We start from the raw sequence: 57,671 nt of genomic DNA, 5'->3' as shown, positions 1-57,671 counted from the left end.
ATCGGGATCTTCTTTACAGCACTCATCGTTCTTGAAAGGGTTGAAGGGTACCATATTACAACGACAGAGTATTACGGTTTACGTAATTTAGGGGGCTTGATATATATATTGTCGCTCATCCTGGGATTCGGTCACTATTTAATCGCTTTTTATGTTGTTATTATAAGCCCGATCTCATGGTTGCTGCGGAAATATGTGTGTTCTCCTATGGTGAGGATTTTCATCTACATGGTTGGGTTTGGATGGGGCGGGCTGTGGGTTTTTGATCTCATGTACAATCCATATTTCGTGAATGGATACCATCTGAACCGAATGACATCGATATGGATATTTGCCATCGCCGGTTTAGTCTATGCCATTGTGGAGAATAAGATTTGGCGAAGAGGGCAGATGCAGAACGAACAGAAAGCTACTTAACAAATGTTGAGTAGCTCTTTTGGTTTACATAATTATTATGGTGTTTTCATTGGAGATTCAGAAGCTAAATACAATATTAGAAAGGATTATGTAAGAGTAAGTAATGAACATGAACTAAGTTAATTCGATAGTTTGTTATAAAATTTACAAAGGGTACAAGTGAAAAGAAATAGGAGTTATATCGTGAATAAGTAAAATTTTCTGATATACTACCTGAGTTGCGTACATAGAGTTAGATATTTTATGAAGGGAGCTCATGAAGTAAATTAGCCGTTTAGTTTAAAAACGTAGTTTGGAGGAAAATTTTTTTGTATAAAGCAGGTTTTTGGATCAGATTCGGGGCAGGATTGTTGGATGGCATTATTATCACATTTCCTTTAATAATTATTGCAGGGTTGATATGGTCGAACAATCGGTAAGCGCATCTGCGGGATTCGGATTCGGAAATACGATTCACATGAATCACCAAGGCTGGGTACAATGTTACTACGAGAGTTGTTGGACTTTTGTATTTTATAACTTTTGGCATTGGTTTCATTGTAAGTGTCATCATGGTTGCTGTACGAGAAGACAAACGTGCAATACATGATTTTATCGCAGGTACCGAAGTCGTTTGGGACTAAAAAGGAGAAGGTAAGCCCTGGGGTAATATATTCGTTATAATCCAATTCGCTCATACTCACCCACGTTACAGACTATGAACAGTGTTCATGGTCTTTTTTTTTGTGATCTCAGAAGTACAGTCACAAACCCGCGCCAACACAGCAAATTCAAGGCATTGCAGTTGATTATATAAAGAATTCGTCTATCGTTTTGGCTAAATGATCATTTTGTTCTGACGAAATCAACATGTCATTTCATCTTTTGCGAATATCGCTATAATGCGCTCTCCCTTACTCTGAGGTAGAGCACAGACATTCCCAAAAGGTGGAGGATAAGGTCCATGAGAAGAAAAGTGTTAGTTACGAGTTTGATGATCCTGTTATTAGGTACGACGATCCTTGGGTGTTCGTCCGGAGAAAGTAAAACGGGCGATGCTGATAAAGGGACACCAAGCGGATCAACGGAAGCAACAACCTATCCGATTCAAACGGATAAGACGCTTACGTATTGGGGTGAAATTAACGGCAACCTGATCGGGGTCAAAAATTCGCACAGCGAAATTCCATTCTTTCAAAAGTGGCAGGAAAAAACCGGCGTACCACTCAAATTCACGGCACCACCGACAGGGCAGGTCAGAGAATCCTTCAACGTGATGCTGGCATCCGGGGATTTGCCGGACATGCTGGAATACAATTTCATCGGAGATTTCCCCGGTGGACCGGAGAAAGCCATCAATGATGGTTACATCCTAAAGCTGAACGATCTGATTGACCAGTATGCTCCGAATCTGAAGAAATACCTGCAGGACAATCCAGACATCGACAAGATGGTCAAAACGGATAGCGGCAGCTATTATGTATTCCCGTTCATTCGGGGAGATGAGTATCTCCGTGTCTTCCAGGGTCCAATCATTCGTAAGGATTGGCTGGATGAGCTGGGACTACCGGTTCCGGAAACGATTGATGAGTGGACTACAACCCTGAGAGCTTTTAAAGAGAAAAAAGGCGCATCCGCTCCGTTCTCTGTTGTAAGTAAGCCCCGATTCTTTAACGATTCCGGTAATGGTGCTTTCCTTGGCGCCTTCGGTGTAAACCGTGGATTCTATCAGGAAGAAGGACAGGTCAAATTTGGTCCTGCGGAAGAAGGCTTCAAAGAATACTTGAAGTTATTCCAGGAATGGTACAAAGAAGGTTTGATTGATAAAAACATCTCAACAGCTGATACCAAATCCGTTGACGGTAACCTCGCTTCGGGTGCTACTGGCGCTAGTGTTGGTAACGCAGGCGGAGGTATCGGCAAATGGCAACCGCTCGTAGAAGCAAATGATCCGGATGCCGTTCTGGTCGCCGCACCATATCCGGTGCTTAAAAAAGGTGATATTCCTAAATTCGGCCAGCTTAACCAGGGTTATGCCTCGGAAGGCACTGTTGCCATCTCAACAGCAGCCAAGGACCCGGAACTTGCCGTTCGCATGCTGGATTACGGCTACAGTGAGGAAGGGCACATGTTCTTCAACTTCGGAGAAGAGGGTGTCAGCTATAACATGGAAGGCGATTATCCGAAATTCACAGATTTGCTGCTGAAGAACCCGGATAAACTCGCTCCTGCACAAGCAATTTCACTATATGCCCGCAGCAGCTATAACGGTCCATTTGTTCAAGACAAACGGTATGCCGAGCAGTTCTTTGCACTACAGACTCAGCGCGATGCCATTGATGTATGGAAGAATACACAGGCCGCCAAATATAATCTGCCTTCAATCACACCTACACCTGAAGAGAGCTCCGAATACGCGACCATCATGAATGATATCAACACACTCGTCGATGAGATGACCATCAAGATCATTCTGGGCAACGAACCGGTGGATCAATTCGAGAGCTATGTCGCGAAAATGAAATCGTTACATCTGGATCGAGCGATTGAAATCCAAACCGCAGCACTCGAACGCTACAACAATCGGTAATTGTAAAAGGGGAGGGCGCTAACCCTCCCGATTGAAAAGAGGTGAAAAGGTACATCATGAGCAATCGTCAATCCTTTAAAAGCCGGTTCGTGCGGGACTTCATGATGAACAAGTATTTATATATCATGATGATTCCCGTTATTGGATATTATTTAATATTTCATTACGGTCCGATGTACGGCGCAATTATTGCCTTTAAAGATTATTCTCCGATGAAGGGCATTTTGGGTAGTGATTGGGTTGGGCTGAAGCACTTTGAAGAGTTTTTCAACAGTTATTATTTCTTACGTGTGCTGAAGAACACCCTTCTTATCAGTTTGTACACGCTGGTCTTTGAATTCCCTGCACCGATTATTCTGGCGCTGCTCATCAATGAAGTACGCAAGCGCACGTTCAAGCGGGTCGTTCAGACGATAACGTATATGCCTTATTTCATCTCTCTCGTCGTCATATGCGGTATTATTACGGACTTCACGAACGCGGATGGTTTAATCAACCGCCTTATCATGATGCTTGGATATGACGGTCAGGCGATGCTGCAAAAGCCGGAGCTGTTCCGTCCGATCTATGTTCTGTCTGAAATATGGCAGCGGATCGGTTGGGAATCCATTATCTATATCGCTGCGTTGATGAGCATCGACCTGGAGCAGTATGAAGCGGCGAAGATAGACGGAGCGAGCCGTCTCAAGCAAATGTTTCACATTACGCTGCCCGGATTGCTGCCAATTATTACGATCATGTTCATTCTCCGGATGGGTAATATGCTGAATGTCGGCTTCGAGAAAATCATTCTCCTTTATAATCCGGTGACCTATGAAACAGCTGATGTCATCTCTTCCTTCGTATATCGAAAGGGATTGTTGGAGTTCGGATGGAGTTACAGCTCGGCAGTCGGTCTATTTAACTCGGTGATCAATCTCGTTCTTCTGATTTCGGCGAACTATATCAGCCGCAGAGTGAGTCAAAACAGCTTATGGTGAGGTGGTAACTTTGATTAAGGAAAGTGGTTGGTTTGACCGAATCTTTACGATTTTGAATTATACATTTCTAATCCTGCTTGTCATCGTCACATTGTACCCGCTGCTCTACGTGTTATTTGCATCCTTAAGTGATTCGGCGCAGCTGTTAGCAAACAAGGGGCTCCTGTGGAAGCCGGTCGGCTTTAGTCTGGAAGCTTACAAGAGCGTACTTGCCAATCCAGGTATAGCCACAGGTTTCCGCAATACATTATTTATTCTTGTGTTCGGCGTTATCGTCAACCTGTTCATGACTGCGCTTGGTGCGTATGTGCTATCCCGTAAAAACGTGATGTGGAACAAGGTGTTCATGTTCTTTATCGTGTTCACGATGTTCTTTGGCGGCGGCTTGATTCCACTGTACCTGGTTGTAAAAGGCGTTGGCCTGTTAGATACACTGTGGTCGACCATTCTTCCTTTTGCCATCAGCACGTTTAACCTGATCATCATGCGAACGTCATTCATGGGGATTCCGGACAGCCTGGAAGAGTCGGCCAAGATTGATGGAGCGAATCACTTCACCATTTTGTTCCGTATTATTATCCCGTTGTCCATGCCAGTCATTGCCGTGATGATCCTGTATTACGCAGTTGATAAGTGGAATGGATGGTTCTATGCATCGGTGTTTATCAAAAGCCGAGAGCTGTTCCCGCTGCAATTGGTGCTGCGTGAGATTCTGATTGCCAATTCCACCGAGAGCATGTCGGCTGGTGCATCGGCTGGGGATCGCTTCCAGATCGGGGAAACCATCAAGTATGCAACGATTATGGTAGCGACGATACCGATCCTGTGCATCTATCCATTTTTGCAGCGCTTTTTCGTGAAAGGTGTCATGGTTGGTTCATTGAAGGGTTAAACCAGAGAATTGAAGAACGGTAAGGAGGTATGATGTTACATGAGCGTATTAAATGAAGTGAACAAGGACGTGTGGGATCAGATTAAAAGTAAAGCCGATCAGATGCTAGCAGCCATAGGTGAAAAGTCTCCGCATGTCGCTGGAGCAAATGGCATCTATGACGACATGAGAATCGATTGGTGGACCTCAGGATTCTGGCCGGGCATGTTATGGATTGTGTACGATATGACGGGTGATGAGAAATATAAAGAAGCTGCATGGAATTGGGATGAGCGGCTATCGGCACGGTTTCTCGAAAACAACTACTTTGATCACGATGTGGGCTTTCATTTCCTGCCTACGGCCGTCATCAAATACAAGCTCACCGGAGATGCCGATGCCGCAAGGCGTGCCTTATTTGCCGCGAACTTCCTGGCTGGACGCTTTAATACCAAAGGCAGCTTCATCCGGGCCTGGAATGGCGACATGCTGGGCTGGTCGATCATCGACACCATGATGAACCTGTCCTTGCTCTTCTGGGCGTCTGATGAGAGCGGAGATCCACGTTTCGGCCATATTGCCAAAGCTCATGCGGATATGGTCATGAAGCAATTTGTCCGGGAAGATGGCTCGGTGCATCATATCATTCGATTTGATCCCGAAACAGGTGAACGTGCAGAAGCGATAGGTGGACAGGGAGCGGGACCGGATTCGGCATGGAGCCGGGGAGCGGCGTGGGCTTTATATGGATTAACGAATACGTATCGGTATACAGAGGACCCGGCATATCTTGATGCTGCACAGCGCGTGGCGAACTTCTTCATTTCCAGACTGCCTGAGGATCACGTTCCGCATTGGGATTTCCGTGCAGAGTCCGAAGAAGAGGAGGAAGTTCCACGAGACAGCTCTGCTGGTGCAATTGCAGCTTCCGGATTGCTTGAGCTTGCAGATGTACTTCCTGATCCGGAGGGCAGACTCTATGCTACCGTTGCCAAACGTATCCTGAGTTCCCTGCGGAATCATTATGGAACATGGGATCTTCCTGAGCACGAAGGTATGCTCCTGGAGGGAACCGGTCATAAACCGGCAGGTCAGAACGTGAACGTCTCACTCATATACGGTGACTATTTTTACGTTGAGGCGAGTGCCAAATTAAACGGATGGAAGCATCGCATTTTCTAAAAATGCTCTGAGAAAATTTCCGAAAACATTCTCATCTATTCAAAAATGAATTCAAATGAATACGCGTTTTGATACCGAATGCCCGATAGACGAAAGCTGTCTATTCGGGCTATTTGTGCTTGATTTAACGGGGGAAATCGGTGCTTACGCACCTTTTTGTCAATTGAATTGAACTTTTTATCTATATCCCAATCGCGCTCTTGACGTTATAATAAATTCCTGATCCAAACATCGATAATCTACGAAGAGTTGGGTGATGAACTGTTGCTAAACATTCGATATTTGTGGCAAAAACGAGAAAGCATAATCGTGACCTGGCTTGTCTCCTACAGTGCTGTTTTAATTGTGCCGATTCTGATCAGTCTGGTTATTTACATGCAAGCGAATGAGACATTGAAGAGTGAAATACATCGGGCGAACGATTCCTTATTGAAGCAGATGCGTTATACGATCGATACACAAGTTGATCTTATGAAACGGTTGAACATGGAGATGACGTGGAGCCCGAATCTGCAAACGCTGATGTACTCCAATCAACCTGCCAAAGAGGCGCCTTATACGGCCTACCAACTGGTGAAGGAACTTCGTCTCTATAAAACATCATACGCGTCCATCGATGAATTCTACGTTGTGTGGAAAAAAGACCAATCCATTCTCCGTTCAGGCAATATTCGGGATATGCGGACGGCATTTCATACCATACATAACACAGGTGCAATGTCTTTCGAAACGTGGCGGGATCAAGTTCTGGGTGCAGAGACGAATCAATTCGTCATTCTGCCGCATCAGAATGCAGCTCCGGCGGAGTCTTCCATTGCGTACATTACACGTCTGCCTGATGATTTGAATGGTCAGGAGACCGGTACGGTTGTCGTCATGGCGGATACGCGAAGATTCCAGAAAGCGATTCAGAGCATTTCGGGTTTTAGTGATGCCACGCTGCTGATTCTGAATCAGAATAACGAGATTCTGATGAGCAATCATCCCGGATCCGAGGAATTGAAGCCATTCATGAATGGCAATCAGGTTCAGTTGGATAACGCCAGGGTTGGCAAGTCGGAGATGTTCTACATGGACTCCGCGGTATCCGATCTGAAGTACGCATTGATTATTCCCAGCAGCCTTTATTGGGAAAAGGCAGTGTATGTCCGCAATTTTACGTATATCAGTATCGTGGTGAGTCTCATTAGTGCGGGTGTACTGACCTGGTTCTTCATGCGCCGGAATTACTCCCCAATCCAACAGCTCGTGGAATCACTAAAAGACAAAAATAGTCAGAACGAACCCGCTGATCGGAACGAACTTCGGTTTATTCAGAAGGTCATCATGAACACACGATCAGAAAAGAACGAGATTGCCCAGCAACTGCAGAAACATCAGCAGGTACTGCGCTCCAATATGATTAATCGGCTTCTGAAAGGCAAACAGGATACGCTCGTGCCCTATGAAGATGCATTCCGTTCCTTCCATATGCCGCTCTATTCAAGTGAATTTGCTGTTATCTTATTTGTAATCGAAAATGAAGAGAATCTCTATGGAAAGCTGCCGGGTATTGATATCAATGAACGAAACAAATTGATCCATCTCATTATTTCCAATGTTGTTGAAGAACTGGCTTCAGAGCGTCAGCACGTCGGATATGTAGCAGAAGTTGATGATATGATGGTCTGCCTTGTAAATATGAAAGCGGATTCTTCGGATTGGAATCATGATCTTCATCACATTGCGGCAGAAGCGCAGCGCTTCCTGGAAAGCTATGATATGGAATTGACGATCTCCATCAGCGGACGCCACACGTCGTGGATTGGCATCGCCGAAGCATACCAGGAAGCAGTAGACGCGATGGAATACAAAATGGTGCTTGGCAAGAAAGGCATCATTACCTATGGCGATGTCCGCAGCGATGCGATGGCGGATGCCCCATTTGGCTACTACTATCCGCTTCAAGTGGAACAGCAACTTCTTAATTTCATCAAAGCGGGAGATACCGACCAAGCCAGCGCTTATATGAACGAGATTACAGAGCGAAATTTTGATAAACCGATTATGTCGCTCACACTTGCACGTTGCCTGATTTTCAACCTGGTAGGTACGATGATAAAGGCTATTAATGATCTGGGGGACAGGGATAACCATACGCTAACCCAATACCCGCATCGGATTGAGGACATTATTGCCGGGGATACCATCCAGGAGATGCAGGAGGCTTTGCAGAACTTGCTTGAGGAGGTATGTTCCTATGCCGCTGACAAGCGCGCAACGAATGTATCACAAGAACGTGAGGATTCCCTGCGTCATCTCAGCACCCAAGTCACACAGTATATTGAGAGTAACTATACGGACGTGAATTTGAACGTCAACGCAATTGGTGAGCATTTTGAGCTTAAGGGCAGTTACTTGTCCAAACTCTTCAAGAATCAGACCGGTGAGGGTCTGCTGGACTGCATTCATAAGTGCCGTATCCGACAGGCTAAAAAAATGATTGAGCATAAACAGGAATCCATTACAGAAATATCCCAATTGGTCGGGTATAACGATGCAGCAACTTTCATCCGGGTATTCAAGAAATACGAAGGCATTACACCTGGTAAATATAAAGAAATCAGTTGATTTGAAAGGAGACCGGAACATGAACGTAAAGAGGAAGTTGGCATTCATAGCAAAGGTGACAGGGCTCATCCTGCTGCTTGGCATGCTGACTGCTTGCGATCAGAACGGGACAGATTCGGATGCCAAGCTGGATGAACGTTCCGGCTCATCAGAGTACCAGACCGTCTCAATTGCTTCACCCAATGACGGTGGGAAATTAACCTACTGGGCAGAATTGAATGGCAATGCAGCAAGCATTAAGTCCAGCTTCAATGAAGTACCTTTTTTTCAGGAATGGCAGCGGAGAACCGGAGTCAACCTTCAATTCATCCGGCCACCCGCCAATCAGGCCAAAGAAGCGATTAATGTGCTGCTTACATCCGGTGAACTGCCGGATATGATTGAATATGAGTGGAGCAATTATCCCGGTGGGCCGGAGAAAGCGATCAAAGACGGATATATTCTGCGATTAAACGATGTTATTGATCAATACACACCTCATCTGAAGCAGTACCTGAACGAGCATCCAGACATTGATATGCAGATTCGCACAGCGAACGGAAGTTATTACGCGTTTCCTTTTATTCAAGGAGATGATAAGCTTCGAACCTATCAAGGACCGATTATCCGGAAGGACTGGCTGGACGAGCTTGGACTTGATGTGCCAACCACGATTGACGAATGGCATACGATGCTTCAGGCATTTAAGGACAAAAAGGGAGCTGACGCCCCGCTTACTTTTCTAGGTGTTCCGAATCCGTTGTTTGGTATCGAAGGCGGCGGTTTTATTGGCGCTTTTGGTATTAAAAAAGGGTTTTACGTGGAAGATGGCCAAATTAAGTTTGGGGCACAGGAACCTGAATATAAGGCATTTCTATCCTTATTTCGTGAATGGTATGCGGAGGGACTCATTGACAAGAATCTGGCTGCCGTAGATTCGGAGACCCAGGATACAAACATGACAACAGGACGCAGCGGCGCGAGTATCTGGAATGCTGGGGCGGGGATCGGTACATGGCTACCCATCTTGCGGGAGACGGATCCCCATGCAAAGCTTGTGCCAGCGCCATATCCTGTTATGAACAAAGGAGATCGTCCGAAATTTGGTCAACTTGCTCCCGCTATCGGTTCCAGTGGGGTCGCCATATCCAACAACAGTCATCATGTAGAAGAAGCAGCACGGATGCTGGACTACGGGTATGGGCCTGAGGGACACTTGCTGTTCAACTTTGGCATTGAAGGTGTCAGTTTTAAGATGAAGGACGGGTATCCGACGTATACCGAGACTATTTTGAAAAACCCTGATAAGTGGTCGCCGGCTCAAGCACTAGCGATGTACACCAGAGCGAGTTATTTCGGTCCATTTGTGCAGGATACGCGATACATGGAGCAATATTATATTTTACCGGAACAGAAAGAGGCGGTGCAGTTATGGTCCAGCACGGATGCTGTTCTCCATCAGGTACCGACCCTGCCCAAAACCGAGAAAGAGAGCACGGAGATGTCAGTCATCATGCAGGAAGTGAACAAAGTGGTGGACGAGATGTCGCTTAAAATCATTTTTGGCATTGAGCCGGTGGATGCTTTCGATACGTACGTCAAGCAAATCAAGTCATTACAGATTGATCGTGCGATTGAGATTCAGCAGCAGGCGTTAGAGCGGTATAATCGCGCTATATCCTCTAAATAAATCCTTATATTGTATAAAATGGGCATTGGAGTGTCGTTTTTGTTGATGTAATTTCGTTCCCTCGTGCTCTACAATCGGTTATGACATGCTGAGATGGCATGCACATGACTCTTGCTTGAGCAGGATTGGAGGTGACTATAGGGTTTCTTGAAACCGCTCACATACTCTGAAATCCAAAAGGAGGAGAACGAAAGCATGCGGAGAAAGTGGCCTTTTTTATTGTTGGCATTTACGTTGACTGTTGGATTGTCTGTACCTGGAACCCAGGAGGTTCGAGCGTCAGAGGGCGACTCACAGCCATCTATTGATCGTGCCGGTGAGAATCTGTCTCTTGGTACGGATGGCAGAAGCAGGCTCTATCCAAACGATTGGTATCCAGGATTTAAAGATGAACAGGGAAGGTTTCTGCATGACTTTTCTTATGCCGGTTATCGGCGTGGGGAGACAGAATTGCCTAAAACGCCAAAAAACAAACTTATCGACGTTACGAAAGCACCGTATTTTGCCGATCCTTCAGGGAGCCGTGATGCAACGCAGGCTATTCAAAAGGCAATTGATGCCGCTGTGACGTGGGGTGGAGGTGTCGTGTATCTTCCCAAGGGTACATATCAGGTTAACCCTCAGGACGGCAAGGATTACTCACTAAACATTCCTGCAAGTCGTATGGTCCTGAAAGGTGACGGGATGAACAAGACTCATATCTATAATGCAAAGCAAAATATGAAAAACAAGGATATTATCCGGATCGGTAACGGAGATTGGAAGAAAACCGGGATTTCTACGAAACTTCGCAAATCCGTTACCGATCCAACCGTCCTGCTGTCCGTTGAGGATACAAGCGGGTTTGCAGTGAATGATTACGTGGTCATTTCATTCGAAACGACGCCAGGATTCTTACGTGAGCTTGGCATGCAAAAAAAGTGGTCATCACGTCTTGGTAAAGTAGAACCGTTATTCTACCGCCAAATCGTGGGCGTAGATCCGGATAATAAAACGATTACATTAGACATTCCGACGCGTTATCCAATGAAGCTGCGCGATGATATTACGATTAGTCAGACTGCAGATCCAATTGTCGAAGTCGGTTTAGAGGATTTTTCGATCGCAAACATTCAAAATGTGAAGTCGGGGCTTGGTGAGGATGACTTCAAAGTCGTTGGGACTGCTGGATATGAAGCCGATAATGCCAAAGCGGTCAATGTGATTGCAGTGGCCAACAGCTGGATTCGAAATATTAACACTTATAAACCAGCTGGCAATACAGATTATCATCTGTTATCCAAGGGTATTATTCTGGATCGTACGAAGAACGTCACTGTGGATCATGTAACCATGCAGTACCCGCAGTATCGTGGAGCGAACGGGAACGGTTATTTATATCAATTTATAGGTAATGATAATCTCATTAAGAATAGTAAGGCTATAGGAGCTAGACATAGCTTCACATATGCCAACTTCTCTGCGAACGGAAATGTCCTGCAAGGTTCGTATTCTGAGAAACCTTCATTATTGACTGATTTTCATATGTATTTGAGCATGGCGAACCTGATCGACAACCTGGTAGTTAATGGGGACGGGATCTCTGCCATTACACGGGATTATGGATCATCAGAAACGAATCGTCATGGGGTGGTGACCACTGAAAGTGTCTTCTGGAATACGACCGGTCAGGCGGCACACCCTAGTAAATCCGGTGTTATTGTAGAATCAGAACAATTCGGGAATGGATATGTCATTGGAACAAAAGGAAAGGACACCGGCGTGAACGTCAACATTGTTGGTTCCATTCCGGATGCTGATACGCAGCCATTTGATATGGCGGAAGGCATTGGGGAGGGCGATCGTTTATCCCCGCAAAGTTTATATCAGGATCAGAGCAAGAAGCGAATCAAAGATATTCATCTGGGGCTTCAATCCCTGTTGGTGAATGGCGAAGTCATAGGGGGTATGCAGTTCTTAAGAACGGATTACGTTCACACTTTGCCTTATGGCACAACCGAAACGCCTATCATCTCTGCAAAACCTTTTGCGAAGGATGGGAAGGTTAAAATTAAACAGCCGCAAGGGACAAATGGAACTGGAGAGATCACTGTTTCATATCGGGACCACAAACAGAACGTGCGAGTGAAGTTTAAGGTAGCTGATACACCGGTACTTCCAGAGAACATCTCCATAAGTCCCAATAAAGCGGTACCCGGCTGGAGAGTCGCAGGTAATGCGATTAGCGCAGGAGGAAGCGGAGAATTATCTTCGTTTCTAACATTAGATAATGGGGAGATCGTAAACATTGCAGAATTGAACGTTCCTGTCACGTACACAACGAGTGATGATACGATCGGATATACGGAAGGAACTACATTCCATGCAATAAAAGCTGGAAATGTCGACATCATCGTGAGCTGCGTCTTTAATGGAGTAACGGTCGAGGCACGGGAGAAATTTGAAGTCAAGGAGCCTATGGCCGAGCCGGAAGGACCGTTCGCTGTCGTAACCAAGGTTATGGCAAGTGCAGATGATGGCAATCTGCCGATCCATACGATCGACCGCGATCCAGACTCCAGATGGTCTGCAGATGGAAAGGGACAGTACCTGCAGTTAGAGCTTGAGCAACAAACCCAAGTAGGGCAGGTGAGCATTCAATTCTATAATGGGCATACGCGATCCAATTATTTTGATTTGGAGATATCAACAGATGGTACTAATTACCAAAATGTATTAAGTAACGTCACCAGTCAAAAACAGGCTGCCTATGATACATTTGAATTTGAACCGGTTCAAGCCAAATTCATTCGTTATATTGGGCAAGGAAATGAATCCAACACCTGGAACAGCATAATTGAGTTTTGGGTGCACGGGGATTAAAAATGACGTAGGATCAGATTAAAAGAATTCGATTCAGATTTAGTATCGAATATAATATGTGCTCATTTTAAAACTAAAATGGGTGCATATTATATTGGGATAGATTGGATAGCTGAATTGTGAAGATGCGATATTAGATATGTTATTGTGATTTGTATACAGATCACATATTTATCCATATGAAATTGAAAATTTCTCGGGGGTTATAAATTTTAAAAGCTACATTTATCCATATGAATGGATCGAACAACGGTTTGATTGTAGTAATCAAAAAGAAGATGACAAAGTAGATGACAAAGTTAAAAAAGAAGTTAATACCCAGTATAGTGCACAGTCAGTGAGTTAATTAATCTAACTAGGTTATGAAACTTAAAATTATACAATACTGTTTCACAAAACTCGTATTTCTTTTAGTTTGTTATTATCATTGTTAAATCTTGATAATATAATGTTTTTATATGTTGTGACACATAATATTAACTGATATAAGTAGTGTGAATGACATACTCAAAACAATTGATAATTTAAAAAATCTAAAGAAATAGAGGATCAAATGAAAAGCAGATTACTTGATTATTACACGAATAAAGTAAGGGCACGTGTGCTTATTTATCAGAATATGTCGTTTCTATTCTGGAGTTATATGATCACATGTATTTTAACCGTGCCAATCTCAATTACTCTACTAATACTGTTATCAACAGAAAACTGGGCTTTGATTACGATTCCTTCTGCGACTGTGTTCTTTGTGTTCTTTGTTTATATACATAAACAGTTCAATAATAAGGCTCGGACTATACTCAATAGAGAATTTTCAGTTAAAACAGAAAAAGGCAAGTGGATTGACGGTTTTCATGAAGTCCAGGTTCACCTCATAACAGAATACCTAATAGAGCATAACCTCTATTCAAGATGGAAAATTGAACGTTTAATGGACTCATATAAGACAGACAATAGTAAAGACAAAATGCCGCCACTTATTGCACCAAGTATATTGATAGCTGTTCTTGCTCCTAACTTAAATTATATTCTGAAGTATATTTATGAGATGAATATCTATCAATCTACCGAGGAGCAGTTTGTTATATTCTTCGGTGTTTTAACTATATCCATATTTATAGTAACAGCTATAACATATTCAAAAAAACTCTTCGAAGAATTCACTGAAATTATTGTTTATAAGAAAGTAGGGCAGCGTAACAATCTGATTTCTATTTTGGACGATATTCTAATTACAATAGAAAGTTAGCAACAAATAGGGGGCATGATTATGCTTGAAATAACGGGTGATGAGATCGCTCAACTTAATGATTCTGATTTGAGATCCTTAATTGGCCTACTTTGTGAAGCTGACTTAGCATCAACACAAATCCAGACCGAAGGTATCGCCTGGAGAAGTAATCAAAATGCAAAAGATGGTGGAATGATGTACGCATTGAGGCAAATGCTTTATTAGCCAATGATGGTTTCATTCCTAGGTCACACACAGCATTACACAGCATTTCATGTGAAGAATCGTAATGCAAGAAGTGAATTGAAATAGAGTTCGTTCTGATAAACCAAATTAGAATGACTACAGGGACTGCCTATATCAATGAGAAGAGGCTTTTATACATGAGAAAGATAGAACCATTGACGTAGGACCAAGTATACATATATTTATCAAATAGATTGGAGAGGGCGAGTTAATGTCATTATTTTATAAACCAATTCATCAAATAAATCTTAAGGATTTTGAGTCTCTTATGGGGGAATCCCCGATAAAAGAGGGTCAGCAAATTGATTATAAGAGGGATATGATTCGTCCCGAACAATTATGCGAGGCAATAATATCGTTTGCGAATACCCAAGGCGGCGATCTGTTGATTGGAATTGATGAAAAAGCGGGTGTCCCAGTTAGTCTTATTGGGGTTGAGTGTCTTGATACCGACAAAGAAAAGCTAAGGTTGCTCGAAATTTTTCGCAATCGAATTGAGCCCAGGATCACGAACATCGATATTGAATTTATTGAAATTGAAGAATCAAAATATATTATCCTGATCCGCACACAAAGAAGCTGGCTTCGCCCGCATAGAGGATCGCATAATTCCAAGTTCTATGCCCGTCAATCGAATGGCAAGTACGAATTGAATGTGCAGCAGCTTCGCCATATGTTTTTGGGTAGTACAGAGTTTAACACAAAGTATGCAGATTTCCATGCCGAGCGGGCAGCTTATCATATTGAGAAATATGGCTATAAGCCATTCATACTGCTGCATTTTATTCCAGTATCGGCTTTTGAAAATCTCAATGTAGTTGATTTAACAGAAATATTTAATCAGGTTAGGTCAACTCCTATAGGCACTTCGAATGATAATAAAAGAATTAATTTCACCGGTGTTTATTCGGAATCAGAAGATAAATCGTGCAAATTTCAACTGTTTAGGAATGGGATAATTGAACATGCAACAATAAGAATAATTGAAGAGAAAAAGACTTCAGGTAAAAGACTTTACGACACTTTGAGGAAGACATTTGCGTATTCGCTACAGAATTATAGATCATTAGAAATAATGGAACCAGTTTATGCATTGCTCTCGTTTTACGGTGTCGAGGGGTTAACTGCTATGGACATTGATACTTACTTTACTGAACATGATGTAGTACCTTATGAATCAGACAAAATGATTTTTCCAGAAGTCCTTATTGAGGATGTAGAACATGTAAATCTCCCCGAATTACTCCGACCAATCATGGATGCATTTTGGAATGCCTACGGTTTCTCGAGGTATTCTCATGAGTTGAATTAATGCAATGCGTTAACACTTACCCAATTAGCAGAATGGGCAGATCATGTATAAAGTCGTAGGAGAAATTCTTCAACATTATGACCTGTTTAGAATCTATCACATCGGCACGATTGGCCTGATCGAAGTAATAGAGATCTTCAGACAGGCAAAAGACCAACGTTTACAACCCGATGTATTGAGAACGATATTCTGATGCATTTTTGTTCCTCACTAAAACGTGCATTGACGTCTCGCTTCATGATCAAATCGGCACAATTAAGGAAGGAAACACTATCACTTTAAAAGATATTCTCGGGATAGAGTACCTTGAAATGGTCTATACCTACTGTTTTCCTATCATTTTGGAGACCTTACTTTGAATGCTATTATTGCCGCACTCTCGGTTTTCTGTGCCCAATGCCTAGTCCAGATCCAATTTGCTCTTCTCTATTTTCATTTGTTTGATGTACCGGGCCGGTAGCCCTCGAGATGGGCTGCACGAAATACACTGTACCAATGGGTTAGAGTCACGGAAGAGGCCTTTCATTGGAACGGACAGTTGAAGCCTAAAACGGATGTGTGACGATTTTTTCCAGGTAGAGTTACACTAATTCTTGAAGAAGAAAGTTTTGAGTTTGATCATAAAGAAGGAGGTGCAATGATATGAACTCATATATTCTTGATAACTCCTTACTTGAGGAGTTTAAGCAAGCTATAAGCGATCATGATGATTTCCTGATTAATACTTACAGCAACTACAATGGCAAGAACCTTTGGAGCTTAATTTGCTCTGCGAAGGACTGGCTCTCCGTAAGTGTTAACGGCTTGCCGTACATCGAATTGACACATTCCCATGATGATGTCCGTTCACTGAACGTTCTACAGTTGATTACAACATACGATATTGTCCTTCAATCCATTGAACAGCTCCATCGTGTGTTTAATATGGAATACCCGCTCAAGAAGGACGATTCAGTATTTAATACGGCTGTTCCCGACGATGCGTATTTCGCACAGATCCGGGCATGCTTTGGTGCACATCCAGTCGACTTAAGAAGCGCTGATGGAACGAAAAGTACGAATAAGTACTTCGCTTCTTGGTCTAGCGATATTAGCAATTTAGGTGATAACGGAGATTATTCGGTTTATCTTTACAGTAACAATCCTGACGTTGTTCAACCTATTCGTTTCTCAATGAGTTTCGCCAAAATTCATGAGTATACAGTTAAACGATACTCCCTCTTATCGAGCATGATAAGCGAAATTGAAAAAAAGAATGATATCTTTACCGAGGAGCAGCGAAGGCAAAAGATTGGTAGTAGCTCCGATGTTGTCGAGCAGCTCCAAATTCTTTTGAAGGAGAACAGTACTCGAATTCGTGAGGGTGATGGATATCATTATGAGATCCAGACGCTGATCGAACTTTTTACTGCTCCGCAGGACTTCCCCAAGGAGGAACGTCAAGAAGTAGAGAAATATTTGAATTCACTACATGTATTGGTCGATGAGCTATACGAAGCGCTCCAGAGCATGACATATTGTGAAAATGGTATGACTCATGGACATCTACTACATTCAAAATCACCTAAGTTCAATAGACTACATTACGATCTAGAGAAAGTGTTCGAGTATTTGAACAATCCGTACTTCAGGGCTGATCGGGTCGACTATCACCTAAGACGTCTTATCAGTAAGGGGGTTCTACCGCCTTATATTAGTCGGCGGACGGACAAGCTCGACTTGCAACTCCTGCTTTTAGCTAGGCTCACTAGCAATGAAAAAAACATTAAATGATCATAAAAAATCATTTTCAATAAAAACTGAGAAGTTTGTTTAACCAGTATCAGATAGAACTTTCATTCTCTATGAACGACGAAGTTTCTAAAGAGGAACAGACTATACATTAACAAATGGGTAACTTAAAATGAAAGATTTATTCGAGCGAGAGCCGCGGAACTATTGTTTCAACAGTTCGTTTATACGTTCGAGAATATTGCAAGTTACTTCCGCAAAAGCAAACGAACTATATTTATAAGCTGTTTCACGGTGCTTTGTCCAGTTGGAGCAACTAACAACACAAATGAACGCATATGGTGAAAGTAGCGATAGAGTCGCTCACACATATTGATAATGTGGAACGAACTGTCCAGACATCGTGGGCTACATAACGTTAGAATAGAACTGTTGCAAGAACTGCTCGCGGTCAGGAAAACTACTCTGCTAACGGTCACATTGGTAGACCATGGTATCTCGCTGTCAAGTGGTGAAAGGCTGCGCTAATAGCAGTGTTGCAAGCCAAGCGAGAGAAACTCTAATGGCTACGTGGAGTTGCGCTGGACCGCCGCGATGTTCCTAATGAATTGCAAATTGTGACTGTGGCGAGGTCTTATTTAAAAAGAGATTGGTGGTCTAGTGGGTCGGCTTAAGGACGATCAGGAGATCTTCAGTCTTCAGAAATGACTTTAGTCATCGACTTCCATGTTAAAATCAATCTACACAAAGTAGATAGTAGTTTAATTTTAAGGCAGTATAATTCAGAGGTCATTAAAATACCAAATTAAATGGAGATGAAAGAATGCGTTGCATTGATATTGAAATGTTTCCAGCCTCTTACGGAGACAGTTTTCTTATTTCATGTAGAAATGGAGAAAAGGAAAAAACAAACCTTTTGATTGATACAGGCTTTATATCAACTTATGAAGAATGTATTCGGGATAGATTGTTATTTCTTAATGAAAGTGGCGAACGTTTAGCACTGCTCGTGATTACCCATATCGATGCTGATCACTTATCGGGAGCACTGAAGCTATTAGAGGAAAATGAACAAACCTCTAAAATCGTCCCTATTGATAAAGTTTGGCATAACAGCTTTAGACATCTTCAGTGGGAAAAGAGTTCTTCCTCGCAAGTACTAGGAATGAGAGAGAAAAAGCTCCTCGAAGAGGTTAAGGCACAAGGATATCCAAGCGAAGTTAAAAAAACAGAAAATAAAGAAAAACCAATTAGTGCAAAACAGGGTTCTTCGCTCGCTAGTTTGATACTTCAGGGGGGATACTCGTGGAACATTGATTTTGCCGGACAAGCAGTATGCGTCGAGAATCGAAGTGAAATTCATCTCAACAGCGATGTGATGATTACCTTACTTTCCCCTAGACTTAATCAACTGAAAGAACTAGAGAAATATTGGAAGAGAAAATTATATAAACTGGGATATAGGAAGGAGATCACTGATGACGCTTTTTTTGATGACGCATTCGAATTTCTTGTATCTAGGGAGAAAGCACAGGCTGTAGTCAATCAAGAAAAGGAAATCTCTTCGTCCCCAATAGATCTAGAGGAATTGTTGAGAACACCCTTCACGGAGGATACAAGAGCTACTAACGGAAGCTCAATCGCGTTTGTTTTACAATTTAAGGAGAAAAAAATTCTGTTTCTGGGCGATTCTCATCCTAGTATTATTGAGCAAGAACTTAAATCTCTGTATGGAGGAGAAATGATCTGGTTTGACGCAGTAAAAATCTCGCATCATGGGTCAAGTAGTAACACAAGTCCAGGTTTACTTAACCTCATTGATTCTGCAAACTTTTTCGTGTCAACAAATGGAGTAAAGTTCCATCACCCTGATTTAATTACACTTGCTAGGATCGTGTGCAGAGAGAGCAAAGAGAAGAGAAATTTGATCTTTAACTATGAAACCCCTGCCTCGAATTACATGGATGATGAACAGCGGAAACAAAAGTATAATTACGAAGTTCGGATTGCATCAGAAGGACAAATAATTGAAATTTAGGGTGGTTTTTGTATGGTACATTTCTCTCAGATTGAGAAAAAGATAGTACGTGTTTTATGTGATGCATGTAGTGAGCGTGGCACCGCGTTTCTAATCAGTGACCGTTGGCTGCTAACGGCTGAACATGTTATTGCAGGGCATGCCCACGACCCAAATGAAGGAGTCACAATAGAGATTCCATATTTGAATGATAAGGAATTCTCAGTGAAAGCCAAAGTTATTGATCTAGATGATACTTTGGACATTGCCCTCCTCGAATTACTCGAGCCTCTTGATGACGTACAGGGTTTGAAACTTGTTAGTGCTCCAATTCGTTACAATAGCCCTTGGGAAACTTTTGGTTATCCGAAGGCTAAATTGACTGCAGGGGAAAAGATTAGTGGGCTTGTAAATCGAGCTCGAATTCAGAATGAAGCATTAATTTGGGATCTGGATTTATCACCGAATGATGAAATCGGTTACGATGATGATGATGGTACCGAAGCTTTGTCTGGGTCTCCGGTCATTATTAATGGAGTTGTACAGGGTGTTGTTCTTAGACAGCTCGAAGGCTCTCTAGGTGCAATTAGTATCGGAAAAATAAGCGGGTTTCTAGAAATAAATGGAATTTCATATGAGATAGCCCCTGAATCGAATGAGCTTCCTGAAGGGTTGAGTGAAGTCGCAAAAGAAGCTCTTCTTAACCGTCCTGTATTTGAAGATTTGGAACAACATATTATTGAAGCTCAACACGGTTTTTTATTGATGAAAGGGAGCCCTGGCTCTGGGAAAACCACATTTAACGCAACTTATATTCCTGAGTCAGAGGAAATTGATATTTGTGGAAAGTACTTCGTTAGAAATGATTTGGGTAATACCCCAGTTTCATATCGGGCGTCTGAATTTACTTTTGCAGAATGGTTAGATGCGAACATACATCGTATTCTCTACAATACTGTACCGGAAAAGAGAGATCGGCTTTTACATGAATGGATTGCCCATCTCAGCGACGGACTGCATAAATTATCCGCGCACTACGTGAAAAAAAATCAGATTGGTGTTTTCTTAATTGATGGAGTTGATGATGTTCACCAACTGGGCAAGACCACAGAATTTTTTAGTTTAATACCAGAAAGGTTACCTGAAAATATCGTGGTGATTATTTCCTGTCAAACAGAAGAAGTCCTTCCTCCCCACCTTCAGGTACAGTGTTCACCAAATAGAGTAATCAAAGTAGTACCATTTGAAATAAAGCAGTGTAGAGACTACATTTTAACTAGAACAGTTGGACTGGAACTTCCCTTCGCATTAGTTGATTCCATTTCTGAGAAGTCCGAAGGCCATCCACTTTATTTACGTTACTTGGTTGAATATGTGAAGCAGTTAGATGATGTCAATAAAATTGAAAGTTGGATCCGAGATGTGCCTGTATTTGATGGCGAGATAGGGAATTACTACGAATCAATCTGGCAAACAGTTAGAAAACATCAACATGAAATTTGGATTTTGGCTACTGTTTCAAGATTGCGCAGCGGTATTGATAGAGCATCATTGGAGCTAATGCTCCCTGTCGAAGCTAGGTTCGACTTCTTTACTGTATTTCCTAAAGTACAACATCTATTGGTTAACGATGAAACCATTTCTATGTACCATTCTTCTTTCGCTATGTACATTAATGAAAGAACAATTGAGATACAAGAACGAGTTCATAGAGCCATTTCGCAATTCTGTATTGATCATCCTGAGTGTTCATATGCAGTAAAAAACATTCTTTTTCACATGTTAAACGCTGACGAAGAGATGAGAAAAGAGAGTGTGTTTTACTGTAATCAGGAGTGGGCGGATAGGTGCGCTACAGTACATGTAGAACCAGATATTATATTAGAAGATTTAAAACAAGTCTTGAATGCTGCTATTACTGGCGGGAATATTAGCACAGTTATTAGTATTCTACTCTTATCTCAACGTATCAGCTTTAGATATAATGATATTTTTGCCAGATATGCGGCTGAACTGGCTAGTACCTTAATTGCAATGGGTAGGCCAAAGGATGCTATTCGTTATATTATCCGTGAATCGGTTCTAATTGTCTCAGGCGTGAATGCAATCTTTTTTTTACACCGACTAAATGAAGCTGGAGCAATAGACGAAGCTGAGCAACTTTTTAGAGCAATTCGTTTGAAATTTGTAAACGAACTGGAACGGGGATCAGTACCAAATATAACCATAATCACGTACTATGCTGCATTGACTATAAAGTCTGAAATGACTTCCCAAAACCCAGTGTATGAATTCTCCAATCACATTCAGCGTCTCATTGTACTCTTAAAACAGAGCGAATCTGTTGACGAGGATTCAAGGCTAATCGAAGATATCGTTGCCTTTAATAGGGCATATTTGCTTTGGAAAAGAGGCATGTACATCTCAATCCAGCATTATGAACAGGAGACCGCTTTTGGACATGGAATTTCAACTTTATTATGTAAAATGCTTATTCATTTGGAGGGATTTCAGGCATGGGGAGATTCCTCGGTGGAGAACTCTCAATATATCGAATTTATCCAAGATATTAAATATGTAATAAAGCAATACGGTATTGACGAGGATGACAGATATTTAATACTTACTGCATTAACTGATGTGGATTTCGAGGTGGATATCGTTGCCCAGTTGATTGATGAGCAAATGGATCTAAAGGAGACTAAATTTTCAATACGGGAATCTAATGGAGTTGATTTTGATTACGAGTCGATTACAAATTATTTAGATGCATGGAGGTACAAAGGATTTATAGACGAAGGGGATAACTATCCATCGATATTGAACTATGGTACTTCTAATTGGGAGCTATATTTTGAAGAACTCGTTTCGCTTGTTGGCTATGTTTTGGGAAAAGCGTGGAAAGGTAAATCTGCTAAACAGGATGATTCGATCAATAACGTGGCAACGGTGGTAGAGCAATATTTGTTGCCTAAGTTAATTGTTTCTCTTAAGGAGAGAGTAAAATGGGATCGAAGTTATGCTTTGCCAGAAGAATTTTACCCGTTTGTATTCAATGAAATTGCCTCCTTTTATATAAAATATTGTGTTGATAAATTACCTCAATTTGTTGAGGTCATTGAGTCCCACTCCTTAGATCAACTAGGTTTATATACCGAAGGTTTCCGTCAGGCAATGTACTCAATTATAAAAGAAATGATTAAAAGTAAAAAGTATGTCAAAAGTACATTTAGGTTGTTAAAAATGTTGGAAGACCACATTATTCTTGGGGTGCAAAATCGTTGGGATAGATCAAAGGATTTACTTCAGATAGCAGAAATTTATGCAAGAATAGGAAGTGAACCTCGTTCCAAAGCAGCATTCCAGCACATGTTGGATACTTCAATGGGACCTACATGGTATAAGGAAGATCAACTCACACTTCTAGAAACGGGCATCACCTATTTACAAAGTTCGGGTGAAATGTCGAACCACTTAAAAGAAATTGCTGGACATTACGATTTTGCATCCGGAGAAATTACGTTTCAACGTTATGTTCGTCAAGTCAAAGAAGCTTTTATCGGAAACTTATGTACTATGGGGAGAGTCACACAAGCAGTCGAATACTTTAAAAATTCTGTCCTTCCTTTACCCGAAAAGGTTCTTCAATTGACGGAAGAAGACCAAATTGATACTCCAGAGACTGGGAAAGGATATATTTTCGGCGCTGGAGGGCTGGATGAACAAAGTTGTATTTTAGAAATTCTCGAAAATGCTCCAAATGTGAAAGGTTTATTGAAGTGGGCATTCTGTGAATTGTACATGATCGGGGATGATCGTTATTTTGATCGGTACACAAAAATTATGGCAGATTTGCTAAATGAACGGGAAACAATCGGTTCTGATGAACTTCCGGTACTCTATCGTCGATTGCTTAGAATTATGATATCTGATATGTCACCTGATAATCGAAAGAGACTGTTATCGTATTTGAAGAGAGATTTGTCAGATAGTAATTACAATCATCTAATTTCCTTACTCCAAAAAGCTGGTATGCGTTTGGAAGCAGATGAGGGTGACTCTGATTGGACTCGTAGAGCAACACAAGATATAGATATTTCAGACAAAGCTTATGCTGATGACGAGAATGATGGATTATATCTTCCTGGTACATTCGGAAGAAGAAGTTCACTGACAGAACTTGATAAGCAAATGCTGTTAGCTAAGGATCAACTTGATATAGAGAATTTTGATCTAGCAAAGCAACATTTTATCGAGGGGTTGAAAAAAGTTCAGTTCGGAGGGTGGGATATATGGACAAGCAGATCAGGAGCAGAAGTTGTTGAAGCTTTTGAGATGCTATCTGGCTTAAGTTCGACCGAAGAGTTTGTTAAATCACTATGTAGTTTGATTTTGGACGAAATTCATGCTAGTGATTGGGTGATTGTAAATAAACTTATTACTTCTATCGGGGAAAAATTGGATAGCTCTGATGCTAGTTCAGTATTTCATTCTGTACTAGAGCACATTCGTTTCATGTTAAGAACCCCGGATGCTTACATTGAGAAATATGAATGGTTCGAACAAGAATCTCAGGATGTATCCAACAACGTACTGTTGACAGATTTATTCATTTGGTTGTTCAACCATCCTAAAAGCACTATTGAATATCGTGCACCAGAGATAATGAAGGGGCTTGTAAGAACAGATCCAAGCTTCTTTGTACCAATGCTTATCAATAAAAGTTTATCTAATGACACTAGCCTCTCTCCTGAAATCTGCGCTGGTATTTTGCACAGCTTAGCGATAGAGGACGCTAGTTTGGTTTGGGAATATCTTCAGATAAAAGAGAATCAAGAACGCATCGTCGAACTTGATCATTTCATGGTCAAACATACTTTTATGGAAATCGTCAAACTTGCTGGGAAGAATACTACTAATGCGAATGATTTTTATACAATATTATCGGAGAGTTTCCTAAATGAAATCCCAAAGAGACTATTTGATTTCAACAAAGGAGTAGAAACGCCATACTGGTTAAGTCATTTTCATGAAATTCTCGAACCTTTGGAACAAATAGGAGTACTTGTTAAGAACGATTATCAAGAATTAACGCAGTACGTATCAGAAATGTGCCTTCCTCTCAGTGTTGAAGATTTCATGAGAGCCGATATTTATGTAACAAGAAGTTATAGGTCTAATCAGGAATTTGAACGACTTGAAATGGTTGTTCGGAAAGGAATAAACAAGCTACTGTCTAAGAAAGTGGGTAAAGAACAGTTGACTCGGGTGGCTAATCATTTGCGTATATACAATCCACACTTTCCTAACGAAGGAGTACGACTAACGAGTAAACCAAGTCTAATTTCGTCAGTCAATGACTTAATCTCAGGCAAAGGGGATCATGCAGAGAATTGTACGCATGAGGGTGCCTATGATTACCTGCATTATTTAGAGACAGTATTTTGTCTAGAAGAAGGTCGATTTAAACTGATAGAGATTATTGGTTTCCTTGTAGGGCAAGATGCTTTCCAAAGTCCTTTCAATCTGGATGATGTGTACCAGTCCTTTTTTTCGAATGAACAGCCTAATTTTCAAAACACACCCACTACTGATTCCCATATTTATGGCCCCGCAGTATATAAAGTTGAGCCGAAAACTAAGTTGTCTGGTGGTAGTATGACCCCGGCATTTCTTCATCCTTACTTAGTGGAGGTTTTAGGTGAAATTAGGGAACAAGATGTAATTAGAGAAAGTTGGTTGGAAGGTAGAGATTGGGATGTCGATCGGATTGGGATGCCTCTTAGGGAAGGATGCCGTTTACTCGTATCAAAAGAAGCGGTAAAGCAATTAAGTTTAACACCTTGGAGATTGGTGTGGCTTGTAAAATATGATTTCAATAGATCATTTATCATTGACCGTGATTTCAAAATGATTTACTCTTTTGACTAGGAGGGAATTCCAATGAACTTTGAACAAATGGAAACACCCAGAAATAGACGGGAATTCGAGAGAAATTTTTTCATAGCTGCAGAACTTCTTCGGAACGATAAAATGCGTTTTACGCCTAATGTTGATAAATCGATTGATGGGCTTCGAAAGGTAAGGCTGCTACCGAATAATCGTATTGACTTTTTAAGTGTCGATGAGGTAGCTCGGCTTCATGTAAATATGATGGCAAACATGAGTCAGTGGGAATTGTAGCTACATCACTTTAAGCCTGACTATTGAATAGTCAGGCTTTCGGCTTTGTCGGTTATCTCTCCCAGCAATATCGATAAACCCGCAGGTATGATAGTTTATAAAAGCACCTATTGGAGGTGCTTTTTCTTTTGCTCTCATACGTCAATAAGAGCCGATTTAGGCCCATTTTAGTAAGTAAAGTAGACTTAGCCTTACATGTCGAGGGATAAGAATATAGTCCGATTGCCGATTAGATGTGTGCCTGTTTTCATAAGTTCAACAAAGTCGCGAATTTTATACATAACAATCATCACAATTTTCAGTCTATATAATATACTTGAAATATAAAATATATCTATCTTTTATCATATAACAAGTAGAAACCATTAGAGTTAAGCCACCATGAAGACTTTACTTTAAATTGAGGCTTTATAATTCATAGTTTACCAATAAACGATCATCAAGCCTGAACCCTTCAAATCAATTAAATTTGGGTTACTTCAGTTTGTTTTTCGGAATAATGATGATGAAGAGAAAGGTGATAAGATGGTGGCTAAAGGATCGATACAAGAAATGAAAGATTTGGCTATAAAGAGAGAAGGGTTATGCTTATCCATTGAATATACCAATAGTAATACGAAACTTAAGTGGAGATGTAATTGTGGTTATGTATGGAAAGCGACCCCGAATAATATTAAAAGAGGAAAATGGTGTCCATCGTGTGCTCATACCAAGAATGCCAACTCTAAAAGGAAAACAATTCAAGACATGCAAGTTATGGCAGAACGAAATCATGGTAGATGTATATCCAGCGAATACTCAAATATGAATTCAAAGCTAGTATGGGAATGTTCTAAGGGGCATCAGTGGGAAGCATACCCTAGTAATATATACTCGGGAAAATGGTGCCCCACATGTGCGGGTAGAAATAAGAGTTTAGTGGATATGCAGGCTTTTGCAAAGGAGCGTAACGGTAAGTGCCTATCCACTCAATTTTTTACAATGACTAGAAAGCTAAAATGGCAATGCAAAGAAGGTCATGTATGGGATGCAACTCCAAATAGTGTTTTAAACAAAAAATCTTGGTGTCCCGTTTGTGCTGGAAACAATAAAAAATCAATTAAAGATATGAAACAATTAGCAGGTAAGAGAGGAGGGAAACTTCTTTCTAAAAAGTACATTAATGTTGATTATCCACTTTTATGGAAATGCACTAAAGGGCATGATTTTATATCTACACCTTATTCAATTGAAAAGGGCAGTTGGTGTCCAAAATGCAATAATAATTCAGTATTCTTTAATGAAGAGAAGTGCAGATTTATTTTGGAGTCACTGACACACAAAAAGTTTCTTAAAACGAGGAGAGAATTTGGAAACGGTTATGAACTTGATGGATACAATGAGGAGCTTAGATTGGCTTTTGAGTACCACGGAAGACAACACTATTCATATACCCCTTATTTTCACAATCAAAGCGAGGAACTTTTTCTTGAACAACAGTTAAGAGATCTAAAAAAGGAAAAGCTTTGTAAGGAGAAAGCTATACATCTTATAGTGATTCCATATAATGTTGAAAGTGATACGGATAAAGTAGAGTTTCTTCAGAAGAAATTATGGGAATTAGGATATGATGCTTTGGATACTGACTTAGATTGGAGCAGTTTTTATAAAGGGTTTAATCCATTAGATGAGTTACATACTCTAGCTGGTTTGAAAAATGGGATTTGTCTTTCGAATGAGTACAATGGGAGTGATGAGAAATTAAGTTGGGAATGTTCAGAAGGACATGTGTGGGAGGCCTCTCCATATTACATAAGAAAAGGCTCATGGTGTCCCCAGTGCTTAGGTCGAGGGAGAACTATCGAAGATATGAAAATACTCGCACAAAAAAAAGGAGGGGAATGCTTATCAGACTCATATACAAATAACAGTACAAAGTTAACATGGAAGTGTGAAAGTGGTCATGTATGGGATGCAACACCTTTAAGTATTTCAAATGGAGCATGGTGTCCTAGATGTTCTGGTAGATTGATTACCATTAAAGATATGCATTTATTGGCCGAAAGTAAGAATGGTAAGTGCCTGTCCACCCAATATAGTAATAATACAACACCATTATTATGGGAATGTCATATGGGACACCAGTGGGAAGCAGTTACTAGAAGTATTCAGCAAGGTTCGTGGTGTCCATCATGCAATTCAAAAACAATAAATGACATGAAACAAATTGCAGCAAAATATGGTGGGGAATGTCTTTCTGAAATATATAGTGGGATTGACAGGAAATTACTTTGGAAATGTGATTATGGACATCAATGGGAGTCGTCTCCTAATTATGTCCAAAGAGGAAGATGGTGTCCTCAGTGTAAGAAAGACCAAAAACAACGTAAAACCATTAACAAACTAGAAATGTTAAAAGAATTAGCTCAACAAAGAGAAGGAAGATGCCTATCTCGAATTTATTATAATGTTGACACTAAACTTAGGTGGGAATGTAAGGTGGGCCACCAATGGGAGTCTACACCCTATAGTGTGAAAAGCGGAAGTTGGTGCCCTACATGCTCTTCGAAAAATTCTGGTATGTATAGAAAAAATAATATTAGAGATATGAAGAGGCTAGCGGAGAAAAATGATGGAATATGTATATCCGATACCTACGTAAACAGTCAAACAAAATTACGTTGGAAATGTAAAGAAGGTCATGAATGGTTCGCCAATCCTAATAACATTCAGCAAGGATCTTGGTGCCCGACATGTAGAAGAAACGAAATTTCAATTAAGCAGAGAAAGTCCATCGAGGATATGATTGAACTAGCTAGAAAAAGAAATGGAAAATGTTTATCTACGGAATATATTAATGCACACACCAAGCTAATGTGGAAATGTGTTCATGGGCACGAGTGGGAAGCTAAGCCAAATAACATACAACAAGGAAAATGGTGTCCTAGGTGTGTTAAATAGTTGGATTTATCTCATTTCGTTACTGACCAGCTTGTTGTAAAAAAAGCAGGTTTAGGAGCTACAAAACAGAAAATGAGGCAACGCATTAGCATTGACAGTCTTCTCGGGCTCAATCCTCGCGAAAATGGAAGTATTTTAATTCAAGAACAACATTTCCCATTGAAGTCAGCTGTTAGATGTTGCGATAAAGGTCTCAAACATCCGGAGTATATCCATCATCGTGGGTAGCGTTGTTCATAGAAATAGGATCCTTGCAGTTTTGCAGGAATAACTTTTTCAGGTTTGATTTTGTATACAGAGGAAACCAGTTCTCGAAAGAGAGTAGGTTTTTCTGTGCCTGCGGACATAGCTCCAGTTCCAATTGATATAGGCTCTTGTAGTTCATCTGGTTAATGAACTCTGTTTTCATGACTTATAGGTGACCTCAGCAACCGCTTGTCATAGGACAGCCCTTCATAGTATGTGAACGGCCGATTCCAAAAGTCTTCAGAAGCTCATTCATTTTTTCCATTTCTTCATTCTTAAATTCACTAGTTCGGTCTGTATGGAACCATTGAATGTGACGGGTGGCCAAAAGGCACAGTAAACCAGAGACGCATCCAGGAGAATGTAATTCGCGTTTTCTACAATACTTGAGAATTTTTAATTGAATGCCAGGGGGGAACTTTCTCCAAGAGGTAAAAAGACTTCTTGTATTAATGCGTACTGGTAATCCATAAGGTATAATTTTATTGTAAATGATTCTTTCAGTTAGCAATATAACACAAAATTTATAGGAGACTATTATGGCCATTGAACAGTATAGTGATATTTTATTGGACTCAGCTCCACAGGTGACTCAGGCCAATTACACTTACAGACAAAGTGCAAATGTTCTTTTCAATTTCATGCCTAAACTTGAATACCTAAAAAGTAAATTAAGCAAAAAAGCAATGATTCCGAGATTTTATGAAGAAAATATCGCTTACTTGGATTTGTCAGAAATGGATAAAGTGGCATTTCCTATGGTTTGTTTCTGTGATATTCATCTAAACAAATTAACGTACCATATGGGAGGCTCTAATAGCTCTGATGGGTATGGCCGATACGGAATTGGTATGAGCAAGATGTGGGGCATACAAGAAGGTGTTCAGCCGATTAGTTATATGAATAGTTCATCGGCTCTAATGTCTGACTTCAAAACTGCATTCAAACATGCTATGGAACAAATGCGTGATGGTATTGGGGATGAAATCCTACATAATCAATTAGCAACACAGCTGCTTTTTATCAAACCCTTAAATGGAGAAATGGCTAAGCAAAGAGGGGCTTCTTTTGAACACATTTCTAAGAATTTTCATGATGAGAGGGAATGGAGATTCGTCCCGAAATTTAGTGATGTAGATACAGATTTGAGTTTAATAATTCCACAATCGGTTTTGGTGAATAATTTGAATAATGTGGTATGTAACGCGTACTCAGACGGCATTGAACAAAAGGAAGAACTGTGGTTGAAATTTGAGTATGAAAAGATTGAATATCTAATCGTGGATACAGTTGAAGATCGGGATAATCTAATTCATTTCATCATGGATGAATTACACACTGATCATGCCACAAAATATATTCTAATCTCTAAAATTATGGTATTCACTCAATTAGAGAAGGATTGGTGAAACATGTTTTCCAATTTTAAAGAATCATTTAAAAAATCGGATGGTCATATCATCCCAAAAGAAATTGTTGAGTCTCTCAATAAAAGGTTGCCTAATGGTCTAATATATAAGCGAGTAGCTAAAGACCTCGTTTTTGCAGTTCCTAGCGAGGGTAGGGAGATGCAGATGTCTGCGAATATCAAAATCCCTGAAAGTCTAAGAATCTACAAACCGGGGCAACTCTTTGAAATTCTCTATAGAACTCAAACTGGACTTAAGATTGATAAAAATGTGCCAGTGAAAATTAACGGGATCGAGATAGCTTTAGATGAAGCGGCATTAGCTCCCTTAATTACAAGTAAGAATACTGAATTCTTTCTTCAACCAAGGCCATTCCCGTCACCTTATGAACTTGAGTTTTCTGGAAATGGACACACTAGAACATTAACTATGCAAAGGCAGCCGCTTGCTGATCTTAATAAAACGTTGTTAAAGAATATAGACAATGACGGTCTGCAGGTATCCATGAAAGTACTTGAGGATACAGAAACACTTCGATTTTCATTTAATTTCAATCTGCAAAAAGTTGATTCTATCGATGAATTATTAAGTGTTTTATTCGTATATCAGGCATTTATTCAAGGGGAAGGACAGGTTGTTGGATTGAAATTACCTCCAGCTCCAACTAGCGACGTAGAGAGAGAGACATTGAATGATCTATTAACGTTCTGGAACAAGATGAGTAGTGTTGAGAAAAAGTTGGGTGTACAATTCCCATTAGATTTGCCACTAAGTGATGAGGAAGACATCTGGTTGATGAAACTGTACTCATCCTTTGTTAAGGAAGAGCCATTCAGAGAAAATATTAAGTATACCTCGATTACATTCGATCCTCCTGAGAATTTTGATAAAGATCGGTTAATTAGTCAAGCCGCTGGTTTTACATTTTTGCAGTCTGAGAATATCAATTTACTCGGTGTAGATCTGGAATTGTTTGCAGTGATGGGCGTATATAATTTGCGTATTTCAGATATAATTCCTAGTAAAAAAGAACCAGGTAAGTTGGAATGTATACTTGAAAATAAGTCCGATCAGAAGAGCTTTCGATCGATGAGATACTTTAAGACGTATGAAGAAGCTTTGGAGTTTCAAAAGAACATAAGAGCACTTCATGAGGCCCGGGATTTGTTCAGCATATTTGAAGAAGATAAATAACTTTAGCTTAGTGAGCAGCCTTACTCTAATGTGAAGATTCGATTGGTCGATTTTTTCATATCGTGATAAGATCGGTCGGACTGACTAATTAGTGAATTTTAGATTTAGATGAATAATAAGTTGAAAGACGTGGGGTCGCAGTAGCACCCACGGTGTAATATAATTACGTAAAATAATAATTTGACGAATAAATAAAGATGAGTATATTAAAAACACGGAGGTACGCATACATATATGGATAAACAAATGAAAATGCACTATATGCAACGAATTGATGATAAACTATCTGATTTGCCTTGGTACGTTACAGAATTTATCGATAGTAAAAAACGAAAGTTATCTCCAACGACACTTCTTAATTATTGTCATGATTACATTATCTTTTTTGATTGGCTTATCACTGAGGATATAACTTCATCAACTCGGAAAGAAATACATTTAGAAACATTAGAACGATTAACCATTCGTGAGGCGGAAAACTTTATGTCATTCCTGGATTATCAGTTGGGAAACAAAAAGCTTACGATTAATCGGAAATTGTCCTCACTAAAATCTTTGTTCGATTACCTGCAGAATAAGGCTGAAACTCGCGACCTAAAGCCTTATATCCAACGAAATGTTATGGCCAAGATGGATTTGAATACTATAAAAGAAAGCCAGGAAACTATCGCGAATCGCATTGAAGGAAAAATTCTTAGAGAAGACGATTTTGAATTGTTCAGACAATTTGTAGCCTATGATTTTGGTGAAAAGCATAAAGACAATAAACGGATCTTTTCGTTTCATCAATTTAACCGTGAACGTGACACCGCAATTGTTTCGTTGATATTGGGTTCTGGGCTTAGATTATCCGAGGTTTCAGGCATTAATACGGATGATCTAGATATGAATAAAGCTTTAGTCCGAGTAATACGTAAAGGTGATAAAGAACAATATGTTTACTTTAGCAGGCAGGCATTAGTGGATTTAGAAAGTTATCTGAGTATTAGAGAAACAAGATATGGAGCAGAACAATCCGATAACTATTTGTTCGTAGCAGCGCCTGTAGGTCGTAAAGGAAAAAGCCGACGTTTGACACAACGATCTATCGAAAAACTCGTTGAAAAGTATGCTACAGCCTTTGGAAAGCCTTCGTTAACAGTGCATTCTCTCAGACACTCCTTTGCAACACGATATCATCTGGAAAATAACGATGTACCCAGGTTAAAGAATCAGTTAGGACATTCATCGATTCAAACGACAATGATATACACACACCTAACTGACGAAGAGATGCGTAATGCAGTAAATAACATGGATCGATAAACCCGCGGCGCTATGCGGTTTTTCTTAGACTATTACACAAAATCCGTATTTTGACTAAATGTCTAATAATTTTTTTCATCATTTGAAAATTAACGGTTTTTAAAAACTTAATCTTTTCACATATTTATCAACTGACTTTTGTAGCTTTAAGTTCTCTTCATCGGGTTACTCATAACGAGCATTGCGATTTTTCTGAGGTGTAAAAGATTTCATGGATTGTATCGCTTCTTTGTTACGCCCATCCTGATGCGGACATTTCCATTTAGATCCAGATTGAATTTCATCTAGATGATAAAACTCAATTGAGCTTGATGAAGAATTTTCACATTTGGGAAACTAGGTTTATTACCGTTAACTTCTATAGCTTATCTCTTATTTGTTCAATTTCGTTCCATTGAGGTACACTTGCTTCTACACTTCTTTCTCCTGCAACTTTCAACCAATCAATAAAAATTTCTAATACCCAGAATAATGCGTTCTGATTGATCCCCCCTGCACTTCTCATTTGATGACTAACGATTTGGTCTGCAAAGTATTCTAAGTGATCTCTTATGATCAATGGTCCTCTATAGAAAGAATCATTATCTACTGTTCTACACACGGTGTCACAGTAAAAATATTCTTTGTTCAGTAGAGATTTTCTCCAAAATACATATAGGTAAGGTTACTTTGTGCTGGTCCATTCGTAGCATCTCCTTAGATACGAGATTACGTAAGGATTCCCACTGTTCAACAAAGCTAGAGTAAATCCTTTTATAATGTTTCCATTGATCTAAAAGCCAGTATATGTTGTTGTTTGTGATGTTCTTTTTATACGCACAGAGTTCCTCTTCTCTGTGGCTACTATCAGCTCTGATCGGAGAAAATCTTAAGTATTGGTTGCTAGCTATACAGAATTCTTGAAGTAATAATTTCTCTGACTCATTTAATTTGTTTAATTTAATTCGGACCACCTTAGATAGAACACCATGATTATCAAATAAGTCGAACAATTGCTGATTTTTCAGATCGTACTCTTTAGTTGCAATAAATTTGCCAACAACATTTTGTTTTGTCCACTCAAGTCTCTGAAGTCCAAGGGATGATTGATATTCACCAATCGCTTGTCTCAGCAATTGTACTTTTGCACCTGAACTGTGCATTTGCTCATAGTTCGATGATTGAACAAAATAAAGGATTTTTTCTATGCTCACTAATCTATTCTCCTTTGCTTCAGCAGATTAGTGAGTGGTATTGACTACTTTTATAAATTTTATTCAAAGTAAAGAGAAGTGAGTACCAGAATTGGTCTCAATATATGGATAAATGTGCCTACTTGTAGCTATCTTCCTCGTGATTTTTCTCATTTCATATGGTTTATTGTGCTAACCGCATAAAATTGGTTGAGTCAAAAATCTACATGAAATGCTACTTCGTTATCACTTATAAGGAATAAAGCCAGCATTTAAGCGCTGGCTTTTCATTAGAAAGCGTTTATTTATCTTTGAGAAATGACGGCCTTCCATAGTTTGCCTTTCGCTGGTAAACAACAGTCACTTCCCGATCAGGACCACCATCTAACGAAGGAGCCATGAGTTTCACTTTCGGGAGGTCGTCAACTCGCTGTTGTTTAATAAACTCTTCATTCGTTTTACTCATTTTAATCCCCCCCAAAAAAAGATGATTTAATATGGTGAGCAGTTCTTGATTGAATTTCTTTAAACTCTTCAATTGAAACCTTTTTCTGACTCCGATATGAAGAGTGACTCAATTTTACCCAAAGGATAACATAGTTCATGTGAAAATGACACTCTGTCATCATAACTGTTGAATGTTACATTAAAACAATAGATACCGACCCTTCAACTTCAAAGGTCAGTTTACCCAAAATCGAGAGAAGAAAAAATGGTTTTACCGATAAGACATCTTACCTTTCGGGGAACCGGCATGATTGGCAGCGTAGAAGACGTTCTTAAACTGCTGGAAGCTATGCGGCAGGAAGGGAATCCGATTCTGTCGATGGCTCAGCCGCAGAAATGACAACCAATTAAATTCGTAATCTGATTATGTCCTATCTATTTTCCGGGGAGAGGTTTTGGCCTTGGTTTCACGCAGCTAAAAGACTCAGCATAACACAAATACACCTGAATCGCCGGATCGAGGCGGATGGGCAGTACCGTGGTCACTCCTGGTTTGTTAACTCGAGTGAGGAGCTTAGTGTTGTAGCGTTCACCAATATGGCGCTTGAAGGAATGTCAGGCTTGTTTTACAACGGAGCTGTGCTAATTTGTCTACTAAGGCATTCAAAGAAATTAAGTAAAGAGTAAGAAAGTAACACACTCCCTAGTCTAACTATACTGAGAATCAGGCGGTTATATATTCAAGTTTGATCCTTCCAGTGATTCGTTGGAAAACGTCACTTAAACGGCTTGCACTTCTAATTTCCAATTAATCATTTTAAAAGTCTAATGAATCAACAAGGCACAAGATTCTGAAATAAGCCCACCTTAACTCAGACGGTCACGCCACAACAAATGGCAAAATGAGAGGTCCTATTTCGCTTTTCATTCTTAAGTCTATCTAATCGGTGATGGCAACAAGAATTTGTACCGATAAAATAAAAAAAGCCGCTAAAATAGCGACTTTAGTGAGAACAGTAACCTCCTCTGTTTGGGGACAAGGAAGAATTAAAAAGGGCTTAGTCCTCTTTTTTTATCTTACTCCGTTGTTGAAAAATCAGTTGTCCTCAGCTTGGGACAAGAACTTGGTTCCTTAAAACAAAAAAGCCGCTATAATAGCGACTTGAATGGAACATATTCTTGTCCCTCGACAAGAGTCATAACATTATCTATAGGTTGAATCAGATTTGTTAATTTCTTCAATTTCTTCTCCATAACCATAATACTTCAATAAATGGTCAATATCATTTCTTTCTAAATTAGATTTTGGTCCGATATATATATTGTTAATAATTTCACTCTCAAAGCCCTTGAAACTAAGATCCAAGTAAGATGAAATAGTACTATTAGAGCTTCTAAATTGTAAACCATCTGGAAAAACCTCTCCAAAGTATCCCGTAAGAGCACTTTTGTTATCCGCAGTAGAATACCAATAATCCCAATCAGTTGAGTATTTATCTAACTCATTCTCTTCTTCATTCAATACTAATCTCCATTCTTCTTCTTCCGCAAAAGCAGGATTTTTGTAGAATAACGATTCTTGAATGAGTAGTTTAGTGTCTAAATAGTGGAAAAAGTTCATCATATAATCATCGTCAAAGTATATCTCACGCATTTTATTTTTAGAAATAGAAAAATTAATGCTCTCTAAGAAGCTTTGTGCATATTTCGATACTTGCTCAGGTAAGGTATCTATTGAGTATGTAACTTTCTTAAGTTTTAATAAATTTTCTTTTGAAGCAATTTCACTTAAAATTTTAGCATTAAAACCTATGGCTAGTCCCTTTCCATCATCGGCATATCCTCTCCATTGACTTAGCTTATCAGCTGCTTCAGAAAAACATGATACATAAAATAGCATTTCATTTTGTTTTAAAATTTTGTCCAATGTTAATTTTAACAAATACTTTATTGTATCTAATTCATCAAGACCATAAATTACTTTATTAGACAATAAGAATGGATTCTCTTTATATTGACGAAGAACTTCTTCTTCTACAAGGGTGAATAACCATTTGCCTTCCATGTAATCATTTGATTTTGTGATATCTGATAACCTAATTGTCTTATTGCGTATAATGTTTAAAAAAGTTTCAACATCACAATAGTGATAAAGTACATCTGTCATGTTATACCTCCATTTTTTGAAATATTCCAGAATCATACGTTTGAAAACTTATTACTTAATTTCGATAGTATCACAATGAGAATATCATAAAGATATATTATATCTGGACATCTATATTGTCAAATTCTTTTTCATTACGCAAAACAATTAAACTTCAAAAAAAGAGGAAATGCGATAATTAGCATTTCCTCTCATACCTCATGCGTTTTGCAAAAAATGCTCTCTAAGACGATAAATCAGTGTAGCGGCCTCTGCACGTGTTAGACCCTGTTTAGGCCTGAAAGTATTATCTGGATATCCTTTTACTAACTGCTGTTCCATAGCCATCTTTACATCCTCAAAAGCCCATACTGAAATATCCGATTCATCAGAAAACTGCTGTACAGTTACTGCAGGTGCTACCCCTTCACTTAATAAAACATTGATTAGCATTTTAGCAGCTTGCTCACGATTTACAAGAGCCTCTGGACGAAATTCGAGTGTACTAAAACCTTTTGCTATCCCATTTACGATAGCTGCATTAAGCTCTCTTGCGTACCAAGCAGTATCCTTTATATCCTGAAAGGTTAATGTAATTGAATCGTCAGGATTAGCAGACATGACGAAGCGCCCACTCGATCGCTACTTGATCTGAGCGTCCAGCGATATCTTTGACCTTGGCCGGATTAGTTGTGGGATATTTCTTACTCTTGAGAAGCTCGAATACTCGTACCGGCACCGTGCCACGTACTGCCCCGGAGCTGAATGTCACCTTGTAACTGCCGGGCTTAACCCCTTCGAGTGTGCCGTCCGTCGAGACTTTCAGACCGGCAGGGGAACTGCTAGAGTAGGCAATCGGCGTTTTCGGAGTTCATATGTACCTTCGCCGTAAGAGGCCACGATCTCGATCGGCAACTTGCTTCCCGGATTCAGCATAAATTCTTCATATTGAGAGGATAAGCCCTGAATCGTACGCCCTTTGCCAGTCGTAAAAGACCAGGTCTTGCTACCAAGCTGCGTCTCTCTATACAGCGTATAATCGAGCTTCACCGTGTAGACACCGTACCCGTCTAGCACATCATTCGGAAACAAGAAAACTGTATCGCCATGCAGTTCGCTGTTGTACGAAACTTCTTACCCTTGCGAGTCCACGATGCTCGCTTCGAACGATTCGATGTCGAGGCCTGCCGTAGCCGAGATGATGCCAATACTGTGAGTTGTATGGTATTCCTCATACAATTCAGTATACTGAGCTAAGTGTAATAATTGAGCCTGCTCTTCAGCAGTTAAGGAATCTTCCGAATACTGTTTGCTAAACTCTTCTAGCTCCGTATATTTAATTTGGAGTTCTTCTTTTTTGACGTTACTATTGGTGAGATAATATAACCAGAGTGTCTTGGCCATTAATATTTTTGTTTCCAATTAATACCTTACCTGGTGTGCTATCATTCATGGGAATTTTATCCTTTTATCAATATCATACCACAGACATTTTTTTCTCTCAAAGTAATTGACTTATATTCTTGAATAAAAGATCTTTTTAATACTATCGTTGAAAGACAGTATTGATCAGAGAGTTCATCTATCGTTGAACCAACGATAGATTGTTGACGTATTGCCTCGTTTACGTGGCCTAAGTATTTTCGACTTCCCGAATTTTGCCCGTTGGCTAATGCCGGCTGCCAGTCTACAACTTTATTTTCACGGATTATCAAGAGCTAAATTTAGGAAACTCAGATATAATAAAGAGTTCCACATATTAGTCATGTGTAATATATCGAACCCTTTATGTTTAACTATCGTTTCCCGTTACTTGAATAATTCGTTTCTGAATCTATCGTCTGTTTGGAAAAAATACCCACAGAAAAAGCGCCGGTTCACGGTGTTATCATGAAACCGGAGCTTATTCGATCGTTTCCACATATACGTTCAAATGGAGTCTCTGCTAGGAAGCCCCGTTAATTGATGAAATGGAGCTGCTTTTACAACAGTTCCAAGAGCACCGCCGCTTCCACACGGGTCGTATGCGCCAAGGGTGCAAATTGATTAGCGCTACTCCCCTGGGCCTACTCAGCCCCATTGGACACATCGGGACTCCGGCTGGCTACTATTCAGGAGGCGCGTGTCAATTGCGACGAGCCGTTCGCTCTATGCCATCAGCGGTTACTTTGTACAGCTGTTGCGGCAGGTCGTGTCCCATGCCGTCAACCAACATTAGCTCGGCGCCTGGGATGGTAGAAGCCGTGTCCTCACCACACGCTGGGACGAACAGGGGATCGTCCACCCCATGAATGACAAGTGCTGGTACTTTTATGGTCGCCAGCCGCGGACGCCGGTCACCGGAGACAGCGATCGCAGCAATTTGCCGTCCGACACTGCCTGGATCGTAGGCTCGCTGGACTTCCTCCAGAATGAGTGCCCGATAAGCGTCCTCTTCAAACGGATAGCCGGTGCCGGCGATGCGTTTGGCAAAAGCAGCTTCATCCTCAAATGGGTTCGGCGCCGGTGTAGTCATCATCGCCATGACTTCCGGCTATATACCTAATCGACAATCGGACTATGTTCTTGTCCATTCCGGCAATCGGTACAAGTTCTTGTCCTCGGCTCGGTACAAGAACTTGTACCGATAAAATAAAAAAGCCGCTAAAATAGCGACTTCAATGGGACCATGTTCTTGTCCCTCGACAACACAAAGTACTCTTTTCGAGTGATGACACATAGCAGCTGTTACAATATGTGTCGTCATTCATTCTTCTCCAGTCTGGTGGGCAACTTTGTGTCACTCCCTCCAAATTATCGGTTCCCTTTATACAATACTAAAGACGCTTCTCTATATAAATAAAAACCTGATACTTCCTGCAAAAGTTCACCATGATCACAAGTCTTGTTTCTGGCTTTAAGAATATCCATGTTCTGATCACTGGTATGACTATCTAGAGTACATTCTATGCACATAATAACAAAAATCCAATTGCATAAAGAATAAGCAATTGGATTTTTGTTTGATTATATATTCAGCTAACTTGTGATATTCGCTTCAATTAAATAAGCTTTATCTTTAGGGCTTAATAATTGAGGCATTATTTTCTGAGGAAGTGGAATATCTTCAATCGGTTCTCCATTTAAAAATAATTCAAGTGCTTCTTTTGCCATGAGTAGTGCCTCTTCAACAGAATGCCCAAAGGTAATGCATCCAGGAAGATCGGGAAATGTAACATTAATCCCATCATCTGCAAAGTTTAAAATTGCGTAGTATTGGTAGGTTCGAATCATATAGGGGTCACTCCTCTATTTATATCCAGCTTGTTTTTTTATACTATTTAATGTACCAATAGGTATATCCTTGTTTCCATGAACAGGCACAATAACTGATTTTCCATTCGGACCCTTTAACTTAACATGGCTTCCGTTCTGACTAACGATTTCGAAGCCATCTTTTTTTAGAAATTTAACTATATCCTTTCCACTTGTTTGACCAGCAGGGAATTTATTTTTTCCAAAGAGCTGCAGGTCCATCTTCAAAGAACCACTCTTACTTGTAGCTGATTTTTTTACCGCTTTTGCCGCTGCCTTTTTTGCAATTTTCTTTGAAACGACTTTAACAACTTTCTTCACAACAACTTTTACAACAACGACAATAATAAACACAACAAAAGGGTTGTTTCCATCATCATCTACATATAAAACTGGATTATTTAGACCATAGCTGTATCCATTTCGATTCAGCGGGTTATCTAGATCCAAATCTTGTTCCGAGTCCAACGAGATAAAGGAACCAAGCTGCGGATTGTAGTTTCTTGACATCAGGTAATACAATCCGGTTTCTGCATTGTATCTATAACTAGCATAACGGTATGGGTTTTCATCCGCTAGCGCGCCACTCTGATTTACAATATTCCCCCATGCGTCGTATTCATACTGTGCTACTTCGTTACCAGTCTGATCCGTTAAACTAACGACATCCCCATGACCGTTTAAGTGGTAATAATAGGTATGCCCATCTTTAGTCATTGCTACCGGACTTCCACTTTCATCCCACGTGTACTCTCGAAGTGTTTTGTTATTTCCATCGGTTTCATAGATGACTTCATCGCCATCATAGAAGAAATTCGTCGTTCCGGACTGACCAATGGACTGGATACGTCGCCCTTGTTCATCATAACTATAGTGTTGTATTCTCTGACCAGATTGATCTTGTACTTCAATTAATTGATCTAGTGCATCATATATATACGTTTGTTTTCCATCGTTTAATAGGTTTCCATTATTGTCATACTGATAAGCTTGTCCATTAACAGAAGTTAATTGATTGGCGTTATTATGCTCGTATACAGTGGTTTGCTCCTGTCCATTGGTGACAACTACTTTTAGTGTCCGATTACCCACGTCGTCATAGTGGTATTTAATTGTTGTACCATCGGGTAGAGTTTCTTGTTCGAGTTGGTTAAGCACATCGTACTCATACACTGTATCACCTAATTCTGAATGAATTGTCTTTACATTCTCATTAGAGTCATACGTGTATTCGTACTCGCGAAGCACACTTCCTGTGCTCGAGTAATCACCGTAAGTGCGCAACAGTTCCCCAGTATCGTAGTCAGCCTTGGTTACAATTCCGTTTGCTCGATCGGCTTGTTCCATTGCAGCCATATCATTGTACTGATAAGAAATGAGTTTTTGATTATCCTTGCTTATACTTTTCACTTGATCTAACTCGGTGTAATCATAAGTCACAGTAGACGAATGTGCACCAGTTGTATAAGAGAGCTCCTGAAGTCCACTATTCGCATTATAGTTATACGACTTTTGATGTCCTCTATCTACCTCTGTTTCAGGTAATCCATCAGACTTATACGTAAAGGAACGAGCACCACTGTTTACATTGACTAGTAATCCATTTTCATCATATTCATAAGCCCACTTTTGTTGCCCGTCTATACTTATAGTTTTTAGTTGATCCAAGGCCGTGAATGTCGTAGAGATTGTGTTCCCATTAGGAGTCGAGGTCTCCATTAGGTTGCCATTTGAATCATATTTGTTATCGGTCACATTGCCAATGGCATCTGTCTTTTTCATTAACTGATTTTGACCGTTGTACTCATACTGAACTACAGCCTGTTTTGAATTAATCGTTTTAGTCAAGTTTCCGGCTGTATCATACTCATACGTTGTCTCTTTTTGCTTCGGATCAATTACAGCTTTCAGGCGATTTAACTTATCATAATGGTAATCGGTACGATTGTTATTTCCGTCGGTATTTGCGATCATATTCCCAACCGTATCGGTTGTCACTGTTGTTGTATTTCCTGCTGCATCTATTACCGATTTGATATCGTTACCTTTATCGTCGTAGCTGTACGTTTCTATCGATTGGTCTGGATACGTCGTCTTTTTTAAGTTTCCATAGGCGTCATATTCATAACGCGTAAACTTTTGCTTGGCATCCACGATGGTTTCCAAATCACCAGCTGCGGTATACGAGTAATTGGTAACATTTTGTCTAGGATCAATCTCTTTGAGAACATGATTCAGGCCATTGTACTCATATGTTGTAACATTTCCAACCTCATCAGTTTCAGTCAGAACATTACCTTTACTATCATATGTCTTCTCAGCAACAGTTCCATCTGGATTGGTTACTTCCTTGACATTGTAGTTTGCGTCTAGGACAAACTGAGTGATTTCACCCTTTGCATCTTGGATTTTCTCCGTCACGAAGTTAGAGTTCAGCGTATAGTTTGTCGTATGGCCGTTTGCATTTGTTACGTTTGCTGTACGTGCAGTGGTGTCATATTTGTACTGGGTTGCCGGCCGATCACTTGCATCTGTAACCGAAACCGTTGAAGGTTCCTGCACTTTAACCAAGTACTCTTGATCATAGGTATACGTGGTTAATCGATTATTTGGGTCAAAAATGGTTTTAATGTAAATTCCACCATAACTAAACTGAGTTCGGCTATAAGTGCCATCCTCACTATACTGATCTACAGTGACTAGCTTTCCATTTTGGTACGTATAATCCGTCTTACGCCCTTCTAAAATGGCATAATCGACTAACCCATCTGAAGTATATTCAAATGCAATGGTACGTCCTGATGGGTCCTCTATACCCGTTAGTGCTCCGTCCCCATTCCGTTTATACGTAATTCGGTTTCCATGCATATCTTGTTCATAACTGAGTTTGGCTTGAGTGATGCTTACTTGATCATCGTTAGAAACCGTATCGAAATGCATCAGGTATCCATGTTTGTCCGTTAACTCATAACCCGTCGTGGCCCCTGAGCTACTTTTCACCTTTTTTAGTGTCAGATATTCGCCAGCTGAAGGCGTATACGTATTGTTTGATGCGTTATATTTGAAATCATAAGCAGATCCAGTGTGGTCTGTAAACAATACGTCTCCGGTTTTATAAGCATCTACGATGGTTTCACCACCCGTATAATACCATCCGAAGCCAAAGGGTGAAGATTCGCTAGATTTTGAGTTATATGTCCGCATGAAATCTACGGAGGTATCTCCTCTACCCTTTAAGGAATAATCATTGAACTGGATGATATTGTTCCCCGTGCCCAAATTGGTATAACTAGTTCCGTTAGCTATCGGATGACTATCATATGTCCAATAATCTTTTAGACCAAGTCGGCTAGCAGAGGTGTATGTCACGCTTAAAAGCGGCGTGTAATCCGGATTGGCCGTGTCATCACCGGATATAAACTTCTTGTAGCTGTTTGTTGTTTCTGAATTGCTTTTCAACATAAAACCTTTGTTTGTTGTGGGGTCATTTATCCACTTTTCTAGCATATTGGCAGGCAAGGACCACTTATAGTTTGCTGAAAGTGATGTTAAAGGTCCGACAGAAGTTGTAGCCACCTGCGAAGCATTGAAATCTCCACCCTGCTTACTCCACAAGTTCGTAGCATCTGCATACATCCAGGATGCAGAGTACTCCGTCCATGCTTTATTTACACTATTTAGTGTGATATCTACATTAGTATTATTTGAAACGGACGCTAACCAGAGGTTCAAGTCAGCCGTTAACACCTTTGCCCCCTGTGGGATGGTCGATGTGTCGAACTGAATAAGAGAACGGATGACATTAGAGCTAGTAGCGTCTTTATATAGACCTACCCCTAGTGTGGTGTCGGTTGCTCCAGTCTGTTTGGGAAAAGCACTACGTATATTGGTATCCGCTAAGCGGTATGTCGGTTGAAATTTAACAATGGTCGGATCGATGGTGACTGGGTATACACGGGACGCATCATTAAGCCATGCGATACTTGGGATCACGTCAATGTATAACTGTCCCTTTTTCTCTTTCAATTCATAGTGAATATCGTAGGAAAGAGATTCTTCAGGGTAAGCATTAACTCCCTCTACCTGCTGATAGCCTTCAGGAATAAAAGAGTCATACATCAACGGTTTATCGATGATATATTCAATATCCCCAGTAGATGGGTTAACTAAGGAAACGGAGCCATCCTGTTCCTGGCGATAATCCAGATTACCTAGAGTTAAGGCAAAGGAGTAAATCACTGACTTTTTGCCTGTCGGCTTTTTGCTGAGTTTAAGCTCTTCTTTGAGTCTATCGTTTCCCAGGGTATAAATTAAATCAGTATCGGGATAAAGCCCCTTATACGTCATTACATTATTCTTAACAATCCCTGCAGGCTTTGTGCTAGAGATACTTTGCGTGGTTTTTACCGGATTTGTCTCCGCTACTGGGTTTAAGCCAATGCTGAATTTATCCTCTTTGATCTCAACCAAATCGTCAGAAGTAGAGTGTTTCTTGTTCATTTCTACTTTGAATTCATGATCATTATTGTAAGCCGTTTGACTCGTCGTGTTTAAGCGATTATCAATAGGCTTCCACTCTTCATTAGAGGAATCTTGATAGTGAATGGGAGTTTCAGAAATTTGAGTTGTGTACGTTCCATTCTCATTTGCGAATGTCTTAGATTTTTCACTTCGGAGCGAAGCAATCTCTTTTGGGGTGTTGTTGGACGACAAGTTAGAATCGTCGGAAATGTTGCTTTCTTGAAGCGTTGATCTTTCGGCTGAGGGGCTCCCCCAAGCAGTGGTATTATGGAGCGATGATGTAGAAATTAAGGAACCAGCAATAATTAAGCTGAGAACCTTATTCCAAAACTTGTGTTTCTTTTGCATGTTGTATCCCCTTGTCTTTTTTTTTAGAGCAAGAAGAGTTATACCATATAATTGGAATATTTACTAAAAGAAAAATTTTCCAAGTGTTTGGACTGGACAAATATCGATTCGGCTGAAAAGGATCATCATTGTCAAATTCAAGAGTTTGCTCTAGAGAAGCTTTGATTAGAGGTTTTAAGTTACAGTGCTGTGCATGAAAGATCCATTTAAACTGAATCTTATTATCATCTGAGTTTTAATCCATAGGAGTATAGTTTGATCTAAATAATTCGGCTTGGTTCCTTAAAACAAAAAGCCGCTATAATAGCGACTTTAATGGTAAAATGTTCATGTCACTCAACATTATCCCTTATTCTATGGCTATTCATTTCTTAAGTGAGGCATTATCTGTATATAGCCGCGCTCATTACGAGCATAATCAAGGAACTAAAACTGCAATTAGAGCAGCAGAACAACGATAAATTTTAGATCCTTGCCTCCCCAGAGTTTACTGGGCCAAGTAACCCCGGTAGCATCAGCCCGATCGTCCTTCAGACCTTCAGCTTCATTATCTCAAAAGAACAAAAAAACGCTTGAAAAACCCAAGCGCGAGGTGTTATTCATTATAGAATAGTGGCGAAGTCCCTTTAAGCACTCAGTTCCAGAAATACTGCATCTTCTTATACCCGACATCCCATACTTTCAAGTCGCCCTTAATAGTAAGCTTCAGCTCGTTTCCCGGTTCAAGTGGAATCTCGAATAACGACGGGAACAGATCAGGATCAGTACGCTGAAGTTCTCCAGAACTGCTCAAGATCTCCCGGCCATCCAGGGTCATGCTGATGCTTCCGGAATAATTCGTTGGTTCCGGAATGCCGTAATCGAAGGAGAAAATTGTCTGCCCCTCAGACTTGTACGTGAACGTCTTGGAATCTCCACCTTCAGCGCCATACATGTTTGAATCGGGCGTCACCTTCAGTCCGTTGATTAGGATGCTGTCCGGCTTGTCTCCGGCGGATGAATGGCCCGAAGTATCCGTCCATTCGTTGATCGCTGTAAACGGGCCCTCTACTTTTGTTGTTATTTTGTCTACCGCCGCCCCTACTCCCCATAAAGCTATAAAAAGAACCATACCCGATATAGCCGTTGCCACCAGATTGCGCCCGAGGTTGCGGTAACGGAAACCAAGCTTGTATGCCCCAAAACCGAGGGCTGCTCCAATTGAATTCTGAAGAGCGTCGTTGATATCGAAGCTGCCCAGGAATGTAAGGGCTTGGATCGTCTCCAGCACAAGAATCGCTATGAAGAATACGGTGATGAACCGGACGAAGCTGACCCGGTACAGCCATGGTATCAATATACCGAAAGGTATAAACGCAATAGTGTTCCCGAAACCCACCATACTCATAAGGCTGGGATGAAGAAGTTCGGATGGAGACGGCAAACTAATGAAGTTATCGGGCATAAAAATAAAGGTGTAGCCGGAAGTATGCTCTGAAGCCTCTCCTCTGCCGAAAGCGAAGAACATAAAATAAAGAACAAGCAATGTGTACAATACGGTTACAGTTAGTAAAATCTTGCGTTGATTGACCACGGTTAACTCCTCCACTCTATTTTTCTAACTATTACTATAAATTACTTACCTGGTTCATGCACCCCTTAGCTTAATTAGAATTGCCAACAGGGGTGAGAACGCCGCCTTGTGGTGTCCCTTCATCGGAGCGTCGCCTTACGTTCCCATGTTCATAGTACACTTTTTGCTTGTGTTATCCTCTAGGCAAAGATATTAGCCTAATCGGCAATCGGACGATGTTCTTGTCCTTGGCTCGGGACAAGAACTTGTACCGATAAAATAAAAAAGCCGCTAAAATAGCGACTTTAATGGGAATATGTTCTTGTCCCTCGACAGTTCTAGCTGCATATAAACTCTTAATCCGACATGACACAATGTTCTTATCCTTTTCCACAATGAACCAATTTCTCATTAAAATAAAAAAGCCGCTATAATAGCGACTTTGAATGGAACAATGTTGTCCGGCGATAATTTACATTTGATCAAAAGATCATCGACATTCGACCGTCCCCGATCGGTTAATGTTCTGGGAACGGCCATTATCAATCCTTTTAGTATTTTTCAAGTTCTGTCTTTAAATCCTCAATTAGTATATCGACTTCTAATACAGCAGAATCAGCATTATTTAAGAATATTGAAGGTTTAAAACCCTCTTTTTTTAAATTGGGTAGAAACTCTTCTATGAACTCGTACAAATCCATACTTTTACTTGAGTAAATTTCCCAACCATCAGTTGCACAGTATTCCGCGAATTCTTTCTTAGGCCAAAATGGAAGTAATTTATTACCTTTATCATCTTCAGTAACTGACCAACCATTTTCATAAAGCCCCCACACTTCTTCTGAATCAACTACTTTTTTGATGAAGTATTCATAACGAATATTTGCAGGAAGATTGATGACTGATTCAAATTCTTTCTGATTCATATTTCCTCCTAATGATATTTTATCTTATTTTTCCATTATTATCATATCTATGTTGCGTCTTATGGTTTTTTGTAATATTTAAAACACTGTGTTCGTAACCGTAACCCTTCCTTGCCTCGAAACCACGTTTGTGCTGCATTTGGTAACCTCCGTCTACTTATACTTATCTATCAGTACTTTTAATCTTTCTTTAAACTCATCAGTGTATCTATAGAGGAATAATCCATTTTTATGAAAGTTAACAGACTCTATGAACTTTTTTTGCATGTATACAAGTGAAATTCCATATTCACAAGTTTCTTTATCAATTTTTTCGCTTGGTTTTCTAAATATTCCCTCATCAAAATCAGCATAAGAGCTCCCATTTTTATACTCATATAAAAGAAGTGTCATTGAATATTTTATTTTATACTCCTCTCTTACATCCAATTCTTTAGAGTACTCCTGAAATTCATATGGGTTAATTACTAGTTCTTTCTCAATAAACTCTTTAAATAAAAACAACCAATTGTGATCATTTGTCTCATGATTAGTAGATGTATCGTTTTGAGAAATATCATTATATTTTTTCAATACACTTTCCAAAAACATAATTGTTCCAAAGCTTTGAGATATTTTATTTTTATGGTCTCTTATTCTTTTGTTTAGTTTTTTCCAATCATTTTTCTCTCCATTGTGGACATTTAGTGCTGCTGAATATAGCATCGGTAATTTACCAAATTCTTCAAGGGAGTAATGAGCACATAGATATGCCCTTGCATATTTGTGGTGAGTATATAAAATCTCTGACTCCTCTAATAATTCACATGCATTTTCATAAATTTTAATAAATATATGCTCAATTTCCTCAACTTTTAATTGATTTAAATTCATTAACATCTCCCCTTTGAAAGGTTTCTATTACTTATTTTACTTCTGTATAAAAGATAAAAAAAGTAAAAGCCTTGCATTATCCATTTTTTATACTATTTATTCTGCCCGTTAGTTGAATAAACGCAACCAATCAAAATCAAAATGATCGCTGTACAGAAGCGACATTCACGATAATTAATAAAAGGTATCCAGTGTATTGCTCCCCGTTGTCAAAACACGAGTCGAGAGAAAATAAGTTAACTCCTCTCTGGTTTGAAATTGTAAGTTTTTAAAGCTTTTCGGGTTAGAAATTGTGAATAAACATTGTTTGGAGAAACCCGTTCAGCGATTTGGTGTGGACGTTCACCATTATAGAATTTGATGTAATCTGCAATTTCTTTGCGCAAATCACGGGGTGTTTCAAATTCATTTAAAAAGATGTACCTCGTACTTTAGTGATCTGAAGTATCGTTCCGTACGGCGGCTGTTGTCTGTTGCACGTCCTTTGCCATCCATAGAGACACCCACGTTCTCTTTTTCGAGCAGTTCCAGGTAAGACGCATTAGCGAAATGAGAGTCTTAGTCGCTGTTCATAATCTCTGGTTTACAACGCCCGAAGGCACGTTTGAGACAGGTTAAAACAAACCCTTTTTCCATACGGATGTACGTAATGTCAGTTTCCCACACTTGATTGGGATGATCAATAGTAAGACCACGAAGCAGATAAGGCCGGCAATACTTGACATGCAGGCGCTTGCTAAGGATCGGCTTAGGATACACTACCTTCTAGTCCCATGAGCTGCATCAGGCGGCGTATACGCTTGCGATTTACAGGATAGACTTGATTCTTCAGGATCCTAGTCATCCGGCGATAACCAAAGTAGGGATGCTTCATGTAGATCTCATCGATCCGATGCATGAGCTGCACGTTTTCCTCACTGGGCCGCCTCTCGCTCACCGACCGATACACGCTCGTTCGGTGAGCGGTGAGCAGCACGGCTTGCCGTTTAATGCTTATCTTTGGATGATTCCGTTCGACCATGCTTTGCGCTCTTCCAAAGGTTCATTTGAGGCCAGATTTTTTTGAGCCAGTCGACTTCAACCGTGAGTTGACCGACTAGCTTTTCTAGTAGTTCCTGCCTGCTTTCGTACTCCTTTTTCATTTTGTCCGCTTCACTTGTCCTTTTCTCAAGTAGCATGGACGCACGGCTTAAAAACTCTGTTTTCCACCAGCTAATCATCACGGGACTGACTTCATATTTGGCGCAATCTCGTTTACGTTCTGTTCTTCCTGCAAGACTAGTGATATGGAACTTTTTCCTAGATGAAACGTAGTACTACTAATAACAGTAAGGAGGTGAAATTGTGGGACAATCAAAAAGTGAATACAAAAGAATAAAAAAGATTTTACAACAAGGTAAGCGGGGGCTCAGGAAGATTTCCGGTGTCTTGAGTATAGCATCAATGGGACTTAGTTTTTGGGCAAGAGAAGTTTTTGCAGAGAATCCCCATCCGTGGTATGACATCACCGGGCGCATGGATATAATGCTAATTGGCTTTGCATTGCTACTATCTTTAATGAACATTTACATAAGTGCAACCCTGCGATTTATTGATGTTTACATAGGGGACGGCTATCTTGGTAAATACGGAAAATTGAAGATGATGAAGACTTTAGGAAGCATGTTTATCCCGTTCGTATTTGCAATACATTCACTTGTAACGTTACATCCTCTTTATTTGATTCCTGTAGCAGCAGTTACAGTAACTCATGTAATTCATTCACGTAGAGCTAGTAGATCAAACTAAACCAAATAGATTTAAATTAAAACAGCGCCCATTACCTGGGCGTTTTTTTATCGTGTTGAACCCGAAACTGAGGAAGTCTTAAGCGTTCGAATCCACTCTTTTCATGCATGATCTTTACTGCTTTACCATATGGCTCATTTCTCTTTCTGAACACTTTTTCTTCACTCAAACCTTTGGCCACTCCACACCGGCAACAGGTTGCAATTTCCTCACTTCTTGTCTTGAATTTCGTCTTCCTTGCCAAGATAGTTCCAAGTCCTTAGCTTCGCTTGTTATACTAGATCAATAGCCCCTACCAGCTCATACATGTTCTTTTGGAGGTCGTGGGAGAACTACTTTTGTTTCGAGGTCCAACCTCCTAAAGCAACCACGTTCTCCCGGCCCCCACATCGTAAAACGATCAAAATAAAAGGCCAACCAGTAATCACTGATTAACCTGATAATAAGAAAAGCCGACTAATAACGACTTTATAACACTCTAGTTCCACACATTCCACTTTTTTTATAAATATTTTAGGTATGCTTGCTCCATAGTATCTATGATTTTATCTCTATAGTAGCCGTTTTCCTCTAAATGTGCCCAAAAGTTCAGCTAATTTGCAATCTCAATCAGTAAACTTCCCTCTTTTCTTCTCAAATTCAAGCTCATAATTGGTGGTCCCTCTTGCGAGCAGGACTTTGCTCAGGTCAACTCTACAAATTGTAAATCAGGAACAGCCTTGTACTATAAACTAACAGAAGAATAAAGACTCAATATACTGCATTGGAGCTGCGGTTTAGTTAGCTTGGTATTCCAACTCTTCCGGATCTGGAACGGAGTAATTGAGGATACCTCCCCAATGGATCTATAATCGTGAATTTGCGGCACATAGTCATTCCATCTCATTCTTTTGAATTGGCTAGTAGTAATTGAGTTTAACGGTTGATTTAACATGTGTGAAAAAATCCTCCGCTTAACATGCGATGGAAGTATATACAGATCAATGATGCTTTTCCATCCTTTTTACCCATAGAGCAGTTACTAATGCCTAGACATCTCGTTATACTACTCCTTATATTTTTCAAATTGTGAAACTATCCATTTTTGATTATTTTCTGCAATATATTGCTCGGCATTAATTAATAATTCAATAAGTTCATTTTTTTTGTATTTAGCATATCTTCTTCTAAGTGCCTGTAAGTCTCGATCAGGCTTGATTAAATTGTAATTCTTTGCTGACAAATCTGATTTAAAAGATGAATTCAGTGATTTCCTGACTGTAGTTTTAGCTTTAACATTTTCTTTATAATACTCATAAAGTTCAGAATTGCTTTTAATAGAATTAGGATGAATGCCTTTATTCTCAGTATCAATTTTTTTAGAAAATTCAGCAATATTCCTGTAGGAAATTTTTAAATCCTGTTTTAATAACTCGTCGATAGATCTTTTGCCCAACTCAAAAGTTCTGTTTTTACGTTGAAGATATATACTATCTAACCATGGTTTTTTAGTTTTCTTTCTGGAATTGAATGTTTGGCTCATACGATTCATCCTTTATATACATCTCAATACCTTCAATTTCTTTTAATTCTATTTTAGCTCTCCTCATAGCTAGTTTCATCTTCTTTGCCTCTACTTCTAATCCTAATTCTAAAAAGCGCTTTTCACTTTCCTGTGCCCATGTATGATACTGTTCAATTTCGTACTTGAATTCAGGTTGCGGCACTTTAGCTGCACAACCCATACATGCCATTTTTGTCGGGCAGACTGAATCAATTGTACATATGCCACCAACTACTTTTGAGACAGTCCCAACCTTTTCTTTGTACTCTTCATAGATATCTTTAATTTCTTCAGGGCTTCTCTGAATCCCTTGTTGAATATCAATATAAGACATCCAATTATCATGCAAAGATTCAATTGTCCCTGAGATTTGAATATTTGTTGGTGCAGCATAGTAACTTGTGACACTTTCATCTTTTTGATGTAATAATTTACGCACAATATCGATAGGTAGTTTTTCTGTTTGAGCTGCATGAGTGGCAAAAGCATGACGCAAAAGATGAGTTTTAAGAATAACCTGCTTGCCTTCCTCGGTTTGTATAATTAAGCCATGGGTTAAAAAACGAATTACAGAATTCAAGGTGAACTGATTTATATGTTGGTTATTATATTGAAAAACAAATTTTCTTTTCTCATTCATCAAGTGCTTTCTTGAACTAATACTATAATCTACTGCTGGTAGTGTGTTCGAATTGTAGTGACTCTTTAATTCTTTAATTATCATTAGTATTGTTTGAAAAACACTTTCAGGCATATAGTAATTCTCTAATAAATCTCTACCTTTTGGAATTAATCTAAGAATATAATTTCTTTTTGTAGGCTTTATACTTTTATCCTCCGTAATAATACAACATTCTGGATCATAACTAACTTGTAGAATCTCATTTATTCGAGCACCTGAATAAGATTGAATATCTAATGATAATATCGCAAACATACAAGCAATGTATAGTGGCTCTACATTTATAAAAAGTCGTGAAGTATTATATTGCTGTTTTCTGGTTAGTTGAAAACCCTGAGTCAGTACTCCTTCATTCCTTGATTGAAATGGGTGTATATTTGCTGAAATATCGTGTCCCCACTTTTCTAAAAATGAGATACCTTCAGTCTTTCTTTCATCAGATGCTAGATTAGACCATGCACCTAAAAGACGATTATTTAAAATCTCAAAAAACCATAATCCTTCTCCTTTAGATCCATCTAGAAGATTTATAGATTTAATAAATTCCAAATAATATTCATCGTCTGAATTCTTATTTAAAGTAAAGTAAAGTCTTTCATTTAAATATTCAGATTCTTCATAATCAAAAGAAAAAGGTAAAAAGATTTTCTCATTTTCAACTTTTGCGATCATTTTATTTGTAATTTCACGTAGCCGCTTTATTTGATTCCATCTAAAATGACTTTGTGCTCTAATATCTGGAAGCATTGGAGTTACAGCAGAAGTCTCTTCTTTTCGTTTTTTTTGCGCTGAAGTTACTGCCAAATCTCTAGCTTTATAATCTCTATTATCAAAAGGAAATTCCGGGAATAAAAATTTTGAGAAATGTTCTTGCCGCTCTAATTCAATTCTGTTTTTTAACCATTTAGATACGTTATACAAGAAAGATTTATAATAAGAGATTAACATTTGTCTTTGTCTGTTCGTATGATCTTCATAAATTTGGCCAGATAAGTATTGATGAAAGTGTGTGTAGTTTAGATCTTCAATGTTCACCAAATCAAATGCATCAAAAATTTCCTTAAGGCGTTTGTTTAAAATGGACATCATATTGTTTATAGAAGCAGGGGATAATTCACGATCCGTAGCACATAAAACTGCTAAAGAAAATTGATTCAACCAGGGGCTTTCCAAACAATATTTGTAAATGTAATTTAAGCTTTGCTTATTTAGTATATCCCAGAGGTAGTCATCATTAACATTTTTTAAATGAAGTATTTCCTTATCAACAATTCCAAACAGTTTTTTATACCAGTCTTTTTCGACTATATTCTCAGATTCCATTTCCTATTCCATCCCCTTATAAAACTCATTAATCCATTGAATCTCTTCTGTTGGTAAAACTGAACTAGATAATTGTTCACCTTCACTGGAACTATGAGAATTTTTCAAATATTCTTGTTCATATTCCTGCATTTTTTTAGCCATGTTTTCATGTATCTCTCTGAACAAGGCCTCATTAAAGTAATGTTCATATACTTTTATAGTCTCAGGATCTTTCCACTTCATATAATTTATTAATTCATTTTTCTTCATTTCGATTTCCCCGCCATCACTAGCTGTATCATAAATATTTCTAATCATGTTAGTAACAAACCAGTGTCGAGTTTTGTGTATGTTCATTTTTATTTTAGCTTGAGTAATGATTTTAGACCATTGTGAGTAAAATGCATTATAGTTGTAGGCATCACCTCTCCTTGTAAGAAAAATTACTTCACTATCGGAAAGTTTTGTAAATGATTGTTTTTCATGAGCGTATGTCTTTCTCTCGCCATTAACATATCTGATTAATAGCTTCAAAGTGTCTTGAGAAAACCTAAGAAACTTAATTCTCCTTTTCTCACTTCCTTTATTAAGGGTAGCTATCTCATATTGATTTATCCGTTGCCGATAATCCCCAAGTGTTAACTCAAGAATTTCATTTATTCTAGCACCAGTTTCAAAAAGCATTCTTATTACGACTTCATCTCTTAAAGACCAACCAATCTCTGAACCAGCTCTGTAAATGATATAAGGAAGATCATGATCTGCAATAATATTTGGCTTCCAATCATTTGCTACAAGTTTAAAATAGGAATCTGATTGACTGCGATATGAAGAATCAGATGGAATCTCTGTTCCTGCTATTTTAGGTAATCGTGGTTTATTCTCACGCATGCTTGTAGGACTAAAACTCCCAACAGAAATACTATAATCAGCATCAACTAAAGGATTTTGAAATTCGTACAATTTTAGATGTAATGCAGTTTTATAGAACGATTTAATGGCAGCTAGAAAGTGATTAATAGTCTGAGAACTTTTTTTAGTCATTATTACGTACTGGAAATTTTCTTTAGACCTTAACTTACAGCCCATCTGATAAATTAGGTAATCCTCGACCGCTGTTCTTATAGCCATGTGACTATCAGACCACTTGACTCGGGTACCTTGGTAATTACTACTTTTTGCAAGCCATGAAAAGAATCTCTCCAAAGTTATTAAATAAGATAACGCTGAACTCTCACTAATTCTTTTCTGTTGATAATAATAGAACTCTGTCAAAGGTAAAAACAGCTCATTTTCTCTATTGAATACGAGAATTGAATACTTACTTTGAACGTTCATAGGACACTTGATATGATAATAATCGCCCGCTATGAATACCCCTCCTTTTGTGACACAATATATAAGATGGTTATAATTTTATATGTAATTAAGAATAATATCTACTAAATATTACATTGTATTTTGTACATATGTATATAGATCGATTTTACTATAAGATCTTCTTCTCCATCATGTGTTGTATGTTGTACATTGAAATAATCCCTAAAAAGCGACTTCAATGGGAATATGTTCTTATCCCTCGACATCTTGTCCCTCGACAGCTACAAGCGGATTCCTTTGTCTATCGCCTCAACATCTCTCCACTAATTTTTGATGTCCGTAAAGGTATACAAAAAAGGATCGTTAGCATTTCTGCAACGATCCCTATTGTCATCCGTTAGTTGTAAACCGCAGTTGATCATGTTGATTAAGCTAATATCTCCCGTTAGTTTAATCGAATCTGTAAAGCCCTTTATCATTCTGTAATTTGCTTGATCACCTTGGCTGGATTACCCGCGACTATCGTGTTTGCTGGCACATCTTTTGTTACAACTGAACCAGCAGCCACAATGGAATTATTACCTATTGAAACACCTGGAAGAACTGCACAGTGCCCTCCAATCCAAACATTATTTCCTATCGTTATAGGAATACCGTAACCAGATTTATTTCGGTCCTTGGGGTTGACATTATGACCTGCCGTGTAAATGCCGACATTAGGTGCGATCATGCAATCATCACCGATATGAACCTCCGCCATATCCAATATGGTGCAATTGTACCCGGCATAGAAGTTACGACCAACATGAATGTTATAACCCAAATCACAATGAAAATTATGATCAATGCTAAAACCTTCACATACGCTGCCAAATAGTTCTCGAATCAATCGTTCTTTCTCTTGTCCATCTTCCGGATCGCAGTCATTATAAGCCTTCACAAGCTTTTGGGCCCGTATGCTTTTCTCTCGTAGTTCAACCGTTCCTCGTTCATAATAGACCTTTTCTTTATCTTCTTTCATTTTTTCCTCCAGGCAACATGGTTTTACTAATTATATACTAGCCAGTACCTAAGTTGAAACTAACCTGCCCGTTAGCTTAATGAAACCGATAAAGAATTTTATCAATATTGGTACCATATTCTTAACCTTTTCAACAATGAACTAGTTCTTTGCCTTTGGTCGAAAAAACCTAGTTCCTGAAACAAAAAATCGTTATTCAAGTGAAGTCTTATATTCATATGCTTTTATCCCGCCACAATAGTTCCACTTAGAACTTTTTAGATAACTAGCTAATCCGAAATGACACAATGTTCTTGTCCTCATCTCGGGACAAGAACTTGGTTCCTTAAAACAAAAAAAACCGCTAAAATAGCGACTTTGGATGGAACAATGTTCTTGTCCCTCGACATCCCACCACCATTGCTGCCGCTCTCTCTCAGTTTTTTTATAATTTCCCCTTTCTTGCAGTAAAAAAGCAATTCGGATTTAATCCGAATTGCTTTTTTTTCGATCGAATTCATAATAACTTTAAGCCTTGCGAAGCATTTGTCTCTCGCTCAGCTGTGAAAGCATATCCTTCGTCATGGCCTTCAGGTCGTAGCGAGCATGAAATCCCCATTCTGTTTTCGCTGCTGTCGCATCAATGGAATGCGGCCAGCTATCGGCAATCGCCTGTCTCTTCGGATCAATGTCATAATCGAGGATAAAGCCGGGAAGCTCATCCCGAATCGCTGCAGCGATCGCCTCCGGATCCACGCTCATTGCGGTGACATTAAATGAATTTCGGTGTATCAACCGGGAAGAATCCGCTTCCATCAAATCGATGATAGCGTTCAGGGCATCCGGCATATACATCATGTCCATGTTTGAGTCCTTGGCGATATAAGATGTATACCGGCCAGTCGTCACGGCTGCGTAATAAATTTCCACGGCGTAATCCGTCGTTCCTCCGCCGGGAGGCGTCATATAAGATATCAAACCCGGGAATCGCAGCCCCCTAGTATCCAGGCCATATTTGTGAAAATAATAATCACAAAGCAGTTCGCCGGACACTTTGTTCACGCCGTACATCGTATTGGGCCTCTGGATCGTATCCTGAGGGGTATTGTCTTTCGGAGTCAAAGGACCAAAAGATCCAATGGAGCTTGGAGTGAAAAATTGGCAGCCGAGCTCCCTGGATATTTCAAGTGCATTCATCAATCCGCCCATATTCAAATTCCAGGCAAGCAGCGGTTTCTCCTCTGCGGTAGCCGACAGCAGCGCAGCCAAATGGATGACGGTATCAACTTCGTACCGCTTGGCGATTTCGAACATCGCCTTATCATTCGTCACGTCCAGCAGCTCGAATGGCCCGGATCGGGTAATTTCGTGGGCTGATGACCTGAGATCCGTAGCAACGACGTGATCCGCACCATAAATTTCACGTAATTTAACAACTAACTCAGAACCGATTTGGCCCAGTGCTCCGGTCACCAAAATCTTGTACATAAGACATTCCTCCCGAAATGTACTCCCGCGAATGCAGCTAAATCAGCTTCATTTCCTTGCCAACTTTCTCATAAACGGAGATCACCTGGTCGAGCATCTCCTTGGTATGGGCAGCTGTCGGCATGTTGCGTATTCTTCCGGTTCCTTTCGGAACCGTCGGAAACAGGATTGCCTTGGCGTAAACGCCTTCTTCATAAAGCCGTTTGCTGAACTGTTGGGTGGTTACTTCATCGCCAATGATACAAGGTGTGATCGGCGTTTCGCTTTGGCCTACATCATATCCAAGCCGGCT

44 protein-coding genes and 3 pseudogenes (2 of these 47 running past the window's edge) are annotated in these 57,671 nt (G+C 39.7%); 24 read left to right on the top strand and 23 right to left on the bottom strand.

Going from position 1 to position 57,671, the window contains the following annotated elements:
• The 22 genes and pseudogenes from QNO02_RS16675 to xerS all read left to right on the top strand — a co-directional run.
• Nucleotides 1–417 carry the 3' portion of a hypothetical protein gene (locus tag QNO02_RS16675; protein WP_289389391.1) on the top strand. 48 nt of this gene lie to the left of the window's left edge, so the window shows 417 of its 465 coding nt (coding positions 49–465); its start codon lies off the left edge, out of view; the stop codon is at nucleotides 415–417.
• 308 nt (nucleotides 418–725) lie between these two features.
• Nucleotides 726–1,040: pseudogene (locus QNO02_RS16670) on the top strand (RDD family protein).
• A 320-nt stretch (nucleotides 1,041–1,360) separates the two neighbouring features.
• Nucleotides 1,361–2,986 carry an extracellular solute-binding protein gene (locus tag QNO02_RS16665; RefSeq protein WP_289389390.1) on the top strand — a complete coding sequence of 542 codons (1,626 nt, stop codon included), beginning with the start codon at nucleotides 1,361–1,363 and terminating at the stop codon, nucleotides 2,984–2,986.
• Between the two features lie 56 nt (nucleotides 2,987–3,042).
• A complete protein-coding gene (locus QNO02_RS16660; RefSeq protein WP_091029693.1) occupies nucleotides 3,043–3,966 on the top strand; it encodes an ABC transporter permease in 924 nt (307 codons plus the stop codon).
• Nucleotides 3,967–3,976: 10 nt separating this feature from the next.
• Nucleotides 3,977–4,858 carry a carbohydrate ABC transporter permease gene (locus QNO02_RS16655; protein WP_024631936.1) on the top strand — a complete coding sequence of 294 codons (882 nt, stop codon included), beginning with the start codon at nucleotides 3,977–3,979 and terminating at the stop codon, nucleotides 4,856–4,858.
• A 102-nt stretch (nucleotides 4,859–4,960) separates the two neighbouring features.
• Nucleotides 4,961–6,019 (top strand): glycoside hydrolase family 88 protein, encoded by a 1,059-nt coding sequence (locus QNO02_RS16650; RefSeq protein WP_502921887.1) that lies wholly within the window; start codon nucleotides 4,961–4,963, stop codon nucleotides 6,017–6,019.
• Between the two features lie 309 nt (nucleotides 6,020–6,328).
• Nucleotides 6,329–8,629, top strand: coding sequence for a helix-turn-helix domain-containing protein (locus tag QNO02_RS16645; protein WP_289389388.1), 2,301 nt, complete (start codon nucleotides 6,329–6,331; stop codon nucleotides 8,627–8,629).
• 19 nt (nucleotides 8,630–8,648) lie between these two features.
• Entirely contained in the window at nucleotides 8,649–10,298 is a 1,650-nt protein-coding gene (locus QNO02_RS16640) for an extracellular solute-binding protein (protein ID WP_289389387.1), read from the top strand.
• Nucleotides 10,299–10,493: 195 nt separating this feature from the next.
• Nucleotides 10,494–13,160 (top strand): discoidin domain-containing protein, encoded by a 2,667-nt coding sequence (locus QNO02_RS16635; protein ID WP_289389386.1) that lies wholly within the window; start codon nucleotides 10,494–10,496, stop codon nucleotides 13,158–13,160.
• 553 nt (nucleotides 13,161–13,713) lie between these two features.
• Nucleotides 13,714–14,409 carry a hypothetical protein gene (locus tag QNO02_RS16630; RefSeq protein ID WP_289389385.1) on the top strand — a complete coding sequence of 232 codons (696 nt, stop codon included), beginning with the start codon at nucleotides 13,714–13,716 and terminating at the stop codon, nucleotides 14,407–14,409.
• 21 nt (nucleotides 14,410–14,430) lie between these two features.
• Nucleotides 14,431–14,616 (top strand): hypothetical protein, encoded by a 186-nt coding sequence (locus tag QNO02_RS16625; RefSeq protein WP_289389383.1) that lies wholly within the window; start codon nucleotides 14,431–14,433, stop codon nucleotides 14,614–14,616.
• 232 nt (nucleotides 14,617–14,848) lie between these two features.
• The gene (locus QNO02_RS16620) at nucleotides 14,849–15,949 is read left to right on the top strand and encodes an AlbA family DNA-binding domain-containing protein (protein WP_289389382.1); all 1,101 of its coding nucleotides are present in this window, start codon (nucleotides 14,849–14,851) and stop codon (nucleotides 15,947–15,949) included.
• Between the two features lie 43 nt (nucleotides 15,950–15,992).
• Nucleotides 15,993–16,142, top strand: a complete 150-nt coding sequence (locus QNO02_RS30410) for a hypothetical protein (protein ID WP_502921832.1) — start codon at nucleotides 15,993–15,995, stop codon at nucleotides 16,140–16,142.
• Between the two features lie 449 nt (nucleotides 16,143–16,591).
• Entirely contained in the window at nucleotides 16,592–17,722 is a 1,131-nt protein-coding gene (locus QNO02_RS16610; protein ID WP_289389381.1) for a hypothetical protein, read from the top strand.
• 781 nt (nucleotides 17,723–18,503) lie between these two features.
• Nucleotides 18,504–19,718: an AVAST type 1 anti-phage system MBL fold metallo-hydrolase Avs1a gene (avs1a, locus tag QNO02_RS16605; RefSeq protein WP_289389380.1), complete on the top strand. Its 1,215-nt coding sequence runs from the start codon at nucleotides 18,504–18,506 to the stop codon at nucleotides 19,716–19,718.
• Nucleotides 19,719–19,730: 12 nt separating this feature from the next.
• Nucleotides 19,731–25,628: a trypsin-like serine protease gene (locus tag QNO02_RS16600; RefSeq protein WP_289389379.1), complete on the top strand. Its 5,898-nt coding sequence runs from the start codon at nucleotides 19,731–19,733 to the stop codon at nucleotides 25,626–25,628.
• A 12-nt stretch (nucleotides 25,629–25,640) separates the two neighbouring features.
• Nucleotides 25,641–25,880, top strand: a complete 240-nt coding sequence (avs1c, locus tag QNO02_RS16595; RefSeq protein WP_289389378.1) for an AVAST type 1 anti-phage system protein Avs1c — start codon at nucleotides 25,641–25,643, stop codon at nucleotides 25,878–25,880.
• 525 nt (nucleotides 25,881–26,405) lie between these two features.
• Nucleotides 26,406–26,573: pseudogene (locus tag QNO02_RS30405) on the top strand (hypothetical protein); the annotation flags it as partial.
• A 231-nt stretch (nucleotides 26,574–26,804) separates the two neighbouring features.
• Nucleotides 26,805–28,820, top strand: a complete 2,016-nt coding sequence (locus tag QNO02_RS16590; RefSeq protein ID WP_289389377.1) for a zinc-ribbon domain-containing protein — start codon at nucleotides 26,805–26,807, stop codon at nucleotides 28,818–28,820.
• Nucleotides 28,821–29,605: 785 nt separating this feature from the next.
• The gene (locus QNO02_RS16585) at nucleotides 29,606–30,475 is read left to right on the top strand and encodes an abortive infection system antitoxin AbiGi family protein (RefSeq protein ID WP_289389376.1); all 870 of its coding nucleotides are present in this window, start codon (nucleotides 29,606–29,608) and stop codon (nucleotides 30,473–30,475) included.
• 3 nt (nucleotides 30,476–30,478) lie between these two features.
• On the top strand, nucleotides 30,479–31,669 hold the full coding sequence (locus QNO02_RS16580; RefSeq protein WP_289389375.1) for an abortive infection system toxin AbiGii family protein: 1,191 nt from the start codon (nucleotides 30,479–30,481) through the stop codon (nucleotides 31,667–31,669).
• Between the two features lie 234 nt (nucleotides 31,670–31,903).
• Nucleotides 31,904–32,974, top strand: a complete 1,071-nt coding sequence (xerS, locus tag QNO02_RS16575; RefSeq protein ID WP_289389374.1) for a tyrosine recombinase XerS — start codon at nucleotides 31,904–31,906, stop codon at nucleotides 32,972–32,974.
• Between the two features lie 605 nt (nucleotides 32,975–33,579).
• Here the strand turns inward: xerS and QNO02_RS16570 are convergent.
• On the bottom strand, nucleotides 33,580–34,167 hold the full coding sequence (locus QNO02_RS16570) for a hypothetical protein (protein WP_289389373.1): 588 nt from the start codon (nucleotides 34,165–34,167) through the stop codon (nucleotides 33,580–33,582).
• A gap of 280 nt (nucleotides 34,168–34,447) precedes the next feature.
• Nucleotides 34,448–34,612 carry a hypothetical protein gene (locus QNO02_RS16565; RefSeq protein ID WP_289389372.1) on the bottom strand — a complete coding sequence of 55 codons (165 nt, stop codon included), beginning with the start codon at nucleotides 34,610–34,612 and terminating at the stop codon, nucleotides 34,448–34,450.
• A 246-nt stretch (nucleotides 34,613–34,858) separates the two neighbouring features.
• Between QNO02_RS16565 and QNO02_RS16560 the strand changes: the two genes are divergently transcribed.
• Nucleotides 34,859–34,993 (top strand): hypothetical protein, encoded by a 135-nt coding sequence (locus tag QNO02_RS16560; RefSeq protein WP_289389371.1) that lies wholly within the window; start codon nucleotides 34,859–34,861, stop codon nucleotides 34,991–34,993.
• Between the two features lie 804 nt (nucleotides 34,994–35,797).
• Here the strand turns inward: QNO02_RS16560 and QNO02_RS16555 are convergent.
• The 15 genes and pseudogenes from QNO02_RS16555 to QNO02_RS30315 form a co-directional block, all read right to left on the bottom strand.
• A complete protein-coding gene (locus QNO02_RS16555; protein ID WP_289389370.1) occupies nucleotides 35,798–36,760 on the bottom strand; it encodes a DUF2971 domain-containing protein in 963 nt (320 codons plus the stop codon).
• 198 nt (nucleotides 36,761–36,958) lie between these two features.
• On the bottom strand, nucleotides 36,959–37,360 hold the full coding sequence (locus tag QNO02_RS16550) for an S-layer homology domain-containing protein (RefSeq protein WP_289389369.1): 402 nt from the start codon (nucleotides 37,358–37,360) through the stop codon (nucleotides 36,959–36,961).
• Nucleotides 37,350–37,511 carry a hypothetical protein gene (locus QNO02_RS16545; protein WP_289389368.1) on the bottom strand — a complete coding sequence of 54 codons (162 nt, stop codon included), beginning with the start codon at nucleotides 37,509–37,511 and terminating at the stop codon, nucleotides 37,350–37,352. Before QNO02_RS16545 ends, QNO02_RS16550 begins: the two co-directional genes overlap by 11 nt.
• 50 nt (nucleotides 37,512–37,561) lie before the next feature.
• Nucleotides 37,562–37,831, bottom strand: coding sequence for a hypothetical protein (locus QNO02_RS16540; RefSeq protein ID WP_289389367.1), 270 nt, complete (start codon nucleotides 37,829–37,831; stop codon nucleotides 37,562–37,564).
• Nucleotides 37,832–37,873: 42 nt separating this feature from the next.
• Nucleotides 37,874–38,143 (bottom strand): hypothetical protein, encoded by a 270-nt coding sequence (locus QNO02_RS16535; protein ID WP_289389366.1) that lies wholly within the window; start codon nucleotides 38,141–38,143, stop codon nucleotides 37,874–37,876.
• Nucleotides 38,144–38,864: 721 nt separating this feature from the next.
• Complete coding sequence (locus QNO02_RS16530; protein ID WP_289389365.1) at nucleotides 38,865–39,257, bottom strand: alpha/beta fold hydrolase; 393 nt, start codon at nucleotides 39,255–39,257, stop codon at nucleotides 38,865–38,867.
• Nucleotides 39,258–39,757: 500 nt separating this feature from the next.
• Entirely contained in the window at nucleotides 39,758–40,012 is a 255-nt protein-coding gene (locus QNO02_RS16525; protein WP_289389364.1) for a type II toxin-antitoxin system HicB family antitoxin, read from the bottom strand.
• Nucleotides 40,013–40,027: 15 nt separating this feature from the next.
• Nucleotides 40,028–44,902 carry a type II toxin-antitoxin system HicA family toxin gene (locus tag QNO02_RS16520; RefSeq protein WP_289389363.1) on the bottom strand — a complete coding sequence of 1,625 codons (4,875 nt, stop codon included), beginning with the start codon at nucleotides 44,900–44,902 and terminating at the stop codon, nucleotides 40,028–40,030.
• 634 nt (nucleotides 44,903–45,536) lie between these two features.
• On the bottom strand, nucleotides 45,537–46,475 hold the full coding sequence (locus QNO02_RS16515; RefSeq protein ID WP_289389362.1) for a VanZ family protein: 939 nt from the start codon (nucleotides 46,473–46,475) through the stop codon (nucleotides 45,537–45,539).
• 530 nt (nucleotides 46,476–47,005) lie between these two features.
• Nucleotides 47,006–47,380: a DUF2750 domain-containing protein gene (locus QNO02_RS16510; RefSeq protein WP_105408720.1), complete on the bottom strand. Its 375-nt coding sequence runs from the start codon at nucleotides 47,378–47,380 to the stop codon at nucleotides 47,006–47,008.
• Between the two features lie 19 nt (nucleotides 47,381–47,399).
• Nucleotides 47,400–47,522: pseudogene (locus tag QNO02_RS16505) on the bottom strand (polymorphic toxin type 8 domain-containing protein); the annotation flags it as partial.
• Nucleotides 47,523–47,533: 11 nt separating this feature from the next.
• The gene (locus QNO02_RS16500) at nucleotides 47,534–48,253 is read right to left on the bottom strand and encodes an AbiV family abortive infection protein (RefSeq protein WP_289389360.1); all 720 of its coding nucleotides are present in this window, start codon (nucleotides 48,251–48,253) and stop codon (nucleotides 47,534–47,536) included.
• Between the two features lie 236 nt (nucleotides 48,254–48,489).
• Entirely contained in the window at nucleotides 48,490–48,672 is a 183-nt protein-coding gene (locus QNO02_RS30325) for an IS3 family transposase (RefSeq protein WP_353959127.1), read from the bottom strand.
• 329 nt (nucleotides 48,673–49,001) lie between these two features.
• Nucleotides 49,002–49,151: an IS3 family transposase gene (locus QNO02_RS30320; protein WP_353959126.1), complete on the bottom strand. Its 150-nt coding sequence runs from the start codon at nucleotides 49,149–49,151 to the stop codon at nucleotides 49,002–49,004.
• Between the two features lie 88 nt (nucleotides 49,152–49,239).
• Complete coding sequence (locus QNO02_RS30315) at nucleotides 49,240–49,476, bottom strand: hypothetical protein (RefSeq protein ID WP_353959069.1); 237 nt, start codon at nucleotides 49,474–49,476, stop codon at nucleotides 49,240–49,242.
• Nucleotides 49,477–49,597: 121 nt separating this feature from the next.
• Between QNO02_RS30315 and QNO02_RS16490 the strand changes: the two genes are divergently transcribed.
• Nucleotides 49,598–50,041, top strand: a complete 444-nt coding sequence (locus tag QNO02_RS16490; RefSeq protein ID WP_289389359.1) for a hypothetical protein — start codon at nucleotides 49,598–49,600, stop codon at nucleotides 50,039–50,041.
• Between the two features lie 1,045 nt (nucleotides 50,042–51,086).
• Here the strand turns inward: QNO02_RS16490 and QNO02_RS16485 are convergent.
• From QNO02_RS16485 to QNO02_RS16460, 6 genes are all read right to left on the bottom strand, one after another.
• Nucleotides 51,087–51,563 carry a hypothetical protein gene (locus QNO02_RS16485; RefSeq protein WP_289389358.1) on the bottom strand — a complete coding sequence of 159 codons (477 nt, stop codon included), beginning with the start codon at nucleotides 51,561–51,563 and terminating at the stop codon, nucleotides 51,087–51,089.
• On the bottom strand, nucleotides 51,529–53,589 hold the full coding sequence (locus tag QNO02_RS16480; protein ID WP_289389357.1) for a site-specific integrase: 2,061 nt from the start codon (nucleotides 53,587–53,589) through the stop codon (nucleotides 51,529–51,531). Before QNO02_RS16480 ends, QNO02_RS16485 begins: the two co-directional genes overlap by 35 nt.
• Before the next feature lie 3 nt (nucleotides 53,590–53,592).
• Nucleotides 53,593–54,702 (bottom strand): tyrosine-type recombinase/integrase, encoded by a 1,110-nt coding sequence (locus QNO02_RS16475; RefSeq protein ID WP_289389356.1) that lies wholly within the window; start codon nucleotides 54,700–54,702, stop codon nucleotides 53,593–53,595.
• A 664-nt stretch (nucleotides 54,703–55,366) separates the two neighbouring features.
• On the bottom strand, nucleotides 55,367–55,912 hold the full coding sequence (locus QNO02_RS16470) for a sugar O-acetyltransferase (protein WP_249913629.1): 546 nt from the start codon (nucleotides 55,910–55,912) through the stop codon (nucleotides 55,367–55,369).
• Between the two features lie 507 nt (nucleotides 55,913–56,419).
• Nucleotides 56,420–57,379 carry an L-threonine 3-dehydrogenase gene (locus QNO02_RS16465; RefSeq protein WP_289389355.1) on the bottom strand — a complete coding sequence of 320 codons (960 nt, stop codon included), beginning with the start codon at nucleotides 57,377–57,379 and terminating at the stop codon, nucleotides 56,420–56,422.
• Nucleotides 57,380–57,416: 37 nt separating this feature from the next.
• Nucleotides 57,417–57,671, bottom strand: the 3' end of a protein-coding gene (locus QNO02_RS16460) for a glycine C-acetyltransferase (protein ID WP_289389354.1). Its footprint extends 936 nt past the window's final position; 255 of the gene's 1,191 nt are visible here — the last part of the coding sequence; its start codon lies off the right edge, out of view; the stop codon is at nucleotides 57,417–57,419.

The organism is Paenibacillus sp. PK1-4R (assembly GCF_030369595.1).
Classification (GTDB): domain Bacteria; phylum Bacillota; class Bacilli; order Paenibacillales; family Paenibacillaceae; genus Paenibacillus.
The sequence above is the reverse complement of the archived record's forward strand: the minus strand, read 5'-3'. Positions and strand labels throughout refer to the sequence as shown.

Excerpts from the sequence above, each read along its gene's own strand:
- QNO02_RS16665 (WP_289389390.1), top strand. The coding sequence starts at position 1,361 with ATGAGAAGAAAAGTGTTAGTTACGAGTTTGATGATCCTGTTATTAGGT.
- QNO02_RS16660 (WP_091029693.1), top strand. The coding sequence starts at position 3,043 with ATGAGCAATCGTCAATCCTTTAAAAGCCGGTTCGTGCGGGACTTCATG.
- QNO02_RS16650 (WP_502921887.1), top strand. The coding sequence starts at position 4,961 with ATGCTAGCAGCCATAGGTGAAAAGTCTCCGCATGTCGCTGGAGCAAAT.
- QNO02_RS16640 (WP_289389387.1), top strand. The coding sequence starts at position 8,649 with ATGAACGTAAAGAGGAAGTTGGCATTCATAGCAAAGGTGACAGGGCTC.
- QNO02_RS16635 (WP_289389386.1), top strand. The coding sequence starts at position 10,494 with ATGCGGAGAAAGTGGCCTTTTTTATTGTTGGCATTTACGTTGACTGTT.
- QNO02_RS16630 (WP_289389385.1), top strand. The coding sequence starts at position 13,714 with ATGAAAAGCAGATTACTTGATTATTACACGAATAAAGTAAGGGCACGT.
- QNO02_RS16625 (WP_289389383.1), top strand. The coding sequence starts at position 14,431 with ATGCTTGAAATAACGGGTGATGAGATCGCTCAACTTAATGATTCTGAT.
- QNO02_RS16620 (WP_289389382.1), top strand. The coding sequence starts at position 14,849 with ATGTCATTATTTTATAAACCAATTCATCAAATAAATCTTAAGGATTTT.
- QNO02_RS30410 (WP_502921832.1), top strand. The coding sequence starts at position 15,993 with ATGTATAAAGTCGTAGGAGAAATTCTTCAACATTATGACCTGTTTAGA.
- QNO02_RS16610 (WP_289389381.1), top strand. The coding sequence starts at position 16,592 with ATGAACTCATATATTCTTGATAACTCCTTACTTGAGGAGTTTAAGCAA.
- avs1a (WP_289389380.1), top strand. The coding sequence starts at position 18,504 with ATGCGTTGCATTGATATTGAAATGTTTCCAGCCTCTTACGGAGACAGT.
- QNO02_RS16600 (WP_289389379.1), top strand. The coding sequence starts at position 19,731 with ATGGTACATTTCTCTCAGATTGAGAAAAAGATAGTACGTGTTTTATGT.
- avs1c (WP_289389378.1), top strand. The coding sequence starts at position 25,641 with ATGAACTTTGAACAAATGGAAACACCCAGAAATAGACGGGAATTCGAG.
- QNO02_RS16590 (WP_289389377.1), top strand. The coding sequence starts at position 26,805 with ATGCAGGCTTTTGCAAAGGAGCGTAACGGTAAGTGCCTATCCACTCAA.
- QNO02_RS16585 (WP_289389376.1), top strand. The coding sequence starts at position 29,606 with ATGGCCATTGAACAGTATAGTGATATTTTATTGGACTCAGCTCCACAG.
- QNO02_RS16580 (WP_289389375.1), top strand. The coding sequence starts at position 30,479 with ATGTTTTCCAATTTTAAAGAATCATTTAAAAAATCGGATGGTCATATC.
- xerS (WP_289389374.1), top strand. The coding sequence starts at position 31,904 with ATGGATAAACAAATGAAAATGCACTATATGCAACGAATTGATGATAAA.
- QNO02_RS16565 (WP_289389372.1), bottom strand. The coding sequence starts at position 34,612 with ATGAGTAAAACGAATGAAGAGTTTATTAAACAACAGCGAGTTGACGAC.
- QNO02_RS16560 (WP_289389371.1), top strand. The coding sequence starts at position 34,859 with ATGGTTTTACCGATAAGACATCTTACCTTTCGGGGAACCGGCATGATT.
- QNO02_RS16555 (WP_289389370.1), bottom strand. The coding sequence starts at position 36,760 with ATGACAGATGTACTTTATCACTATTGTGATGTTGAAACTTTTTTAAAC.
- QNO02_RS16550 (WP_289389369.1), bottom strand. The coding sequence starts at position 37,360 with ATGTCTGCTAATCCTGACGATTCAATTACATTAACCTTTCAGGATATA.
- QNO02_RS16535 (WP_289389366.1), bottom strand. The coding sequence starts at position 38,143 with ATGGCCAAGACACTCTGGTTATATTATCTCACCAATAGTAACGTCAAA.
- QNO02_RS16530 (WP_289389365.1), bottom strand. The coding sequence starts at position 39,257 with ATGATGACTACACCGGCGCCGAACCCATTTGAGGATGAAGCTGCTTTT.
- QNO02_RS16525 (WP_289389364.1), bottom strand. The coding sequence starts at position 40,012 with ATGATTCGAACCTACCAATACTACGCAATTTTAAACTTTGCAGATGAT.
- QNO02_RS16520 (WP_289389363.1), bottom strand. The coding sequence starts at position 44,902 with ATGCAAAAGAAACACAAGTTTTGGAATAAGGTTCTCAGCTTAATTATT.
- QNO02_RS16510 (WP_105408720.1), bottom strand. The coding sequence starts at position 47,380 with ATGAATCAGAAAGAATTTGAATCAGTCATCAATCTTCCTGCAAATATT.
- QNO02_RS16500 (WP_289389360.1), bottom strand. The coding sequence starts at position 48,253 with ATGAATTTAAATCAATTAAAAGTTGAGGAAATTGAGCATATATTTATT.
- QNO02_RS30320 (WP_353959126.1), bottom strand. The coding sequence starts at position 49,151 with ATGCATCGGATCGATGAGATCTACATGAAGCATCCCTACTTTGGTTAT.
- QNO02_RS16485 (WP_289389358.1), bottom strand. The coding sequence starts at position 51,563 with ATGAGCCAAACATTCAATTCCAGAAAGAAAACTAAAAAACCATGGTTA.
- QNO02_RS16480 (WP_289389357.1), bottom strand. The coding sequence starts at position 53,589 with ATGGAATCTGAGAATATAGTCGAAAAAGACTGGTATAAAAAACTGTTT.
- QNO02_RS16475 (WP_289389356.1), bottom strand. The coding sequence starts at position 54,702 with ATGGCTATAAGAACAGCGGTCGAGGATTACCTAATTTATCAGATGGGC.
- QNO02_RS16470 (WP_249913629.1), bottom strand. The coding sequence starts at position 55,912 with ATGAAAGAAGATAAAGAAAAGGTCTATTATGAACGAGGAACGGTTGAA.
- QNO02_RS16465 (WP_289389355.1), bottom strand. The coding sequence starts at position 57,379 with ATGTACAAGATTTTGGTGACCGGAGCACTGGGCCAAATCGGTTCTGAG.